Genomic DNA, 43,749 nt, shown 5'->3' with positions numbered 1-43,749 from the left:
TTGGGGTGGAGAGCGGACGTTGAGCTACCCCACTTCGGTCATCCCGGGCCTTGACCCGGGACCCGCCTTTCTTCTGGCTGACGGTGAAAGGAAAGGCAGGCCCCGGGTCAAGCCCGGGGTGACGATGATGGAGAGGCAGCTAAGTTGTCGCCAGCCGCCACCAACCCGCCATCCCCCTTGCCTTTCGCGCCCCGCATTGCTTCCCTTCCCGCGATGACAATGAAACCGACTCACCTCGACGAAACCGGCGCCGCGCATATGGTCGACGTCGGCGCCAAGCCCGCGACGCAGCGCCGCGCGGTCGCCGGCGGGCGCATCACCATGTCGGCGGAAGCGCTCGATGCGATCCGCAGCGGCAATGCGCCGAAGGGCGATGTCCTGTCGACCGCGCGCATCGCGGGCATCATGGGCGCCAAACGCACCGCCGACCTCATCCCGCTTTGCCACCCGCTCGCGCTGACCAAGGTAAGCGTCGACTTTACATGGGAATGCAATGGCATATCGGTCATCGCTGTCGCCCAGACGACGGGACAGACCGGGGTCGAGATGGAAGCGCTCACCGCCGCCTCGGTCGCGCTCCTCACCCTCTACGACATGGCCAAGGCGCTCGACTGTAAAATGATTCTCGGCGATATCCGCCTGCTCGAAAAGAGCGGCGGCCGCTCGGGCGACTGGCGCGCCGCATGAGCGGCTTGCTGCCGGTCGAGGAAGCACAGGCGCGGCTGCTCGCGCTCCGCGCCCCGCTCGCTGCCGAAAAAATCGACCTATCCGAAGCGCCTGGCCGCTATCTTTCGCAAGACGTCGTCGCACTGCGCGACCAGCCCGCCGCATCGCTGTCGGCGATGGACGGCTATGCGATCCGCTTCGACGACCTGCCGGGGCCATGGGCCGTCGTCGGCGAAGTCGCAGCGGGTGCGGTTCCCGAACGCGCCGTCGGTGCGGGCGAAGCGATCCGCATCTTCACCGGCGCGACGCTGCCGCCCGGCGCCGATACTGTCATCGTCCAGGAAGATGTTGTGCGCGAGGGCGACCGGCTGGCGATGACCGGCGACGGCCCGGGCGCGCGCGGCCGTCATATCCGCCCGCGCGCGACCGATTTCACGGTCGGCGACTGCCTGCTTCCCGCCGGAACGCGGCTGACCCCCGGCGCCATCGCCGCCGCGGCGATGAGCGGTGCGGGCCAGCTTACCGTCGGCCGCCGCCCGCGCGTCGCGATCCTCACCACCGGCGACGAACTCGTCCAGCCGGGCCGCCCCCTCGCGCCGGGCCAGATTCCCGACAGCAATGCGGTGATGCTCGCGGCGATGCTCACGGGCGAGGTTTCCGCTCCAGTGCTACCGCACCACGTCCCCGACGACCGCGCGACATTGACCAAGGTTCTGAAGGAGTTGGCGCGACGTCATGACATCGTCGTGACCGTCGGCGGCGCGTCGGTCGGCGATCATGACCATGTCCGCGGGGCGCTCGACGATGCCGGCGGGCGGCTCGATTTCTGGAAGATCGCGATGCGCCCCGGCAAGCCGCTGATCGCCGGGACGCTCGGCGATTCGATCCTTCTCGGCCTGCCCGGCAACCCGTCGTCGGCCTTTGTCACCGCGACCTTGTTCCTGCTCCCGCTCGTCCGTCATCTTGCCGGCGCACGCGATCCCTGGCCCATCCTCCAGCGTGCCCCGCTTGCGGCAGCGCTTGCGGCGGGCGGCGGGCGGCGCGACTATCTGCGCGCCCGGCTCGAACAGGGCCGGCTCGTCCCGCTCTTCGGGCAGGAAAGCGGGCTGACGCTGCCGCTGGCATCGGCCGATGCGCTGCTGATCCGCGATATCGGTGCGCCCGCGCGCGAGGCTGGCGAAATGGCGGATTATATCGTCATCGCTTGACAAGTTCCGCTTTGTTCCACTATCGTTCCCCCTATGTCCGGTAATGGCATCATGGAGAATGATCGATGTTGACCGCAAAGCAGCATGAGCTGCTCCACTTCATCCAGCAGAAACTCGACGCCAGCGGCATTTCGCCCTCGTTCGAAGAGATGAAGGAGGCGCTGGGACTCAAATCGAAATCGGGCATACATCGCCTGATAAGCGCGTTGGAAGAAAGGGGTTTTCTCCGCCGCCTGCCCAACCGCGCCCGCGCGCTCGAAGTGCTGAAGCTGCCCGACGCGGCGAAGCCCGCGGTGCGTGAGCGTAGCGACAATGTGGTGCCGCTCCGCAAGCCCGAGCCGGCGCTGAAGCCGATCGCCGCGAACGACGTCATCGAAATCCCGCTGCACGGCAAGATCGCCGCGGGCGTGCCGATCGAGGCGTTCGAGGATCATAACAATCTCGCCGTCCCCGCCGCACTGCTCGGTTCGGGCGAACATTATGCGCTCGAAGTGTCGGGTGACTCGATGGTCGAAGCCGGCATTTTCGACGGCGACTATGCGCTGATCCAGAAAGCCAGCACCGCGCGCGAAGGCGATATCGTCGTCGCGCTCGTCGACGGGCAGGACGCGACGCTCAAATATTTCCGCCGCGAAGGGCAGATGATCCGCCTCGATCCGGCGAACAGCGCCTACGAGCCGCAGCGCTACCCCGCCGACCGCGTCATCGTGCAAGGTCGGCTGTCGGGACTGCTTCGTCGTTACCACTAAGCTGCTCCGGCAGGCGCCACGGATGCTCGTCGCCCGCGCGCTGCGCGGCGACGGCTTCCGCCGTTTCTCCCAGATACAGTGCCAGCCCGCCCGTTTCGGCGAGGCTGTCGCGGTCGATCGTCAGCCAGCGACCGACGCATTCGCGCGGTAGCCAGCGGTCGCTGATCACGAGATCGGCGGCGGCGCAGGCGGCGGCGATGTCGGCTCCTTCGATCCGGTCGCGACCGCGCGAGGCAAGGATGGTGCGGCGCGCGCTGCCCTCACCCTGGCTCCAGCGACAGAAATCGCGGTTGCATTCGACATGGTCGAGATCGGCGAGCGCAATCATCGGCGCATCAACGCCCGCCGCTTCGGCCATCGTGTCGCGGATATAATCGCCCGCGCGGTCGCGAAGGAGCGCGTAACCGCCACCGGGCACCGCGACCGCGATATGCTTCCCGTCGCCGGTAATCAGCATATCGGGGCGCGGCTGGACGATCAGCGCCGCCATGCCGATCAATAGCGGCACCGCGCCCGCCCGGCGCCAGCGCGTCTGCCACAACAGCAGCCAGAGCCCGCCCGCAATCGCGAGCGCAAAGCCCCAGCGCGGAAAGCTCGGCAGCATCGCGACCGCCCCCGGCGCGTCGGCGACCATATGCGCGAGCGCGATCAGCGCGCGCAGCGCATGATCGGCGACCCACCAGAACGGCGCGCCGAGCCCGACGCTGTCGAACGCCAGCGCCAGCGCCTCGGCGGGCATGATGACAAAGGTGGTCAGCGGGATCGCGACGACGTTGGCGAGCGCGCCGTAAAGCCCCGCCTTGTGAAAATGGAACAGCGCGATCGGCGCCAGCGCGACTTCGACAACCAGCCCGGTGATCAGCAAACCCGCAACGCCGCGCCCCAGCCGCAAAAGCCATGGCTCGTCGCGGCGCGCGAGAAAGGTGCGCATCGGGCGGCTTTCATGGAGCGCGATGATCGCCGTGACCGCCGCAAAACTAAGCTGGAAGCTCGGCCCGGCCAACGATTCGGGGCGCCAGATCAGGACGATCAGCGCCCCCGCCGCGACGAGCCGCAGCGTCAGCGCCTCGCGCCCCATCAGGAACGCGACCAGCACGAGCAGCGCGGCGATGAACGAACGCAGCGTCGGCACTTCGGCGCCGGCGAGCAGCGTATAACCGCCGCCCGCAAGCGCGCCCGCCGCCGCCGCCAGCGGCAGCACATAACCGGCCAGCGCCAGCCGCCGGTTGAGCGCGAGTAGCCGCAGCGTCAGCAGCATCGCAAATCCGACCACCGCGGTCACATGCAGCCCGCTGATCGACAGAAGATGTGCCAGCCCGCTGCGGCGCATCGCCTCCTCGTCCGCCTCGCTAATCGCGCCGCGATCGCCGGTCACCAGCGCCGCGGCAATGCCCCCCGCCGATCCGCCGACCTGTTCATGGATATGCGCGCTCAACCGCGCGCGCAGCGGCGGCGAGGCGTTGCCGCGCCCCGGCACGCGCGCGATGTCCCCCAGCACCGTTCCGACCGCGCCGATACGGTCGAACCAGGCACGCTGTGCGAAATCATAGCCGCCGGGCAGGCTCGCCGTCGGCGGCGGCATCAGCCGCGCGCGCACCCCGATCGTTTCGCCGTCGGCGAGATCCTTTGCCTGCTCGCTGCGCAAGGTCAGCCGGATTCGCGGCGGCAGGTCGGCACGGCGTAGCGGCCGGGCCAATATCCGTACCTGCCCTTTCGCCGGGAGCGGCTCGACGCGCTCGACCAGTGCGGAAAATTGCGTCGTCGCGGGCGCCGCGAGCACCGGCGCGGCCACCCACAGCGCGCGTCCCCATATGAGCAGCAATCCCGCCGCCATCACGCCGCATCCGATCGCAACCGCGCGCCCGAACCGGCTTTGCCAGCCGATCAAGAGCCCCGCGAGCAGGCCTGCCGCCAGCAGGAACAGCGCACCGATCCAGTGTTCTTTCGCGGGCAACAGGAACCAGATGGCGATACCGGCGCCCAGCGCGACGGGCAGCCAGAGCCCGATCCGCTCGCGTTCGGCCTCCAGCCGCGCCTCGACCCCGTCCGCCAGCGCGCGCCAATACATTGCGCAGCGCGCGGCAATGGGCGTTTGAAGCTGCCTTGTCGCCATGCTAGGGGCTCCCCCGATCCCCGTCCCGCCCGCTTTCCCCGGGGACGGCAAATTGAGTGAAAGAGGCCGTAGTGGCAACCGAAAATCAGACCGATATGACCGCAGAAACCCCCGAAGCGACCGGCGCCGCCGTCGTGACCCGCTTCGCCCCCTCGCCGACCGGCTATCTGCACATCGGCGGCGCGCGCACCGCGCTGTTCAACTGGCTGTTCGCGCGCCATCACGGCGGCAAATTCCTGCTGCGGATCGAGGATACCGACCGCGCGCGTTCGACCGACGCCGCGATCGACGCAATTCTCGACGGGATGCAGTGGCTGGATCTGGACTGGGACGGCGAGACGGTGTTCCAGTTCGCGCGCGCGCCGCGCCATGCCGAGGTCGCGCACGAACTGCTTGCGAAGGGCGAAGCCTATCGCTGCTACCTCACGCAGGACGAACTCGCCGCGATGCGCGCCGAAGCGCAGGAAAAGCGCCAGCCTTTCCGCGTCCGCAGCCCCTGGCGCGACCGTGACGACGGCGATCCGTCGGTTCCGCACGTGCTGCGCCTCCGCGCGCCGCAGGAGGGCGAAGTCACCATCGCCGACAAGGTGCAGGGCGAAGTGACAGTCCAGAACGCCGAACTCGACGATTTCGTCCTGCTGCGCAGCGACGGTACGCCGACCTATATGCTCAGCGTCGTCGTCGACGATAACGACATGGGCGTGACGCACGTCATCCGCGGCGACGACCATCTCAACAACGCCTTTCGCCAGCTCGCGCTCATCCGTTCGATGAACTGGCGCGAGCCCGCCTATGCGCATGTCCCGCTGATCCATGGCGCCGACGGCGCCAAATTGTCCAAACGCCACGGCGCGCTGGGCGTCGACGCCTATCGCGACGCGATGGGCTATCTCCCCGAGGCGGTGAACAATTATCTCCTCCGCCTCGGCTGGGGGCACGGCGACGACGAAATCATCAGCCGCGAACAGGCCACGGCGTGGTTCGACCTCGACCATGTCGGCCGCTCGCCTTCGCGCTTCGACTTCAAGAAGCTCGAGAATCTCAACGGCCATTATCTGCGCGAAGCCGACGATGCCCGCCTCGCCGACCTCGTCGCCCCGCGCGTCGAAAAGCTTGTCGGCCGCGCGCTCGACGGCGCCAACCGCGAGCTGCTGGTGCGCGCGATGGAATCGCTGAAGCCGCGCGCGAAGACGCTCGACGAAATCGCCGACGGAGCCGTTTTCCTGTTCCAGGCCGACCCGTTGCCGGTGGACGAAAAGGCTGTCGAGGTGCTAAAGGCCGCGCCCGAAGGCCTGCTCGCTGCCGTTACGGAGCGACTTCGCGGGCTGAATGACTGGACGACAGAAGAGCTGGACGCCGCCGTGCGCGCCGAAGCCGAAGCCGCCGGACTGGGGCTCGGAAAATTGGCCGGGCCGCTACGCGCTGCATTAACCGGCCGGACCGTTTCCCCGGGAATTTTCGACGTGCTGCTGTTGCTCGGACGCGATGTGAGTCTGGCGCGACTTGACGCAGCGCAACATTATCCGGCAGGGGCGTAGCCACTCTCTCTCCCCGCCGTCAGTACAGGGAACACAATATGACCGACACCGCGAAAATCACGCTGGGCGACAAGACCGTCGACAGCCCTGTCCTGTCGGGCACCGTCGGCCCCGATGTCGTCGATATCCGCAAATTCTACGCCCAGACCGGCGCCTTCACTTACGACCCCGGCTTCACCTCGACCGCGAGCTGCGAATCGCAGATCACCTATATCGACGGCGACGAGGGCGTGCTGCTCCACCGCGGTTATGCGATCGGCGACCTCGCCGAACATTCGAGCTTTATGGAAACCTGTTACCTGCTGCTCAACGGCGAACTGCCGAACGCGCAGGAACTTGCCGATTTCGATAATACGATCACGCGCCACACGATGCTGCACGAACAGCTCGCGACCTTCTACCGCGGTTTCCGGCGCGACGCGCATCCGATGGCCGTCATGTGCGGCGTCGTCGGCGCCCTCTCGGCCTTTTATCACGATTCGACCGAGATCCACGATCCGCACCAGCGGATGATCGCGAGCCACCGCCTGATCGCCAAGATGCCGACGATCGCCGCGATGGCTTACAAATATTCGGTCGGCCAGCCGTTCGTCTATCCCGACAACAAGCTCAGCTACACCGGCAATTTCCTGCGCATGACCTTCGGCGTTCCGGCCGAGGAATATGAAGTCGTTCCCGCCGTCGAACGCGCGCTCGACCGCATCTTCATCCTCCATGCCGATCACGAGCAGAATGCGTCGACCTCAACCGTCCGCCTCGCGGGTTCGTCGGGCGCCAATCCCTTCGCGTGCATCGCCGCCGGCATCGCCTGCCTCTGGGGCCCCGCACATGGCGGCGCGAACGAAGCCGCGCTCAACATGCTGCGCGAAATCGGCCGTCCCGAGCGCATCCCCGAATATATCGCGCGCGCCAAGGACAAGGACGATCCGTTCCGCCTGATGGGCTTCGGCCACCGCGTCTACAAGAATTACGACCCGCGCGCGACGGTGATGCAGAAGACGGTGCGCGAAGTGTTCGACGCGCTGAAGGTCAACGACCCCGTGTTCGAAGTCGCGCTGCAGCTCGAGGAAATGGCGCTCAACGACAGCTATTTCGTCGAAAAGAAGCTGTTCCCGAACGTCGATTTCTATTCGGGCGTGATCCTGTCGGCGATCGGTTTCCCGACGACGATGTTCACCGCGCTCTTCGCACTCGCCCGCACCGTCGGCTGGGTCGCGCAGTGGAACGAAATGATCTCGGATCCCGCGCAGAAGATCGGCCGCCCGCGCCAGCTCTACACCGGCCCGACGCACCGCCCGTTCGTCCCGGTCGACAAGCGCTGAGCCTTCGGTGCATCGAAACAGGAAAAGGGGCCGTTCCGCGGCCCCTTTTTCTTTGCGCTAAAGAGGGGGCCGACCTGTTGCGGACGTTCATATCCTCCCTGTGGCTCACCATGGGGAGGCGGCAGCGCGAAGCGCTGACGGTGGGGCCAATGACGCAACGTCGCAACCCCTCCACCACTCGCTTCGCGAGCGGTCCCCCTCCCATCGCTGAGCGACAGGGAGGAGATTCTCTTTGTCGTCACCCCGGGCTTGACCCGGGGCCTGCCTTGCCTTTCGGCATCGCGCAAAAAGGAAGGCGGATCCCGGATCAAGTCCGGGATGACGAATGGTAGAAAGCGACCGGATTGCGGACTTTGTGACATCCTATAGAAGAATACGATGCGCACTCATCCAACCAACATCGTTGACGCAATGACGGAGATGCTGACGTTCTTCGAAAATCGGTGTGACGATCGAGACACACTCTGCAAACTTCTCAAAATGCTTTCGGATCGCAGAAGTTGGAAGAGCGCCCATGCGCTCTTCCAAGACATTCGACAAAAGACGCTAAAGGCTGGAAGGCGAGACGATCAGCTAGGTTTGGCGCAATATGCTTTTGAGGAAATCTGCGCGAAGACCATTTACAATCTTAGCGATTCTCCTGCACCATTTGATGCTGACTCGGCCTTCTGGGTGGTGCCTTTAGGTGTTGCGCTAGGGCGCCAAATGGGGCTTTCCGAACCTTCGCAGATCTCGTCTCTGTTGGAGATGTAGTCCACAGCGAAGCTGCACTCGCTACCCCAAAACCCGACTCCGGACCTATTCCCCATCCCGCGCCGGCAGGCTCAACGTAAACCTTGCGCCCTGCCCCGGCGCGCTTTCGACCGTCAGATCGCCGTCCATCGCGCGCGCCAGGCGCCGCGCGATATAGAGGCCGAGCCCCGATCCGCCGCTGTCGGTGCGGCCGAGCCGTTCGAACTTCTCGAAAACGACCGCCTGCTGTTCGGCATCGATCCCCTGACCCTGGTCGGCGACAGTGATCATCGCACGGTCGCCTTCGCGATCGACGCGGATCCATATTTGCGAATTTTCGGGCGAATAGCGGATCGCATTGCCAAGCAGGTTGAGCAGCACCTGCAGCACGCGGCGGAACTCGCCGGTCGCGGGCATCTTGTCGTCCGTCTTCGGCGCGTCGATGCGAATGCCCTTCTCCTCGGCCTTCATGCCGAGCAGGCCGACCGCGCGGCGCGCCAGGTCGCCAAGGTCGATTTCGTCGGCGGCCGCCTTGAACCCCGGCCGTTCGATATTCTGCAAATCGGCCAGATCGTCGACCAGCCCCAGCAAATGGCGGCCCGCATGCGCAATATCGCCCGCATAGCGGGCATAATCGGCGCGGATCGGCCCGTCGAACTGGCCCGAAATCGTCTCGGCGGTCGCGATGATGCGGCTGAGCGGCCCGCGCAGCGCACCGTCGATGCGGCGTCCGAACTGCGGATCGGACAGCGGCAGCGACCCGAACGCCGGATCGGTCAATGCGGCGCCCTGCACCGGCGCGGCCGGCGCCGGCGGCTCGGCGAGCTCGGCCGACCCGCGAAATCCGGTGAAGCGGCCCGTTGCGTCGAATTGCGGTTCACCCGACAGCGTCATCGCGATGCGCCCCGCGGCGACATCGCCCTGCACATGCTGGCCTTCGAACCGCGACTGCCGCCCCAAGGCGCGCAAAACGGGAAAGCGCCCGTCCTCGTCGGGCTGCAATTCGAACAATTCGGACAGCGACCGCCCTTCCCAGCCGCCCGGAACCGGCGGCGCATCGGAGGCAGCGCGCAGCGCGACGACGCGCAATTGCTGGTCGCATTCCCAAGTCCAGCCCTGCGGTGCGATCGCGCTGTCGGCGATGACGGGGATCTGCGACACCGTCGGCGGGCGCGTCCGCCAGTCGTTGATCTCGAGGCTGACGCCATCGGCGTCGGGCGTGATCCGCACCAGCGCATGGATGTCGCTATGATCGTCGGCGGCATAGAGCGGCCGGCTGATGTCGCGGTCCAGCCGCTGCGCCAGCGCGACAAGCCGCGCGAGATGCGGCAAGGCAAGCGGCTTGCCCAGCCCCGCGCCCGCCCGCTGCTGCAGGCGAAGCAACGGCGCATCGGCGCTCACCAACGCCCCCGACCGGTCGATCCGGCCCCGGATGATCCGCTCGCTCATCGCTCGGCCTGCCCCGACGGTGCTGGGTCGGCATGACCGTCGACACCGCCGTCCGACACGGCGCGCGCGGGCAGCATCGCAAGCGACGCCTCCAGCGGTGCCAGCGCGATACGGTCGAGGCGCAGCGGCGCGAGAAGCGAAGGCAGCGCCGCCGCTTCAGCGGTCAGCATCGCCAGCGCCATATCGTCATAGGCCCGGCGGTGCGCCGCGGCGGCCAGCGCGATCAGCACCGGCCAGTTGTGCCGCGCGATTGCCGCCGCCGCCGCGTCGGGCACCGCATCGCCCAAGATCGCATGATAGGCCGCGCCCGCCTCGGCCATCCCGGCCTCGTCCGCCTGCCGCTCGACGACGCCGCGCACCGCTTCGCCCAGCTCGGCCGCGCGCCCCTGGTCCTTGCTGACTTCGGCCAGCCGCCAGGCGGCGATATCGAGCAACAGCGCCCGGAAAATATCTGCATCGAGGTCGCCCACCGCGAGCGCGGGGTTGCCACGTGCGTCGAAACGGCGGCGGTCGGCGATCTGCAGCGCCAGATAGGCGCGATCGACATCGGACAATATACCGTCTGCGGCCGGCGCATCGACCGTCGCGCCATCGGCTTCGGACAGAATCGGCACGGCGTTCCGCTGCGCCGACTGCTCGCGCCAGCGATGCTCCTCGGCGCGCGCGAAACAATGACCGGCAAGCCGCGCGGCGCCGGGAATACCGCCGCACATCCATTCTGCCCACAGCGCATCGCTGTTAATCCCGCCGTCGAGCCGCACGGCGACGTCGGCGACCAGCCGCCGGGCGATCCCCAGCGACAGCGCACGCTGCTCCTCGGTCAGCCTCCCGGCTGCGGGCGCACCCATATAATCCGCCAGCTCGCGCAGGCGCGCCGACAGCGTCGGCGACGGCGGGTCGATGCCGGGCGAAGGGAAGGATTCACTCATGCGCATCGGCCAATAACAGCATAGCGTTAATAGGCGTTAAACCTTCGAGACCTTTGTTTTCAACGCGCTTCGGGACGCCGCGCGAGGCGCAGCCAGAGCAGGATCTGGAGCGTCGCGAGCAACGGCAGGATCGCAAACATCAACGGCGCGAAACCGAACAGCAGCGCGGGCGCAAGCATGATCCACGCCTGGTCGGCATCGGGCAGCAACCAGTGGAACCGCCGCCGGTCGCCCGAATCCTCGTACAGCCAGCGCGCGAGCAGGATCGCGGCGGCGAGACACGGCGCCAGCGCCGCTTCGGAAAAGGGCGGCATGCGGTGCCCCGGCCCCGCGAGCGACAGCAGCCAGGGAAAGATCGCGAGCAGTACCCAGGCAAAGGTGCGAATGACGTCGCGGGCCCGGTCCTGCGCAGCGCTTTCCGCGCGAAAGGCCGACAGGAAGCGCATCGCGGCAAGGCCGAAGCCGCCGAGGATCGCGACAAGCGCCCCCGCCGCGGCAAGGCCGCTCGCCGCCAGCAACGCGACGATCACCCACAGCAAGGCGGTGACATAGGGCAGGTAGCGCGCCGTGGTCGGCGATTTGACGAGCAACGGCCCGGCGAGCCGGATCAGCGGCATCATGATCGCCGACCGGCCGAGCCCCATGCCGCCATATTCGACCTGCTGCAGGCTCGATTGTTCGATCAGCGCCGCCGTCGGCCGGTCGGTGACGATCGCGATCTCGCCCTGCTCGAACAATGCCGGTTCGCAATAGAGCCGGCGCGCGCCCGACTGGACTGCGAGGCGCAGCAGCGTCAGCATCATGTCCCACTCGCCCGGCATCGCCGCCAGTTCGGCCACCATCGTGTCGGATATGCACGCCAGCCCGCCCCAGCGGCGCGTCGCGTCGATCCGCTCGAACCCCTGCGTCAGCACCGTGTCGCCCGTGACGAGGATCGCGGGCGATCCGGGCTTCGCGATCGCCGCATAATGCGTGCCGCCCGCGCGCAGCCCGTCGGCGACGAGGATGATCCGGTCGTCGCCCTCGACCAGCCCCATCAGGTCGGCGGCGGCACGAACCGGCGTGACCTTGATCCCCCGCCGGCGGATGCGGTCGCATGTCGCGAGCAGGTCGGCGGGGACGGCGGCGACGGCGACGGCGATATGCGTCACGCCGACGTCGGCAAGCCGCGCCGCCTGCCGCTCGATCAGCGTTTCGCCGGCGACCGTGACAAGCGCACGGAGCCCGCCGTCGGGCAGGACTTCGCTGGCGCCGATCAGCGCGATCAGGGTCATCGGCGGGTGCCACGGGCGAAAGCGGTCATCCCCCCGACCTTTAGGCGCGACGAACCGATTGGCAAGCCGCTTGTATCGCGCCATGACGCCACGCAGAAAGCGGCGTTTCCGGCGCAAAAATGTCCCCGGTTTCCATTCCCTTTCGCGGGCCAAAAAATCATGCGGAAAACGACCGAATCGCTGGCTTTTGAACGGCCCATCGGCTAGCTTCGCAACTCCTCCCGAAAGAACGAAAAAGGCCGGGTTTTGACCGAAGAAAATACGCCTATGCAGCCGTCCGAGGATGGCGTTTCGCCGATCAACATCGTCGACGAAATGAAGACCAGCTACCTCGATTACGCGATGAGCGTGATCGTCAGCCGTGCGCTCCCCGACGTGCGCGACGGCCTGAAGCCGGTGCATCGCCGCATCCTTTATGCGGCGCAGGAAGGCGGCTTCGTTCCCGGCCGTCCGTACAAGAAATCGGCGAAGATCGTCGGCGACGTCATGGGTAACTACCACCCGCATGGCGACAGTGCGATCTATGACGCGCTCGCGCGCATGACGCAGGACTGGTCGCTGCGCGTGCCGCTGATCGACGGTCAGGGCAATTTCGGATCGATGGACCCCGATCCGCCGGCCTCGATGCGTTATACCGAAGCGCGGCTCGCCAAGACCGCGATGGTGCTGCTGAACGACCTCGACAAGGATACGGTCGACTTCCAGCCCAACTATGACGCCAGCCGTGACGAGCCCACCGTGCTCCCGGCGCGTTTCCCTAACCTCCTCGTCAACGGCGCGGGCGGCATCGCGGTCGGCATGGCGACCAACATCCCGCCGCACAATCTCGGCGAAGTCGTCGACGCGACGCTCGCGATGATCGACCGCCAGCTTGCCGGCGGTACCGACATCACGCTCGAAGAACTTATGGCGATCGTCCCCGGCCCCGACTTCCCGACCGGCGCGATGATGCTCGGCCAGGGCGGCGCGCGGAACGCTTACGCCACCGGCCGCGGCTCGATCATGATGCGCTCGACGCACATCATCGAAGAAGGCAGGAACGACCGCCAGTCGATTGTTCTGACGTCGATTCCCTTTCAGGTCGGCAAGTCGGGCCTCGTCGAGAAGATCGCCGAGGCCGCGCGCGACAAGCGCATCGAGGGCGTCGCCGATATCCGCGACGAATCGAACCGCGAAGGCGTGCGCGTCGTCATCGAGCTGAAGCGCGATGCCACGGCCGAAGTCGTATTGAACCAGCTGTGGCGCCACACCCCGGCGCAGTCGAGCTTCCCCGCGAACATGCTTGCGATCCGCGGCGGCCGTCCCGAAATGCTGGGCCTGAAGGACATTCTTTCGGCCTTCATCACCTTCCGTGAGGAAGTGATCACCCGCCGCTGCAAGTTCGAACTCGCGAAGGCGCGCGACCGTGCACATATCTTGCTCGGTCTCGTCGTGGCCGTCTCGAACCTCGACGAAGTCGTCCGTATCATCCGCGGATCGAACTCGCCCGCCGCCGCGCGCGAAGCCCTGCTCGCCCGCGAATGGCCGATCGGCGAAATCGCACCCTATATCCGCCTCGTCGAGGCGATCGAGGGCGAGATGGAGGAAAGCGCCACCTATCGCCTGTCCGAAGTGCAGGTGAAGGCGATCCTCGACCTCCGCCTCCACCGCCTCACCGCGCTCGGCCGCGATGAAATCGGCAAGGAACTCGGCGAGTTGGCGACCGAGATTGAGGAATTGCTTTCGATCCTCGCCGACCGCGTCAAGCTTTATGGCGTTATGCGCGCGGAACTCGTCGCGGTGCGCGACGAATTCGCGACGCCGCGCAAGACGCTTGTCGCCCCCGCCGCCGACGGCATCGACGACGAGGATCTGATCGAACGCGAGGAGATGGTCGTCACCGTCACCCTCGACGGCTATATCAAGCGCACCCCGCTCGAAACCTTCCGCGCCCAGCGCCGCGGCGGCAAGGGCCGCGCCGGCATGGCGACGAAGGACGAGGATGTCGTCACCAACCTGTTCGTCACCTCGACGCACACGCCGGTGCTCTTCTTCTCGACCGCGGGCAAGGTCTACCGGATGAAGGTATGGCGCCTGCCCGAAGGCGGCCCGGCGACGCGCGGCCGGCCGATGATCAACCTGCTGCCGCTCGCGCAGGGCGAGACGATCTCGACCGTGCTCCCGCTGCCCGAGGACGAAGGCGAATGGGGCAAGCTCCACGTCATGTTCGCAACCGCGAAGGGCAATGTGCGTCGTAACAGCATGGACGCTTTCACCAACGTGCCCTCGAACGGCAAGATCGCGATGAAGTTCGAAGGCGAGGACGAGGACGACCGCCTGATCGGCGTCGCCTTGCTCGACGAAAGCGACGATGTGTTGCTTGCCACCCGCCAGGGCAAGGCGATCCGCTTCGCCGGCGACGATGTCCGCGAGTTCCAGAGCCGCAATTCGACCGGTGTCCGGGGGATGCGCCTTGCCGACGGCGACGAGGTCATCTCGCTCTCGATCCTCCACAAGGTCGGCACCACGAGCGAGGAACGCGAAGCCTATCTCCGCGCCGCGCCGTGGAAGGATAATGAGAACGAACCGACGCTCGCCGCCGACCGCATGGACGAACTGGCGAGCCGTGAGGAGTTCATCCTCACCATCTGCGCCAACGGCTATGGCAAGCTTTCGTCGGCCTATGAATATCGCCGCACCGGTCGCGGCGGTCAGGGGATCACCAATATCGACAACATCGCGCGCAACGGGCTTGTCGTCGCGAGCTTCCCCGCGACCAAGGCGCATCAGCTGATGCTCGTCACCGATCAGGCGAAGCTCATTCGCATGGGCCTCGACACGATGCGCGTCATCGGGCGCGGCTCGGCGGGCGTGCGCCTGTTCGACGTCGCCAAGGACGAGCATGTCGTCTCGGCGGCGCTGATCGAGGAAGGCGACGAGGAAGAGGGCGAAGACGCGGACACCGCGACCGAAACCCCCGCGGCCGAGAATCCCGCGAGCGAGGCGCCGTCCGAATGACGACGCCCGCCACGGCCTTCAAGGTGCTGACCGCACAGCAATGGGCCGATTTCGAGCGCGAGCGCGTGTTCCGCGGCGCACCGGTGGATATCGCCGACGGCTATATCCACCTGTCGACCGCGGAGCAGCTCGAGACGACGATCGCCAAATATTTCGCGGGGCAGAGCGGGCTGATGATCGCCGAAGTCGACCTTGCCTGCCTCGGCGACAAGGTCCGCTGGGAACCCGCGCGCGGAGGCGACCTTTTCCCGCACATCTATGCCGAACTGCCGATCCACGCGGTGGTCAGCCTGCAAAGGCGCGACTGACCCCACGCGTTCGGCGCATTGATCGAACGCTCGCCGCCTTTGGTCGCATCTTGCTTCGCTGGAGCAATTTCCCCTACCACCGTCGCGCTTTGCACCGTCGGTGCCCAGGGGAGATATCAGATGCGCCTTGTTTTGATTGCCGCCTTCCTCGCTTCGGCTGCACCCGTCGCCGCTTTCGCGCATGAGGCCCCCGCGACCGCCCCCGCGGCGGCATCGAAACCCGTTCCCAAGGAAGAGCTGCTGAAGCCCCCCGCCGACGCGGCGCATTATGTCGTCGTGTCCGAAGCCGGCCAGCATGGCAACCAGTGGCGCTGGCAGCTTGCCGACGGCCGCACCGCCTATCGCTGGTCGCAGGAATTGCGCGGCTGGATCACCGAGATGGATCAGGTCACGACCTTCGCACCCGATGGCACGGTCGCCGCGACCACCGTGCGCGGCGTGACCATGTCGGGCGACGCCGCCGAGGAGTATCGCGTCGCGGACGGCCGCGCGACCTGGAAAACCGCGACCGACAGTGGCGAGGCGCCCGCCGGCGGCTGGTACATCCCGGCGGGCGGCGTTGGCATCGCCAATGCCGCGCTGATCGACGCGCTCGCCGCGGCGGGCGACGCGGGGCTCGATTTCCTGCCCAGCGGCAAGGGCCGCATGACCTTCGGCCCGACGCAGGTGATCCAGGGCCCGACCGGCCCCAAGACCGTCCAGCTTGCCTTCGTCAGCGGCATCCTGCCCTCGCCCTATCCCGTCTGGCTCGACGAGAATAAGCGCTATTTCGCCGACATCAGCTTCATCTCGGTCATCCCCGCGGGCTATGAAGGCGCGCTCAAACAGCTCCGCGACGCGCAGGAAAAGGCGACGGCCGCCGCGGTCGCCGGCGTCGCCAAACGCTTCCTGACCCCCGCCGCCAAGGCCCCCGTCCTGTTCGACAATGTCCGGCTGTTCGACGCCGACAAGGGCGAGTTCCTCACCGCGCGCGCGGTGCTGGCGCAGGACGGCAAGATCGCCGCCATCGGCCCTGCCGGATCGCTGAAAGCCCCCGCCGGCGCGCAGCGGATCGACGGCAGCGGCAAGACGCTCGTCCCCGGCATCTGGGACAGCCACCTCCACATCGGCGACGACTGGGACGTGCTGTCGAACATGGCGAACGGCATCACCAGCTTCCGCAGCCCCGGCACGACCTTCGACCGCGCGGTCGACGCGACCAAGCGCCGCGCCGACGGCACGCTGCTGATGGGCGAACCCTTCATCTCGGTCATCGTCGACAAGAAGGATCCGCTCGCCGCGCAGGGCTCCGAAGTCGTCAGCAGCGCCGAAGAGGCGATCGCCGCCGTGCGCCGCGTCAAGGATGCGGGCCTGTGGGGTGTCAAATTCTACACCTCGATGAACCCGGCGTGGATCGCCCCCGCCGCCGCCGAGGCGCACAGGCTCGGCCTCCACGTCCACGGCCATGTCCCCGCGGGCATGAAGCCGAGCGAGGCGGTCGCGGCGGGCTATGACGAACTAACCCACCTCAATTTCGTCGTCATGGAATCGATGCCGCGCGAGGTCATCGACAAGGCGAACACGCGGATGCGGATGGAGGGACCGGCGCGCTTCTTCAAGGACGTCGACCTCGACGCGCCGCCGATGAAGGGCTTTGTCGCCGACCTCGCAAAGAAACAGACCATCGTCGATCCCACGATCGTCATCTTCGAAGGCCTGTTCACGCAGGATGGCGGCAAGCCGCATCCGGCCTATGCGCCCTATATGGGCATCATCTCGCCCGTCATCGAACGCTCGGTCTTCACCGCCGGCGGCTATCCGCTGATCGAAGGGCTGACGCGCGACGATTATCGCAAAAGCTACGCAAAGATGGTCGACCTCGTCGGCCGGCTGCACAAGGCGGGCGTACCGATCGTCGCGGGCACCGACGGCTGGGGCATCGAACTGATCCGCGAACTCGAAATCTACCGGCAGGCAGGCTTCACCCCCGCCGAGGCGATCCGGAGCGCGACGATCGTCCCCGCGCGCATCGTCGGCGCCGACAAGCGCACCGGCTCGATCGCCGTTGGCAAGGAAGCCGACATGGTGCTCGTCGACGGCGACCCCTCGACCGACCTCGGCGCGCTGCGCCGCGTCGTGACGGTGGTCAGCGACGGCTATGTCATGGACGCCGACGAACTGCGGACGGCGGCGGGATACAGCGGCCGGCCGAAATAGGCCGTCCGGTCACACGCCGAAATCGGCAGCATCAGCGGGCCGCATCGCGACGAAGCGCGCGGGATCGATCCCGCGCGCCGCAAGCTCGGCGGTCAAGCGGCTCGCCGGCTCGTCCCGCGCCTCGTCCGTCAGTTTGAAGGTCCCCCAATGCATGCCCACGGCGGCCTTGGCGCCGACATCTTCGAATATCTGGACGGCTTCCTCGGGATCGCAATGCTGGGCCGCCATGAACCAGCGCGGATCATAAGCCCCGATCGGCAGGATCGCGAGGTCGATCGCGCCGAAACGTTCGCCGATCGCGCGGAAGATGTTCCCGGTGCCATAACCGGTATCGCCCGCGAAATAGACCAACTTTCCGGCCGCCTCGACGACGAAGCCGGCCCACAATGCCATGCGACGATCGCGCGGACCGCGCGACGACCAATGCAGCGCGGGCACGATATGCGCCTTTGCGCCGGGCGCAATTTCGATCGCGTCGCCCCAGTCACCCGTCAGGACGCACGCGTCTTTCATTCCGCCATGAATGATCGCATCATTGCCCAACGGGGTGACGATCAGCGGCTGATGTCTGGCATGCAAGGCGCGCAGCGCCGCCATGTCCAGATGGTCGTAATGATTGTGCGAAAGCAGGATGACGTCGATCGGCGGCAAGTCGTCCAGCCGAACCCCGGGTGTGGTAACCCGCCGTGGCCCGGCAAAGGACAACGGACTGGCACGCTCCGACCAGACCGGATCTGTCAGGATATTGAGCCCGCCGATCTGGATCAGCAGCGTGGCATGGCCGACCATCGTCACGCGCAGTCCCTCGACCCGCACGTCCGGTACCACGGGCACGACGTCGACCGACGATGTCCAGCGATTATCGGGTGCCGAACGGCGCCATTTCAGAAGATCGCCGAACGACCGGTCGGTTTCGGGTTCACCTGCCGGGTTGAGAAACCGCGTACCGTCGAAATGGTCCGATAACGGTCCCTGATAATATCGATTGCGCGTCATCGTCGGGGGCTGGGTCCATGGCGGATTGTGTCCCGCCGATATGGCTTCGTTCCTCGGGTCCGCAAGGGAGCACTCTTAAATTCCCGGATGGCGGGCAAATTCACCCGCCCTGCCATCACTTCCGCTTGGCGTTCCACGCGCGCACCGCCGCCATCGTCTTTTCGATATGCGCCTGCGGCTTGCTGTCGGTGTAGCTCAGCAGGATCGTGCCGTTCGGCGCGATGACATAGGATGTCCGGTTCGACAGCGGCTTTCCGTCGGGACCCTGCATCGTCGCGTCATATTTCGCCGCGACCTTCGCGCCCGGATCGGCCGCGACCGCGAACTTGTCGCGGCATTCGGAGCGCGAGAACTCTGCCACGCGGTGGATATTGCCCGCCGTCACACCGATGACGCGCGCGCCGAGCTGGTTGAACTGGCCGTTCGCCTCGGCGAACAGATGCGCCTCCATCGTACAGCCGGGGGTGAAGGCGGCGGGGAAGAAATAGAGCACGACCGGGCCGTTGCGCAGCGTCTGCTTCAGCGACAGGTTGAACTCCTTGCCCGCCTGCGCCGCGGTCAACGTGAAATCGGGTGCCTTCGCACCCTGGTTGAGCGCGGCGATGCCCTGCGCGGGCAGGACCGAAAGCGACAGGCCGAGGCCAGCCACCACCGCGAATTTCATCAGCATTTTCATGAGCGGCCTCCTCGAACGGCGGAGAGCGTCTCTGCCGGGATGCCTACTCTATCGCGATATGCCTTCGCTGCAAACGGGATGTCGCGCCGCACGGCCCGCCGGGACACGCGGCGCGAGTTGCCGAACCCCGATCAGCAGCGACGGCCGCCGCGATCGATCTCGCGCCCGATCAACGCACCCGCAGCGCCGCCGATGATCGTGCCGGGCAGGCGATCGCCATAACGGTCGACCTCGCGGCCGAGCAGCGCGCCGGCGGCACCGCCGACGATCAGGCCGGTCGTCCCGCTGCCACGGCGGCAATGATAGCGGCGGTCGCCGCGATAATGATTCCGCCGGTAATCGCGGCGATAGTCGCGACGATAGTCGCGGCGGTAATCGCGATAGTCGCCACGGTCGCCATAATAGCCGTGGCGATGGTGACGGTCGCGCGCATCGGCTTCGACCGGCATCGCGGCGAATGCGCTCGCGCCGATTAGCGCCGTCAACGCCAGTTTCTTGAGCAGGAACATTTCTCTTCTCCGTTTTGGTCCCCGCGAGCAGAATAGGAAGCGAAACATGGCGCGCGGCTGAACTGCATCGGCGCCCGCCCCCGCCGCGACCTCGGTTCGACGATCTTTCGGGGCGCCCTGCCGCGCCCGATTGACCGCGCGGCGCAAACGGCGCAGCATCGCGGCATGACCCTGACCATCACCCCCAGCGGCCAGTCCTGCGGCGCGCGTGTCACCGGCGTCGACCTGACGCAGCCGCTCGATGCCGGAACGATCGCCGAAATCCGCGCCGCATGGCTCGACCATCATGTCCTCTCCTTCCCCGACCAGCGGATGACCGAGGACGATCTCGAACGGTTCACCGGCTATTTCGGCGGCTTCGGCGACGATCCCTTCATCCGCCCGATCCCCGGCCACGACCATATCATCGCGGTGAAGCGCAAGGCCGACGAGACCGCGCCGCTCTTCGCCGAAAACTGGCACAGCGACTGGAGCTTTCAGGAACGCCCGCCCGCGGGCACCTGCCTCTTCGGCATCACCATCCCCCCCGTCGGCGGCAACACCGAATTTTCGAACCAGCACGCCGCGCTCGATGCCATGCCCGCCGACCTTCGCGAACGTGTGGAGGGGTTACAGGCGATCCACAGCGCGCGCGCCGGCTATGCGCCGCAGGGCATGTACGGCGCGGCCGACCCAAAAGGACCGGGGGGTCGCAGCATGGACATCCGTTCGGACGAGGGAGCGCTTGAAACACAGCTCCACCCCTTCGTCCGCTCGCATCCCGAAACCGGCCGCAAGGGCCTCTTCGGCTGCGCGGGCTATATCATCGGCTTCGACGGGCTCGACGATGCCGAGGGGCTGCCGCTGCTCTACGAACTCATCCAGTGGCAGGGGCGCGAGGAATTTCGCTACAGCCATGCATGGGAACCCGGCATGCTGATCATGTGGGACAATCGTTCGCTGCTCCACCGCGCGACCGGTGGCTATGACGGCTATGACCGCCTGCTCCACCGCACAACGATCGCCGCGTGGGACGGCGACCGCGCCGAGGCCGGCTTCGAAGGCGTGCGCCCATGATCAAACGCATGATGATCCTCGGGGTGTCGCTGGCGATGCTGGCTCTCGCGCCTTCCGCCTCCGCGTCTGATGCGTCGCCCGCCGCTCATCCGGCGCCCGACGGCATATCCTATCGCGGGATCGGCAACGGCTGGACCGGCGGCCGCACCGGCTGGTCGATCGATCGCAAGGGGCGCGGCCGCTACGAATCGACCGAGCGCGGGCGGCGAATATCGAAACGGTTCGATGTCGGCGTCGAAGGCTTCGAACGGCTCCGCCGGATTCTCGAGCCACTCGAATCGATCCACGAAATGCCCTGCGACGGCGGCGGCTTGACCGATCAGGCGCACGGCGGGCTCAGCTGGCAACACGGCAAGCAGGCGTGGTCGCTCGAAATCGATTTCGGCTGCGCGCGCGGCAATGGTGGCGACGCGTGGGCTCGCTTCGGCGAAGCAAATGCCCTGCTCCTCGAATGGGCCGGAGCCGCGCCGCCTGCCTGATCAGGTCCGCCCTTCCCTCGAAAGCGTGCTGACCACGCCCCATGCGATCAGCGCCTGCCCGCCGAAATAGAGCGGCCAGACGAGCCAGAGCCTGACGTCCTTGGAAATCGCTCCGCCTTCGCCCGCAAAGATGAACAGGTCGCTCGCGAGGAACAGCATCGCACCGATCCCGGTGCGATAGCGCGGAAAGCGGCTCGTCCATGCGGCTGCGGCCATCGCGGCGACGAACAGCGAATAGACGGCAGCGTGCCACCAGCCTGCTGCGGGGCTCAACATGCCCCACACGATCGCCAGCGTCGCGGGCATCGTCAGCCAGCCGAGCAGCCGCTGCGAGGGCGTCAGCTCTGGCCGCCGGTTCCTGAGATAGAGGGCGATCGCGACGATATGCCCGATGACGAACGCCACAGCGCCGGTCTCGAGCCCCTTCGCGTCGAGCAGATAATCGCCGAGCGCCCCGAAACCGAGCGCCGCCGCGATCATCCAGCCATATTTCCCGCGCGCATTCGCCGCCGCCCACAGCGCCAGAAGACCGACACCGCTCGTCTTCCATGCCCAGATCGCCGGACCGTCGAGCCGCTGATACACCGCGATGAAGAAGCTGATCCCGCCAAACAGCGCCAGCCACCAAAGCCACCGCGCCCGATCCCATTGCTGTTCGCCGCTCATCGCCCGCCCCTTTGCATCTTCCCTTCAATGGGCCTAGTGCGCGGCTCCACAAGTGCAAGTCAACGGATAGTGTAAATGAGCCACGACATTCACATCATCGGCGGCGGCCTCGCGGGCTCCGAAGCGGCCTGGCAGCTCGCCGAGGCAGGCTATCGCGTGCGCCTGTCCGAAATGCGCGGGGGCGGAGACATGACGCCGGCGCATCAGGGCGACACCCTCGCCGAGATGGTGTGCTCGAACAGCTTTCGCAGCGACGACGGCGACAGCAACGCCGTCGGCCTGCTCCACCGCGAAATGCGCTCGCTGGGCTCGATCATCATGCGCGAAGCCGATGTGCACAAGGTGCCCGCCGGATCCGCGCTCGCGGTCGACCGCGACCTCTTCTCGGGCGGCGTCACCAAGGCGCTCGCCGACCACCCCAACATCACCATCGTCCGCGAACGCATCGACACGCTCCCTGCCGAAGGCCTCACCATCGTCGCGACCGGTCCGCTCACCGCCGCCTCGCTCGCGGACAGCATCGGCGCCGCGACCGGCAAGGACGCGCTCGCCTTCTTCGACGCCATCGCACCCATCGTCTACCGCGAGAGCATCGACATGGACGTCGCATGGATGGCGAGCCGCTGGGACAAGGTCGGGCCGATCGGCGACGGCAAGGACTATATCAACTGCCCGATGGACAAGGACCAGTATCACGCCTTCGTCCAGGGACTCGTCGACGGCGACAAGACCGATTTCAAGGATTGGGAAAAGGATACGCCCTATTTCGAGGGCTGCATGCCGATCGAGGTGATGGCCGAACGCGGCCCCGAAACGCTGCGCTTCGGCCCGATGAAGGGCGTCGGCCTCGACAATCCGCGCACCGGAAGATGGCCCTATGCCGTCGTCCAGCTCCGTCAGGACAATGCGCTCGGCACGCTGTGGAACATGGTCGGCTTCCAGACCAAGCTGAAGCACGCCGCACAGGTCGAGCTGTTCCGCACCATCCCCGGTCTCGAAAAAGCCGAATTCGCGCGCCTCGGCGGCCTCCACCGCAACAGCTTCATCCGCTCGCCCGAACTGCTCGACGGCCAGCTCCGCCTGAAATCGGCGCCGCACATCCGCTTCGCGGGGCAGATCACCGGTTGCGAAGGCTATGTCGAAAGCGCCGCGATCGGCCTCGTCGCCGCGCGCTTCGCAATTGCCGAACTCGGCGGCCGCACCCTGCCCCCGCCACCGCCCGAAACCGCGCTCGGCGCGCTGCTCGGCCACATCACCGGGGGCGCCGACGCCTCATCCTACCAGCCGATGAACGTCAATTTCGGCCTCTTCCCGCCGCTTGCCGAGGATGTGCGCAAGAAGGACCGCAAATTGGGCTACACGCAGCGTGCGGGTACCAAACTCGCCGAGTGGATTAAGCAGGCCGACGGCGTCGCCGCCTGACCCGATGTGATTCCCGGCGAAAGCCGGGACCCTATAGCATGGGCCCCGGCTTTCGCCGGGGATCACTGTCCACCTAGCAACTGCACTTGGGCCTAGCCGCCGCTTTCGGCGCGGTCGTCGCGAATTCGGTGCGCGTCAGGTCGCCCGACTTGTCGCCGTCGGCTCCCGCAAAACGCGCGCCTGTCGCCGCCGCCCACTCCTCGAACGTCAGCAGGTTGTTACCGTCCTTGTCGAGCTTGCGGAACGCCGCGGTGCGCGAGGACATCAGCTCGACGCGGCTGATCCGGTCGTTACGGTCGCGGTCGAAGCGGTTGAAGCGTCGTTCCTCGCGCGACGCCTCTTTCGCTACGGGCAGTGCGGGCGGCGCGGGGCCGCGCTTCGGCGCATTCGCCGCCGCGACGGGAATAGCCGGCAAGGCGGGCGGCGGATCGGGCAGCACCTCCTCCTCGGCGATCTGCGTATAGCCCTTCCACATGAACAGGCCGCCGGTCAGCAGCAGCGCGCTGGCGACGCCACCGATCAGGAACCGCGAAACCGCCATAGCCCTCTCTCCCGCAACCCCGACTGGCTATCATGCCGGACGCCGCAACGCCAACAGACGCCACCATTTTGGCTGCGAAAATCAATCGGAAAAACCTCTCGAAATTCGCGATATGATTGCTACATTCGATCAATGCACAATTACCTGCCCTCGCTGAAACAGATGCAATATCTCGTCGCGCTGCACGAGCACGGCCACTTCGGCCGCGCCGCCGACGCGTGTAACGTTACCCAGTCGACGCTGTCGGCGGGAATCCGCGAACTCGAAACCCTGCTTGGCCAGACGCTCGTCGAGCGCACCCGCCGCGTCGTCCGCTTCACCGCGCTCGGCAACGCGATCGTCGACAAGGCGCACCGCGTGCTGCGCGAGGCCGAGGAACTGGCCGACATGGCGGCCGCGGCCGCCGCACCGCTCGTCGGCGAACTGCGGATGAGCGTGATCCCGACGATCGCGCCCTTCCTCCTCCCCGGCCTGCTGCCGCGGCTGCGCAAGGAACGCCCCTCCTTGAAGCTGTTCCTGCGCGAAGAACCGAGTGCGCAAGCATGCGAGTCGCTGCACCACGGTACCGTCGACTGCGTCCTCCTCGCGCTCCCCTATGCGTGCGGCGACGTCGAGAGCGAGCCGCTGTTCGACGACGCGCTGTTCGTCGCCTTCCCCGGCGACCAGAGCGAGGATCTCCCCGCCATGGTCAGCGCCGACCAGATCGACCCGTCGCAAATGCTGATGCTCGAGGACGGCCATTGCCTGAAGGACCATGTCCTCGCCGCATGCAACCGCCCCGAGCTGCGCGCCGGCGCACGCATGATGGGCACCTCGCTACACACGCTCGTCCAGATGGTCGACAACGGCCTCGGCATCACGATGCTGCCGCAAATGGCAATCGAGGCCGGCATACTCGATCATACCGACATCGACACGCGCCCGCTCGATTCGGAGCATGACTGGCGCACGATCGCGCTCGTCTGGCGCAAGGGCAGCCCGCGCGCCGACGAATTCCGCATGCTCGCGGATATTTTCAGGAAGCATCAGGTGAACTGAGGCACCCCGCGCCGACGGATGGCAGGGTTCGGAAGCTGCCTGTCCATCTTCGTCACCCCGGACTTGATCCGGGGTCCACAACGTCGGCGCTGCGATAGATCCCGGATCAAGTCCGGGATCACGGAGAGAGGGAGGCGTGCACCCCGGCGAAAGCCGGGCCCGGAATTTCGACACGAACGTAACCTGTTGCCGCACTGACCCCCGGCTTTCGCCCGGGTTCACGATGGGGCAACCCTCGCACCAAAACCGCGGTTTGCCGCCGCCCCATGTCCTCGGCTGCTAACGACCGGTTGCCGATATCCCCATTTTTGCTATCAGCATTCAATGTCCAAACCTGTCAGCCAACAGACAGTCAGACCAGGCGTTCGGCCCGAACCCCCACGATTAATGGCGATTTGGCTCGTGAGCATGTTCGCATACATGAACGCCGGCTTCCTTGGTTTGTTTGCCATGATCGGCCTTTTTAATGGCACGGACCGATCAATCGTCATCCAGCATTTTGTCATGAGCACTATCTTCGTCGGCGTCGTGCTGGTTTGCCGACACATCGAGCAGCGAAGGCGGACATTCTTTGAGCAGCGCCTGAACGCGTATGAAAATGGTGTCCGAGAGATGGATTTCGGATCGCTCTCGGGTTCCGATTGAACGTCGGCGCACCATCGCCAAACCCGACAGCGATCCCGCACCCGAAACCCTAATCCCACCGCTCCGCGCGCCCATGATCGCCCGCGCGCGGCTCGACCCACTGCACGCGCCCGTCGGCGAAACGCTCGCGCTTCCACAGCATCACATCGGTTTTCAGCCGGTCGATCAGAAATTCGCACGCCGCCAGCGCCTCGGCGCGGTGCGCGCTGCTGGCCAGCACCAGCACGATCGTCTCGCCCGGCGCCATCCCCCCCACGCGGTGGATCAGCGTTAGCGCGTCGAGCCGCCACCGCGCCGCCGCGCCGGTCGCAAGCGCGTCCAGCCCGCTCGCGGTCAGCACCGGATGATGTTCAAGGAATAATTCGGTGAGCTCGCCGTCGCCGCGCACCCGCCCGACGAACGCCGCGCTCGCGCCATGGACGCCCGCGTCGTGCGCCGCCATTTCGGCTGCGACGTCGATGACGCCGGCGCCGACCGCGACGCGAATCATCCGCCCGTCACCGGCGGAAACAGCGCCACCTCGCGCGCACCGGCGAGCGATGCATCCGGCCCCGTCATCGCCCCGTCGATCGCCGCTCGGATGCGGTGCGGCTCGGCAAAGGCCAACGCCCCGCGCCCGTCGCGCGCCGCGAGCCACGCCACCAAAGCGCCGACGTCGGCGACCTGCGCCGGAACCTCGACCGTCTCGTCGGCGACCCCCATCCGTTCGCGTACCCACGCAAAATAGGCGATTTGCAACGCCATCGCGTCAATCCATATGCTTCAGGCCGACGCGCAGATAATCCCATCCGGTGATCAGCGTCAGCACCGCCGCGCCCCACAGCGACGCGAGCCCGACGGTCTTGATCCATGCCATCGCGGGCAACGCCCCCGCCAGGATCAGCGCGCCGAAGGCGACGAGCTGGAACGTCGTCTTCCACTTCGCAAGCTGGGTGACCGGCATCGACACCTGCAACGTCGCGAGGAATTCGCGCAGCCCCGACACGATGATCTCGCGCAGCAGGATCATCAGCGCGGCGATCACATGATATCCGGCGATGTCGCGCGTGAAGACGAGCAGCAAAATCACCGCCGCGATCATGATCTTGTCGGCGATGGGGTCGAGAAAGGCGCCCAGCCGCGACACGATCCCGCGCGACCTTGCAACATAGCCGTCAAAATAATCGGTAATGCCCATCAGGCAGTAAAGGCCGAAGGCGAGCGCATAATCGATCGGCTTCGGCTGGTGCGATCCCTCGATCACCCCCGGCCAGAGCAGGAAGAGCAGGATGGGAACCGCGAGAATGCGCGACAATGTCAGGATGTTCGGAAGGCTCAGCATGATCCCTGTCGGTGTGTCCGTTCCAAAATGGGCCTCAAAATCGGCTTTGACCCTGCAAGCCCTAACCGATAAGCCCGCCCGGCGACAACAGCATTGCCCGAAAAGAGATTGTTTCGGACAGGCGTGGCGCGAATGTCGGACTGATAAAGTGGATTTTCAATGACCGGTTCTTTTGCGCTGATGAAGCAACGCCGGTTCCTGCCCCTGTTCGCAACGCAGTTCCTCAACGCCTTCAACGACAATTTCTACAAGATGGCGATGGTGATCCTCGTCACCTTCACCATCTACAAGGATCCGGCGACCGAAGCCTGGTTCAACGCGCTCGCCGGCGGCCTGTTCATCCTGCCCTTCTTCCTCTTTTCGGCGCTCGCGGGGCAACTCGCCGACAGCACCGACAAGACGCGGATGATCCGCCTCATCAAGACGGCCGAAATCTTCATCATGATTGTCGGCGCGATCGGCATCTGGTTCCATCTCGTGCCGGTCATGCTCCTCGCGCTGTTCGCGATGGGCATGCACTCGACCTTCTTCGGCCCGATCAAATATGCGATCCTGCCGCAGCATCTGGAGGAGGACGAGGTTCTCGCCGGCACCGGCTGGGTCGAGGCGGGAACCTATATCGCCATCCTTGGCGGCACGATCGTCGGGGGGCTCACCCCGCCGCATTTCGCCATTCCGGGAATCATCGTCGTCGCGATCATCGGCCGCATCACCGCCACCTACGTCCCGTCCGCACCGCCCGAAAAGGACGCCGAGGGGCTGGTCATCGATCATAATGTGTTCCGCTCGTCGTGGCAGCTCGTCAACGGCACCATGCACATCCCGCGGCTCTTCCTCGCGATCATTTCGATCAGCTTTTTCTGGGCGATCGGCGCGATCCTCGCCGCGCAATTCCCGCCGCTGGTCAAAAATGCGCTCGGCGCGGACAAGACCGTCGCGACCCTCTTCACCGCCATTTTCTCGGTCGGCGTCGCAATCGGCTCGATCGTCGTCAATCGCTTGCTCAAGGGGCATGTTTCGGCGCGCTACTCGCCGGGATCGGTCATCGTGATGGGGCTGTTCGTCCTTGACCTGTGGTGGAATGTGAAGGGCTGGGAACATATCGACGGCAGCCTGATGGACTGGCGCGCATTCCTGTCGCTGACCGCGGGCGACCGCATCATCCTCGACCTCCTCGGTATCGCGATCGCCGGCGGCATGTTCGTCGTGCCGCTCTACGCCTTCCTGACGACCACCGTCGCCAAGTCGCAGACGGCGCGCACCGTCGCCGCGAACAATATCGTCAACTCGGGCTTCATGGTCGCCGCCACGCTGCTGCTCAGCGTACTGATCGGCATGGGCCTGACGATCGACGACACGCTGCTGATGGTCGCCGCCATGTGCCTCGTCTCGGCAGTCCTCGCGTGGAAGCTGCACAAGGCCTGCGATTAGGACCTTCTACGTCGCGATCGGAATGGCGGCTTTGGAGTGGAGAACTGCCAAGCCCTCTCTCACTTCCGTCATCCCGGACTTGATCCGGGATCCATCTGCCTTCGATCGCTACCGCCGCTCAGAGCAGGAACATCATCGTCGCGGTAAAAAAGATCGCAAAGCTCTGCACGAACAGCCGGAAATCATTGCTCGAAAAGATCGTCACCGGTTCGCGGTGCGCCGCGAGCGCCGCGCGCAGCTCGCCCTGCCAGTCCTCGGGCGCGTTCAACCGCGCAATAGTCAGCTGCCGCGCGCCATGCTCGCGGATCAGACGGCGAATATCGATAGGCTTGTCCGAGTCCATGCCTGGCAAGCTAGGAACTTCTTAACGGCTCGGTAAGGTTAAAAGATCGTTAACGATTGCCGCGTGCCAAAGCGGGACGGCCCTATGCCCCCGGCATCGGCCGCACCCGTACCGTCTTGCGGTCGCCCGCACCCACCTGGAACGGCTTGCATCGCTGCGGCCGCATCCGCGGGCCAAGGCACAGCCGCACCTCGCTCAACCAGCCCTTGCGATCGGTCGATACCGCGATCATCGCCTCCGAAACGCCGCGATTGGTGGCGGCGAACGCGCGGCGGATGCTGCCCGCGGTCTGCGGCCGCGCCGCCAGCGCCTTCATGTCTGGAAAGCGCACCGCGCCGAACAGGATCGCCGCCGACCGGAAATAGGCGGCGGGGTTCGGGCTCATGCACGTCCCGTGCTTCGCCCATTCATGCTGCAACAGCTGCGCCGACGGGGTCATGCACATATGCTTTTTCAGCACCGGCTGCGGCACGATCTTCGCCGGGCGGCACCATTGCGGATAGCCGGGATTGTCGGTTTCGGGCCACAGCCCGTGCAGCACCCAGCCGAACCGCCCGCTCTCGCCCGAACATTGGAACCGGTCGCGCGCGCCCTGCGGATTGCGCACCCCGGCGCAATGCTGCGGCGACCAGCTCATGCTCAGCAGATAGCCCGTAATTTTCGGGCTCCGTACCGGTTCGCCGCGCTTCGGCTGTTCCAGCCGCGGCACCGATACGCGATCGGGAACCGAGCAGGCCAGCGCCTGCGCCTCGGCCGCGACGGGCAGCAGTGCGAGCGGCAGTGCCGCGGCGCTAAGCCAGCGCAAAATCGAGCCCGATGTCCGCCGCCGGCGCCGATTGCGTCAGCCGCCCAACCGACACATAGGTCACGCCCGTCGCGCCGATGTCGCGGATCGTGTCGAGCCGGACACCGCCCGACGCCTCGGTCGGCACCTTGCCACCCACCAGCGCGACACACTGGCGCAGCTCGCCAAGGTCCATATTGTCGAGCAGCAGGTGCGTCGCCCCGGCGGCGAGCGCGGGTTCGACCTGCGCGACGCGGTCGACCTCGACGATGATGTCGGCGATCCCCGCCGCGACCGCGCGCCGTACCGCTTCCTCGACCGATCCGGCGACCGCGACATGATTGTCCTTGATCATCGCCGCGTCCCACAGGCCCATGCGGTGGTTCTTCGCGCCGCCCATCCGCGTCGCATATTTTTCCAGCACGCGCAGGCCCGGGATCGTCTTGCGCGTGTCGAGCAAGGTCGCGCCCGTGCCCGCCAGCGCGTCGACATATTGGCGCGTCATCGTCGCGATACCCGACAGATGCTGCACGGTGTTGAGCGCCGAACGCTCGGCGGTCAGCATCGCGCGCGCATTGCCCGACAGGCGCATCAAATCGCTCCGCGCCGGGACCTGCGCCCCCTCTTTGACGAGTATCTCGATCTCCATCCCGGGTTCGAGCGCGCGAAAGAATCGCTCGGCGATCGGCAACCCCGCGACGATGATCGCGTCGCGGCTGTCCATCGTGCCGCCGAAACGCGCATCGGCGGGGATCGTCGCCATCGAGGTGATGTCGCCCCCCGCCCCCAGATCCTCCGCCAAAGTGGCGCGGACGAAAGCATCGAGGTCGAAAGCGGGCAGCGAAAATTGGGTCATGCATCCCGCGATAATAGGGCCGCACAGCAAATCAACTTGACGTTTACGTCAACTGGGGCTGACATGGGTGCAAATAGACAAACGGAGAGGTCCCCATGCAATCCCCCATCTGCGCGATGCTCGACATCGAATTCCCGCTGCTCGCCTTTTCGCACTGCCGCGATGTCGTCGTCGCGGTGTCGAAGGCCGGCGGCATGGGCGTCTTCGGCGCCGCCGCGCTTCCGCCCGAACGGCTCGAAGAGGAGCTGGCATGGATCGACGAGCATATCGGCGGCCGCCCCTATGGCGTCGACCTGATCGTTCCCAACAGCTTCGCCGGCAAGGGTGACGTGCCATCGCCGAGCGCAGCCAAGGTGCCCGATACGCACCTGCAATTCGCCGCCGAACTTCTGGGCAAATTTGACGTCGACGCCACGGGACTCGAAGCAGCGATGGAAACGCGCCAAAGCTTTGGCGACAATATGCATGAGGATGGTGCAGCAAGGCTGCTCGAGGTCGCTTTCCGCCACCCCATCAAGCTGATCGCCAACGCGCTCGGCGTCCCGCCGCCGCTGATGCTCGAACTCGGCAAGCGCCACGACGTCCCCGTCGCCGCGCTCGTCGGCACGCGCGACCATGCGCTCGCGCAGGTCCGTGCGGGCGTCGACATCCTCGTCGTCGCCGGCGGCGAAGCGGGCGGCCATTGCGGCGAAGTCGCGACGATGGTGCTCGTTCCCGAAGTCGCCGCGGCGGTCGAAGCCGTCGGTGCGAACACCCCGATCCTCGCCGCAGGCGGAATCGTCACCGGGCGCCAGATGGCGGCAGCGATGGCGATGGGCGCGCACGGCGCGTGGTGCGGATCGGTCTGGCTCACCACCGCCGAGGCCGAAACCAACCCGGTGGTAAAGGAAAAGATGCTCGCCGCCTCGGCGCGCGACACGGTGCGATCGAAAAGCCGCACCGGCAAACCGTCGCGCCAGCTCCGCTCGCCCTGGACCGACGCGTGGGAAGCCGAAGGCGCGCCGAAACCGCTGCCGATGCCGCTGCAATCGCTCGTCAGCGAACCCGCGCTGCGCAAGGTCGATAAGCTGTCCGAGGGCGGCCACGAAGGCGCGAAGACGCTGGCAACCTATTGGGTCGGTCAGGGCGTTGGCCTGATGAACGAAGCGATGGGCGCCGGGCAGGTCGTGCAGCAGTTCAAGGAGGACTGGGTTGCGGCCTGCGAGCGCCTCAACGCCTTCATCGGGGAATAAAAATCCCCGCCGAAGCGGGGATTTTCTTTAATCAGCTGACGGTCGCCTTGACGATCTTGCCGGGCTCGCGCGGCGGCTCGCCCTTGGGAAGCGCATCGACATTTTCCATGCCTTCGGTCACTTCGCCCCAGACCGTGTACTGATTGTCGAGGAAACGCGCGTCTTCGAAGCAGATGAAGAACTGGCTGTTCGCGCTGTTCGGGTTCTGCGCCCGCGCCATCGAGCAGACGCCGCGGACGTGCGGCTCGCTGCTGAATTCCTGCGGCAGGTCGGGAAGCTCGCTGCCGCCCATGCCGGTGCCCGTCGGATCGCCGCCCTGCGCCATGAAGCCGGGGATCACGCGGTGAAATACGACGTCATCATAAAAGCCTTCCTTGGCCAGCGTCGTGATACGCTCGACATGTTGCGGCGCGAGGTCGGGGCGAAGGCGGATAACGACATCGCCAGTCGACAGCGAAAGCGTAAGGGTGTCGGACATGTTGCAACTCCTGCGGTCTGTGTTGGCGGTCCCATAGCGGCGGTCGCCGCCAAAGCCACGCATTAAATCGCAAAACCCAGTTCGCGGCGTTGCTATCGGCGGGCCGCAGCACTAGGGGAAAGCTCGGACGCCGCAAGAGAAGAGGGAGGACCGCGCGATGGACAAACGCGAAGATTCCCTGCCGCCGGAAGATGCGGGCGCGGCCGACGATCGCGATCGGGATCTTGCCGTGCGCGAACCCGAAACCGAACTCGACGAAGATGACCGGCTGAAACCCGAATTCGTGCGCGACGTAATCGACCTCGCCGAGGCGGGCGAAAGCGAAGCGGCGCGCGAACGTGTCGGCCGCCTCCATCCCGCCGACATCGCCGACCTGTTCGAACTCGCGCGCACCGACGAACGCCCGATGCTCGCCGCGGTGCTCGGCGACATGCTGTCCGCCGACGTGCTCGCGGAAATGAACGATTATGTCCGCGAGGAACTGATCGACCTTCTGGCGCCCGAACAGGTCGCCGAGCTCGCCTCCGAACTCGATACCGACGACGCCGTCGCGATCATCGAGGATATGGAGGAGGACGAGCAGCAGGCCGTCCTGCAGGCCATGGAGCCCGAGGATCGCGCCGCGATCGAGGATGCGCTCTCCTTCCCGGAGGAGTCCGCGGGACGCCTGATGCAGCGCGACCTCGTCGCGGTGCCCGAGCATGTGACGGTCGGCGACGTGATCGACCGGCTGCGCGAAGACACCGATCTGGCCAGCGATTTCTGGGAAATCTTCGTCGTCGATCCGATGCACAAGCCGGTCGGCACCTGCCAGCTCAGCTGGATTCTTCGTACCCCGCGCGATATCGCGATCAGCGACGTCATGAAACGCGAACAGACGCTGATCCCGGTCGACATGGATCAGGAAGAGGTCGCACTGCGCTTCCAGAAATATGCGCTGATCTCGGCGGCGGTCGTCAACAGGGATGGACGCCTCGTCGGCATGATCACGGTCGACGACATCGTCCATATCATTCAGGAAGAGGCGGGCGAGGATATCCTGCGCCTGTCGGGCGCCGGCGACGGCGACATCAACGAACCAATCCGCGAAACCTATAGTGCGCGCGTTCGCTGGCTGGTCGCCAATCTGGGCACCGCGTTGCTGGCTTCATCGATCGTCGGCTTCTTCGGCGGCGCGATCGAGCATATGGTCGCGCTAGCGGCACTCATGCCGATCGTCGCGGGGGTCGGCGGCAACGCCGGAACGCAGACGCTGGCGGTGACCGTCCGCGCGCTGGCGATGAACCAGCTGACCGATTCGAACAGCTGGCGCGCGATCTGGCGCGAAATGAAGATAGCGCTGCTGAACGGCGGCACGATCGCCCTGATCGCCGGCACCGCGACGGCGCTGTGGTTCGGCAATCCGCAACTTGGCGGGGTGATCGCGGCAGCGATGATCGTCAACATCTTCGTCGCGGGCGTGGCCGGGGTCGCGATCCCGCTCCTGCTCGACCGGCTCGATCAGGATCCCGCGGTGGCGAGTTCGATCTTCGTCACCATGACGACCGATTCCATGGGTTTTCTTGCCTTCCTGGGGTTGGCGGTACTCAGCGGACTGACATCTCTCTGAGGCCAAGTCTCTGGAATCCAAGCGATTCAAAAAACTTCGAAAAAAAATTCATCATCGCGATTTTTTTTGGGAACTTATCCACCGCACCGGTCGTTTCCCATTCGAGCAGCGGTCATCGCCCCCCCGCAGCGCTGCTCAGCAACATTGGCCCGGCCCGCATTCCCTCCCCCCCCTCGAAGCGTGCCGGGCCATTTTGCATCCACTCCTGAGAGGTTAGAAAAATGACGAGCTTCCGCGCAATCCTTCTCGCCCTGATGGCAAGCTTTCTGGTCACTGGTTGCAACACGGTGAAGGGTGCGGGCCGCGACATCGAGTCGGTCGGTCAAGCGGGCAGCGATGCCATCAACTGATCTTGAGTAACTTACCCTAAGCCTCTTCGAGAGGCTCGACAGGCGCCGCTTCGGCGCCTGTTTTGCGTCGGCGCTGGGTAAACCAGATCGCAAAGATCGAAACTTCGTAGAGCAGGATCAGCGGCACCGCGAGCAGGAATTGGCTGAGGATGTCGGGTGGCGTCGCAACCGCAGCGATCGCAAAGGCCGCGACGATCATATAGCGGCGCGCCGAAATGAGCTGTTCGCGGCTGACGAGACCCGCGCGCTCGATCAGCATCAAAAGGATCGGCAACAGGAATGCGATACCGAACGCCATGATGAACTGCATCGTGAAGCTCAGATAATTGCCAACCGACGGCAGCGCTTCTTGCGTCACCCCGCCGACATTCCCCTGAAAACCCAGCAGGAAGCGCAGCGCGAGCGGAATCGTGATGAAATAGGCAAAGCTGGCACCGATCGCGAACAGCACCGGTGTCGCGAACAGGAAGGGCAGCAACGCCCGCTTTTCCTGTCGATAGAGGCCCGGCGCGACGAATTTCCAGAGCTGGTTCGCAATAACGGGGAAAGCGATCATCATCGCCGAGAAGAAGGCGACCTTCACCTCGACGAAAAAAGCCTCGAACAATTGCGTATAGATGAGCTTGCCCTGCCCTGCGGCGATCAGCGGCTGGACGAGGATCGCAAAGATCGGTTTGGCGAAATAAAGGCACGCCCCAAAGGCGAGTCCTACCGCAAGCAGCGATTTCAGCAGGCGCGACCGCAATTCGACCAGATGGTCGAGCAGCGGCATCTTGCCGCCAGCGCCATCCTCGTCCGTCGGTGCTGCGGGTGTATCCTCACTCATGGCAACGGTCCGTCGCGCGGCGGCACTTCATGCGTTTCCGGCTTTTCGGGTTCGACAGCCGCACTATCCTGCGTCGGCTCTTCTTCGTTCTTCCCGGCGTTCACGGGGGTTGTCGCGGCAACCGCGTCGGGTCCTTCGACCCGCGGAAATTCGCGCATGATCGCCTCGTTCTGCTCGCGCCACTTTTTTTCGAGCTCTTCAAGCTCGGCTTCGCGCATCATCGTGTCGAGCCCGGCACGAAAATGGCGCGCCATGCCGCGCGCCTTCCCCATCCATTTACCGACGAAACGCATCGCCTTGGGAAGGTCCTTGGGGCCGATGACAACCAAGGCCACCACCACGACGAGCAGCAACTCGGTCGGCGCGACATCAAACATGAATTAAGGCTTCCCCCGCGAACGGACGACGATCAGAGCTTGTCGCGGTCGGCGGTCGGCGTCGAGATCGGGGTGGTGTCCGGCGTGCGCTGGCCTTCGATCTGCTTCGGCGCCGGGGTCGGCGTATCGTCTTCCGCCATACCCTTTTTGAAGCTTTTCAGGCCTTTTGCGACGTCGCCCATCATGTCCGAAAAACGGCCCTTGCCGAACAGCAGCAGGACGATCAGGCCCAAAACGAGCCAGTGCACGAGACTAAAGCTACCCATCTCAAATTCTCCTTGAGGCCGCTATCTAGGCTTCCTCGCCGTCTTTTACTAGGTCCAGTTCGCCCATCGCTTCCTCGAAAGCGAGATCGACCGGGTCGAGCAGACCTGCCGCGCGAAGATCGTCGATCCCCGGCAGGTCCTTGCGGCTGGTGAGGCCGAAATGTTGCAGAAACGCGTCGGTCGTCTTGTAAATCAGCGGGCGCCCGGGCACTTCGCGGCGCCCTGCCGGGGCGATCCATTCGGCCTCCATCAGCACGTCGAGCGTCCCCTTCGAGGTCTGGACCCCGCGGATCGCTTCGATTTCGGCGCGACTCACCGGCTCGTGATAGGCGACGATCGCGAGCACTTCGGCCGCCGCGCGCGACAATTTGCGCGGATCGTCGCGCTCGCGGCGAAGCAGGTGCGCGAGGTCGGCGGGCGTCTGGAAATGCCAGTGCCCGCCACGCTCGACCAGCTCGACCCCGCTCCCCGCGTGGCGCGCTGCGATCGTCTGGATGATCGCGCGAACGTCGCCCGGCGTCATCTCGTCACCTAGCCGGTTTGCGACCTGCCGCGCATCGAGCGGTTCGTCGCTGGCAAACAGCATTGCCTCTATCGCGCGTTCGAGATCGTCGATCATGCCCCCTGCCCCACAATTGCCGCTTTCAGGTAAAGCGGTTCGAAAGCCCCTTCCTGCTTCAGGTCGACGCGCCCCTGCCGCGCCAGTTCGAGCGCCGCCACGAAGCTCGACGCGATGGCCGAACGGCGCAGCGGTCCGTCATAATCCGCCGGAAGGAAATCGGAGAGCTCGGCCCAGTCGAGCTTTACGCCCAGCATCCGCTGGAGGTGATGGAGCGCCGCGTCGAGCGTGACGACGGGGCGCCGCGAGACCATATGGACCACCGGCTCGTTGCGCAGCTTGACCTGGCCATAGGCCGACAAAAGGTCGTAGAGGCTGGCATCCCAGCGCCGCACCCGCACATCGCGCAGCCCCTCCGGTTTCGCGCGCAGGAATACGTCGCGGCCGATGCGGTCGCGCGCGAGAAGCCGCGCTGCGGCCTCACGCATGGCTGCCAGCCGTTGCAACCGGAGCTGCAGGCGCAGCGCGAGTTCGTCGGGGGATGGATCCTCGAGCGGGTCTTTCGGAAGGAGGAGCGCCGATTTGAGATAGGCAAGCCACGCCGCCATCACCAGATAGTCGGCGGCGACCTCGAGCTTCAGCTCGCGCGCTTCGGCGATGAAGGTCAGATATTGCTCGACGAGCGCGAGGATCGAAATCTGCTTGAGGTCGACCTTCTGGCTCCGTGCCAGCGCCAGCAGAAGGTCGAGCGGCCCCTCCCAACTCTCGAGCGACAATCGCAGGGCATCGTCGCGTTCGGGCGCCGCCGCCACCGTTTCAAAGTCGAGTGGCAGTTCGTCCATCGACCGTCAGGCGATCGCCAGCAGCGCGTCGCGCTGATCGACCAGCGTCGCAAAGGCCCGGTCGTCGCCCGCACCGGCGATCCGGTCCATCGCACCTTCGAGTCGCGCCAGCGAGACGGTGCTTATCGGATCGAGCGCGTTCGCGATGCCGATCATATCGTCCATCTTGCCCCAGCAATTGAGCGCGATGTCGCAGCCCGCCGCAACCGCGCCGGCGGCGCGCGAGGGCACGTCGCCGGACAGCGCCTCCATATCGAGGTCGTCGCTCAGCAACAGGCCGTGGAAGCCTATGCGCTGGCGAATGACGCTGTCGATGACGACAGGCGACAGCGTCGCGGGACGATCCGCATCCCAGGCGGTAAAGACGACGTGACAGGTCATCGCCATCGCGGCGTCGCGGAGCGCGGCAAAAGGCGCCAGATCGGTCTGGAGATCGCGATCGGGCGCCGAGACTACGGGCAATTCCTTGTGCGAATCGAGCAAGGCGCGGCCGTGCCCCGGGATATGCTTGACGATGCCGACGACGCCGCCGTCCTGCAGGCCGCTCAGGATCGCGCGGCCGAGCGCGGCGACGCGCATCGGCTCGCTGCCCAGCGCGCGGTCGCCGATGACATCGCTCGCGCCCGGCTGGCGGACGTCGAGCAGCGGCAGGCAATCGACCGTAATCCCGACTTCGGACAACATCGCCGCCAGCGCCATCGCGTTGAGCCGCGCGGCCTCGATCGCGCTCGCCGGGGCACGCTCATACAGAGCATCGAACGCCGCGCCGCTCGGGAAAGCGGGCCATTCGGGCGATTTCATGCGCGCGACGCGTCCGCCTTCCTGATCGATCAGGATCGGCAGGTTCGTGCGCCCGTCGATGCCGCGCAGTTCGTCGGTCAACCGCCGCAGCTGTTCGCGATTTTCGATATTGCGCCCGAACAGGATGTAACCCGCCGGGTCGCTGTCGCGAAAGAAAGCGCGCTCGTCGTCGGTGAGGGTCAGGCCCGACAGGCCGAAAATAGCCGGTATCATCGTGCGTCAATCTCCATCGATCGCCACCCCCTCACGTGGCAATCAGGACTGGCAACATGCCATAGCGGCAGCATTGCACCAACGGAGTCTGCGGCCAAGCGGGCCGAATCAGCGGACGACGACGCAATTTTCACCGGCGACGCGCAATTTCCCGCACAAATTCGCGGCGTTGGCGGCGGTTCCGGCCGAAACGCGCAAACGATAGACGGTGCCGTTGCCGACCTTTGCCGGCGACACCGACTTGTTGAGTTCGGCCAGATAGGCGAAACGCTTCGACAAATTGGTCCACGCCTTTGCCGCGGCCGCATCGCTGCTGAACGCACCAAGCTGGATCAACGCGCCGCCCGATGCGGGCTCCGCTTTTGCTGCGGCATCGGCCGTCTTCACCGACGTGGCCGCCGGCGCGCCCTTCGCCTTGTCGGCAGGAACCGGTTTCGCGGCTTTTGCAGCGGCTGCCTTGTCCGCCGCCGCCTTCTTCGCAGCGGCTTCACGCTCCTGCGGCGTCACCGCCGGCTCTTCGGGCATGCGCGTCGGGTCGACCTTGCCCGCGGGCTCGGCGCCTTCACTGGCCGAGAAGCTGGCGTCGCCCTCGCCTTCAAAGGTTTTCGCACCGTCAGTCTTGGGCGCCACCTTGTAATCGCCCTCCTGCGCGGCGATCAGTTCGCCCTTGCCGCGCGCACCGCCATTCTGGACCCACCAGAGCCCCCCCAGCACCGCGCCGATCAGCAGCAGTCCGCCAAGCACCATGACGAGCAGGCGCGCGGGCGAAACCTCGCCGTCATCCTCGAACCCGTCGGCGGCTTCGAGCCAGGGCAGCCGGTCCTCGTCGTCGAGCCCCAGCCCTGCGTCGCCCTGCCCCGCGTCCTTCCCCTCGGCCATCAATTCATCTCCTCGAGCGCCTCAACCCCCATCAGGGACAGCCCGTTGCGGATAACCTGCCCGATTCCGTCGGCCAAATAAAGGCGCGTCGCAGTCAATTCGGGATCATTGTCGAGCACGATCCGCAAGGCAGGATCGTCGTTGCCGAGATTGTACCAGGCATGGAACGCTGCGGCGACGTCGGCCAGATAGAAGGCGATGCGGTGCGGCTCCCGCGCCGATGCCGCCGCCTCGACGATCCGCGGGAATTGCGCGAGCAATTTCACCAGCCCGAGTTCATGCGCGTTCAGTCGTGCGGGCACCGGTACCGGCAGCTCGATCCCCGCATCGACCGCTTTCTTGCGGAGGCGCGAAATCCGCGCGTTCGCATATTGCAGATACCAGACCGGATTGTCGCGCGATGCCTCGACGACCTTCGCGAAATCGAAATCCATCTGCGCGTCGGCCTTCCGCGTCAGCATGGTGAAGCGCACCGCGTCCTTGCCGACCTCCTCGACCACATCGGCGAGCGTCACGAAATTGCCCGCACGCTTCGACATCTTGAACGGCTCGCCATTTTTGAGCAGCCGGACCATCTGCACCAGCTTGACGTCGAACCGCGTCTTGCCACCGGTCAGCGCCGCCACAGCGGCCTTGATCCGCTTGACCGTTCCCGCATGGTCGGCGCCCCAAATGTCGATCAGCTCGTCGGCATTCTGGCTCTTCTGGAAATGATAGGCGAGGTCGGCGCCGAAATAGGTCCAGCTGCCGTCCGATTTCTTGATCGGACGGTCCTGATCGTCCCCGAACTGCGTCGAGCGGAACAGCGGCAGTTCGACCGGCTCCCAATCCTCGGGCGTTTCGCCCTTCGGCGCTTCGAGCTGGCCGTCGTAGACCAGATCGTGATCGCGGAGCCATTTTTCGGCGGCGGCGGGTTTGCCTTCCACCTGCAATTCGGCTTCCGACGAGAAAAGGTCGTGGTGGATGCCCAGCTTGGCGAGGTCGGCGCGGATCATATCCATCATCGCGCTGACCGCTTCGGCGCGGAACAGGCCAAGCCAGGCGCTTTCGGGCGCTCCGGCGAAACGGTCGCCATATTCGGTCGCCAGCCTGCTCGCGACCGGGATCAGATAGTCGCCGGGATAGAGCCCTTCGGGGATCGCGCCGACATCTTCGCCCAGCGCCTCGCGGTAGCGCATGTGCACCGAACGCGCGAGCACGTCGACCTGCGCGCCGGCGTCGTTGACATAATATTCGCGAATGACCTCGTGCCCGGCATATTCGAGCAAGGCCGCCAGCGCATCGCCGACAACCGCGCCGCGGCAGTGGCCGACGTGCATGGGGCCGGTCGGGTTTGCCGACACATATTCGACATTGACGCGCCGCCCCTGGCCCATCGTCGAGCGGCCATAGTCGGCACCTTCGCTGAAGATCAGCGCCAGCTCGTCACGCCAGCTATCGTCGCGAAGCCGCAGGTTGATGAACCCCGGACCCGCGACGCTCGCCTCGGTCACTTCGTCCAGCGCGCCTAGCTCGGCGACGAGCAGGTCGGCGAGTGCGCGCGGGTTCATGCCGGCGGGCTTGGCGAGCACCATCGCGGCGTTGGTCGCGACGTCGCCATGCGCGGGGTCGCGCGGCGGCTCGACGCTGATTGCGCTACGGTCGAGACCGGCGGGCAAGGCATCACGGGCGGCGAGCGCATCGAGCGCGGTGCCGATATGGTCGGAAAAACGGCTGAACAGGGTCACGGCACGGGCCTATCTTCGAACGGAGAAAGTCTTGCGCGCGCCCTATAACAGCTTGGCGCACGCGAAAAGCCCTGCGTCACCGGACGGCGCGCAGGGCGTGAAGAAGCGAACGGCGCCGCAGCGCCGCCGCACATCCTATCGTCGGACGTTATATTCGAGCTGCTCCTGCGTCAGCTGGAAGCCGACGAGAAGTTCGAAGCTGGCACGCTGCACCGCCGCGCGGACTTCGGGAAGGCTCAGCGGATCGACGGCAGCATCCTGATCGCCGGCCTTGCGGCGACGGGTGATGCGCTCCTGAATATCGGCAGGCAGCGTCGCCGCCGCACGATCGACATAGGCCGACGCCTGCGCGCGCCCCGTACCGCGGACCTGTCCGTCGGGGAAGGTCACCGTCACATTGCCGAGCCGTTTTGCGACGACGGCGGTGCCGCCCTGCAGCACGGTTGCATAATAGGGCAGCGTGATCGTGCGCGCCGGACCGGCATCGCGGCGCGTCGCCACGACATCGAAATTCACGAGCTGATAAACCTTCTCGCCGCCCGTATCGTTGCACTGGGGCACGACATTGGTCACCGCCGCGACAACATCGATCGCACGTGCGTCGCGACTGGTCGCCGGATCGAACAGCGTCACGTCGCCCGTGTGCAGCGGCACCGCTACCGCGGGGCACGCGCTGCGCGTCGCGGTGATGCCGACCCCGCCGCTGACGTCGATTTCATTGTCTTTCGCACAGCCCGCCACCGTCGCCATGGCCGCCGTTCCGCACAGCACGGTCAGGAATTTACGCGACGGGAACGAAATGGGCATCATGATAATCGGGCTTTCCAAACAGGCGCATCGACAGGCATCGGAACAATGATCCCGCTTCATGCGCGCCGCTTCTTATCGGTGCGATGAACAAGGCGCAACAAAGACGAAGCCGCTTTACCCCAATGGTCGTGCTGCGCTAGAGCGCCCGCATTATGAACGCTCCCCATCCGATGACGCCCCGGCAAGACGGCGAAGCGGCAGAACTCAGGGTTTTGATCGCCGCACCGCGCGGTTTTTGCGCCGGCGTCGACCGGGCGATCCGCATCGTCGAGCTGGCGCTGCAGAAATATGGCGCGCCGGTCTATGTCCGCCACGAAATCGTCCACAACCGCTATGTCGTGGATTCGCTGAAAGCGAAGGGAGCGACATTCGTCGAATCGCTCGATCAGGTCCCCGACGACGTGCCGGTGGTATTCAGCGCGCACGGCGTTCCCAAAGCGGTGCCCGCCAAAGCCGAGATGCGCGGACTCGACTATATCGACGCGACCTGCCCGCTCGTGTCGAAGGTGCACCGTCAGGCCGAACGCGCGCATGAGGCCGGGCGCCATATCGTCTTTGTCGGTCATGCCGGCCATCCCGAGGTCATCGGAACGCTTGGCCAACTGCCCGAAGGCGCAATGACGCTCGTCGAATCGGTCGACGATGTCGCGGCTCTGTCGCCGCCCGATCCCGAAATGCTTTCCTTCCTGACCCAGACGACGCTCTCGGTCGACGACACGCGCGACATCATCGCGGCGCTTCAGCATCGCTTCCCCGCGATCAGCGGCCCGCGCGGCGAAGATATCTGCTACGCGACCTCGAACCGTCAGGAAGCGGTCAAGGCGATAGCGGGCGAATGCGACCGCATGATCGTGATCGGGGCGCCCAACAGCTCGAACAGCCTCCGCCTCGTCGAGGTTGCGGAGCGGCTCGGGACCCCGGCCCATCTCGTCCAGCGCGGGGTCGATATCGATCCCGCATGGCTCGCCGATATCGGCACCCTCGGCATCACGGCGGGCGCAAGCGCGCCCGAAACGCTGGTCCGCGAAGTGATCGACGCCGTCGCTCAGCATCGGCAGATCGTCGAGCAGGTCGTCGTGACCGCCGAGGAGAATATGATCTTCAAGCTGCCGCGCGGGCTCGAACCGGCGGACGCCTGATGGCGGTTTATACGCACGTCGAACCGGGCGACCTTGCCGCGCTGGTATCGCGCTACGACATCGGCACGGTCGTGTCGTGCAAGGGCATCGCCGAAGGCGTCGAGAACAGCAACTTCCTGCTCGAAACCACCGGCGGCCGTTTCATCCTGACGCTCTACGAGAAGCGCGTCAGCGAGGGCGACCTGCCCTTTTTCGTCGATCTGCTCAATCATCTTGCGGCGAGCGGCTCCCCCGTTCCGGCGATGCTGCGCGACCGCGAAGGCGTCGCGATCCAGCGGATTTCGGGTCGCGCGGCCTGCGTCATCCAGTTCCTTCCCGGCATTTCGCTGACCCAGCCGACGCCCGCGCAGTGCGAAGCGGCGGGCGCTGCGCTCGGCGCGATGCACCGCGCCCTCGAAGGCTACACCGGCGCGCGCGAAAACAGCATGGGCCATCGCCACTGGCGCGGCGTCGCCGAGGCAACGGGCGATCTCGACCAGGTGCTGCCCGGTCTCCAGGCGATCGTCGATACCGAACTCGCCTGGCTCGACGCAAATTGGCCGACCGACCTGCCCGCGCATGTCATTCACGCCGACCTGTTTCCCGACAATGTGCTGATGCTCGGCGATCGGGTCACCGGGCTGATCGACTTCTATTTCGCGGCGAGCGATTTTCGCGCCTACGACCTTGTCATCACCCACGCTTCCTGGGCTTTTTCGGCCGACGGCGGGCACTGCGATCCGGCGCGCGCGCAGGCCCTGATGCGCGGATACGCAAGCCAGGTCACGCTGACCGCCGCGGAAGTCGCCGCCCTTCCCCTCCTCGCCCGCGGCGCCTCACTCCGCTTCCTGCTGACGCGGGCGCATGACTGGGTGCATACGCCCGCCGATGCGCTGGTGACGCGGAAGGATCCCTCGCCTTTTCTGGCTCGCCTGCAACGCTACAGCGCGGACGACGCTGCCAGCCTGTTCGCCGTCGCATGACCGAAAATAGCGGCAAGACCGTGATCGTCGCGACCGATGGCGCGTGCAAGGGCAACCCCGGCCCCGGCGGCTGGGGCGCGGTGCTGCGCTGGGGCGACGTCGTCAAGACGCTGTCGGGTGGCGAACCCGACACGACGAACAATCGCATGGAATTGATGGCGGCGATCGAGGCGCTCGCTGCGCTCAAGCGCAGCTGCAACGTCGAACTGTCGACCGACAGCGTCTATGTGCGCGACGGCATCACCAAATGGGTTTTCGGCTGGCAGAAGAATGGCTGGAAAACCGCGGCCAAAAAGCCGGTCGCCAATGCCGACCTGTGGCAGCGCCTCGTCAAGGAAAACGCCCGGCACAAAGTCGAGTGGATCTGGGTCAAGGGCCATGCGGGGCATGGCGATAACGAGATCGCGGACCAGCTCGCCAGCGATGCCGCGTTGA

Annotated in this window: 46 protein-coding genes (1 of these 46 only partly in view); 21 read left to right on the top strand and 25 right to left on the bottom strand. The window is 65.9% G+C overall.

Features of this window, described 5'->3' with window-relative positions:
- The first annotated feature begins 213 nt into the window (after positions 1-213).
- From moaC to lexA, 3 genes are all read left to right on the top strand, one after another.
- Positions 214-687, top strand: coding sequence for a cyclic pyranopterin monophosphate synthase MoaC (moaC, locus tag VGU00_RS08510; RefSeq protein WP_327467436.1), 474 nt, complete (start codon positions 214-216; stop codon positions 685-687).
- On the top strand, positions 684-1,874 hold the full coding sequence (gene glp / locus VGU00_RS08505; RefSeq protein ID WP_327467434.1) for a gephyrin-like molybdotransferase Glp: 1,191 nt from the start codon (positions 684-686) through the stop codon (positions 1,872-1,874). The genes moaC and glp overlap by 4 nt, the downstream gene beginning before the upstream one ends.
- Before the next feature lie 65 nt (positions 1,875-1,939).
- The gene (gene lexA, locus VGU00_RS08500) at positions 1,940-2,623 is read left to right on the top strand and encodes a transcriptional repressor LexA (RefSeq protein WP_327467433.1); all 684 of its coding nucleotides are present in this window, start codon (positions 1,940-1,942) and stop codon (positions 2,621-2,623) included.
- On the opposite strand, the gene VGU00_RS08495 is transcribed toward lexA, so the two are convergent.
- Positions 2,577-4,691, bottom strand: a complete 2,115-nt coding sequence (locus tag VGU00_RS08495; protein WP_327467431.1) for a ComEC/Rec2 family competence protein — start codon at positions 4,689-4,691, stop codon at positions 2,577-2,579. The genes lexA and VGU00_RS08495 overlap by 47 nt on opposite strands.
- A gap of 140 nt (positions 4,692-4,831) precedes the next feature.
- Here VGU00_RS08495 and gltX point away from each other — a divergent pair, with 140 nt between their 5' ends.
- From gltX to VGU00_RS08480, 3 genes are all read left to right on the top strand, one after another.
- Positions 4,832-6,274 carry a glutamate--tRNA ligase gene (gene gltX / locus VGU00_RS08490; protein WP_327467429.1) on the top strand — a complete coding sequence of 481 codons (1,443 nt, stop codon included), beginning with the start codon at positions 4,832-4,834 and terminating at the stop codon, positions 6,272-6,274.
- Between the two features lie 38 nt (positions 6,275-6,312).
- Entirely contained in the window at positions 6,313-7,596 is a 1,284-nt protein-coding gene (locus tag VGU00_RS08485; protein WP_327467426.1) for a citrate synthase, read from the top strand.
- Positions 7,597-7,974: 378 nt separating this feature from the next.
- Positions 7,975-8,349, top strand: coding sequence for a hypothetical protein (locus VGU00_RS08480; protein WP_327467424.1), 375 nt, complete (start codon positions 7,975-7,977; stop codon positions 8,347-8,349).
- Between the two features lie 45 nt (positions 8,350-8,394).
- Here the strand turns inward: VGU00_RS08480 and VGU00_RS08475 are convergent, their stop codons facing one another.
- Genes VGU00_RS08475 through VGU00_RS08465 form a run of 3 tightly spaced genes read right to left on the bottom strand, consistent with a single transcriptional unit; the run spans position 8,395 to position 11,980 of the window.
- Positions 8,395-9,777, bottom strand: coding sequence for a HAMP domain-containing sensor histidine kinase (locus tag VGU00_RS08475; protein WP_327467422.1), 1,383 nt, complete (start codon positions 9,775-9,777; stop codon positions 8,395-8,397).
- Positions 9,774-10,706 carry a hypothetical protein gene (locus tag VGU00_RS08470; RefSeq protein WP_327467420.1) on the bottom strand — a complete coding sequence of 311 codons (933 nt, stop codon included), beginning with the start codon at positions 10,704-10,706 and terminating at the stop codon, positions 9,774-9,776. The genes VGU00_RS08475 and VGU00_RS08470 overlap by 4 nt, the downstream gene beginning before the upstream one ends.
- 59 nt (positions 10,707-10,765) lie before the next feature.
- On the bottom strand, positions 10,766-11,980 hold the full coding sequence (locus VGU00_RS08465) for a hypothetical protein (protein ID WP_327467418.1): 1,215 nt from the start codon (positions 11,978-11,980) through the stop codon (positions 10,766-10,768).
- A gap of 267 nt (positions 11,981-12,247) precedes the next feature.
- On the opposite strand from VGU00_RS08465, the gene gyrA reads away from it, so the two are divergent.
- The 3 genes from gyrA (at position 12,248) to VGU00_RS08450 (ending at position 17,481) form a co-directional block, all read left to right on the top strand.
- Positions 12,248-14,977: a DNA gyrase subunit A gene (gene gyrA / locus VGU00_RS08460; protein WP_327467416.1), complete on the top strand. Its 2,730-nt coding sequence runs from the start codon at positions 12,248-12,250 to the stop codon at positions 14,975-14,977.
- On the top strand, positions 14,974-15,285 hold the full coding sequence (locus VGU00_RS08455; protein ID WP_327467414.1) for a DUF952 domain-containing protein: 312 nt from the start codon (positions 14,974-14,976) through the stop codon (positions 15,283-15,285). The genes gyrA and VGU00_RS08455 overlap by 4 nt, the downstream gene beginning before the upstream one ends.
- 120 nt (positions 15,286-15,405) lie before the next feature.
- A complete protein-coding gene (locus VGU00_RS08450) occupies positions 15,406-17,481 on the top strand; it encodes an amidohydrolase family protein (protein ID WP_327467412.1) in 2,076 nt (691 codons plus the stop codon).
- 9 nt (positions 17,482-17,490) lie between these two features.
- On the opposite strand, the gene VGU00_RS08445 is transcribed toward VGU00_RS08450, so the two are convergent.
- The 3 genes from VGU00_RS08445 to VGU00_RS08435 all read right to left on the bottom strand — a co-directional run bounded on the left by VGU00_RS08445 (position 17,491) and on the right by VGU00_RS08435 (position 19,662).
- Positions 17,491-18,477 (bottom strand): MBL fold metallo-hydrolase, encoded by a 987-nt coding sequence (locus VGU00_RS08445; RefSeq protein ID WP_327467410.1) that lies wholly within the window; start codon positions 18,475-18,477, stop codon positions 17,491-17,493.
- A gap of 115 nt (positions 18,478-18,592) precedes the next feature.
- A complete protein-coding gene (locus tag VGU00_RS08440; RefSeq protein ID WP_327467408.1) occupies positions 18,593-19,153 on the bottom strand; it encodes a peroxiredoxin in 561 nt (186 codons plus the stop codon).
- Between the two features lie 131 nt (positions 19,154-19,284).
- Complete coding sequence (locus VGU00_RS08435; RefSeq protein ID WP_327467406.1) at positions 19,285-19,662, bottom strand: glycine zipper 2TM domain-containing protein; 378 nt, start codon at positions 19,660-19,662, stop codon at positions 19,285-19,287.
- Between the two features lie 165 nt (positions 19,663-19,827).
- On the opposite strand from VGU00_RS08435, the gene VGU00_RS08430 reads away from it, so the two are divergent.
- Both VGU00_RS08430 and VGU00_RS08425 read left to right on the top strand, forming a co-directional pair.
- The gene (locus VGU00_RS08430) at positions 19,828-20,718 is read left to right on the top strand and encodes a TauD/TfdA family dioxygenase (RefSeq protein WP_327467404.1); all 891 of its coding nucleotides are present in this window, start codon (positions 19,828-19,830) and stop codon (positions 20,716-20,718) included.
- On the top strand, positions 20,715-21,197 hold the full coding sequence (locus VGU00_RS08425) for a hypothetical protein (protein ID WP_327467402.1): 483 nt from the start codon (positions 20,715-20,717) through the stop codon (positions 21,195-21,197). Before VGU00_RS08430 ends, VGU00_RS08425 begins: the two co-directional genes overlap by 4 nt.
- Here VGU00_RS08425 and VGU00_RS08420 read toward each other — a convergent pair whose 3' ends face one another.
- The gene (locus VGU00_RS08420; protein ID WP_327467400.1) at positions 21,198-21,863 is read right to left on the bottom strand and encodes a lysoplasmalogenase family protein; all 666 of its coding nucleotides are present in this window, start codon (positions 21,861-21,863) and stop codon (positions 21,198-21,200) included.
- A gap of 75 nt (positions 21,864-21,938) precedes the next feature.
- Here VGU00_RS08420 and trmFO point away from each other — a divergent pair, with 75 nt between their 5' ends.
- Positions 21,939-23,285, top strand: a complete 1,347-nt coding sequence (gene trmFO / locus VGU00_RS08415) for a methylenetetrahydrofolate--tRNA-(uracil(54)-C(5))-methyltransferase (FADH(2)-oxidizing) TrmFO (RefSeq protein WP_327467398.1) — start codon at positions 21,939-21,941, stop codon at positions 23,283-23,285.
- Between the two features lie 73 nt (positions 23,286-23,358).
- On the opposite strand, the gene VGU00_RS08410 is transcribed toward trmFO, so the two are convergent.
- Entirely contained in the window at positions 23,359-23,826 is a 468-nt protein-coding gene (locus tag VGU00_RS08410) for an EF-hand domain-containing protein (RefSeq protein ID WP_327467396.1), read from the bottom strand.
- A 132-nt stretch (positions 23,827-23,958) separates the two neighbouring features.
- Here VGU00_RS08410 and VGU00_RS08405 point away from each other — a divergent pair, with 132 nt between their 5' ends.
- A complete protein-coding gene (locus VGU00_RS08405; protein WP_327467394.1) occupies positions 23,959-24,864 on the top strand; it encodes a hydrogen peroxide-inducible genes activator in 906 nt (301 codons plus the stop codon).
- 408 nt (positions 24,865-25,272) lie between these two features.
- A complete protein-coding gene (locus tag VGU00_RS08400; RefSeq protein WP_327467392.1) occupies positions 25,273-25,509 on the top strand; it encodes a hypothetical protein in 237 nt (78 codons plus the stop codon).
- A gap of 49 nt (positions 25,510-25,558) precedes the next feature.
- On the opposite strand, the gene VGU00_RS08395 is transcribed toward VGU00_RS08400, so the two are convergent.
- Genes VGU00_RS08395 through pgsA form a run of 3 tightly spaced genes read right to left on the bottom strand, consistent with a single transcriptional unit; the run spans position 25,559 to position 26,830 of the window.
- On the bottom strand, positions 25,559-25,999 hold the full coding sequence (locus tag VGU00_RS08395; RefSeq protein WP_327467390.1) for a molybdenum cofactor biosynthesis protein MoaE: 441 nt from the start codon (positions 25,997-25,999) through the stop codon (positions 25,559-25,561).
- Positions 25,996-26,253 carry a molybdopterin converting factor subunit 1 gene (gene moaD / locus VGU00_RS08390; RefSeq protein ID WP_327467388.1) on the bottom strand — a complete coding sequence of 86 codons (258 nt, stop codon included), beginning with the start codon at positions 26,251-26,253 and terminating at the stop codon, positions 25,996-25,998. Before moaD ends, VGU00_RS08395 begins: the two co-directional genes overlap by 4 nt.
- 4 nt (positions 26,254-26,257) lie before the next feature.
- The gene (gene pgsA, locus VGU00_RS08385) at positions 26,258-26,830 is read right to left on the bottom strand and encodes a CDP-diacylglycerol--glycerol-3-phosphate 3-phosphatidyltransferase (RefSeq protein WP_327467386.1); all 573 of its coding nucleotides are present in this window, start codon (positions 26,828-26,830) and stop codon (positions 26,258-26,260) included.
- A gap of 159 nt (positions 26,831-26,989) precedes the next feature.
- On the opposite strand from pgsA, the gene VGU00_RS08380 reads away from it, so the two are divergent.
- Complete coding sequence (locus tag VGU00_RS08380; protein WP_327467384.1) at positions 26,990-28,261, top strand: MFS transporter; 1,272 nt, start codon at positions 26,990-26,992, stop codon at positions 28,259-28,261.
- 118 nt (positions 28,262-28,379) lie between these two features.
- Here the strand turns inward: VGU00_RS08380 and VGU00_RS08375 are convergent, their stop codons facing one another.
- From VGU00_RS08375 to nadC, 3 genes are all read right to left on the bottom strand, one after another.
- Entirely contained in the window at positions 28,380-28,604 is a 225-nt protein-coding gene (locus VGU00_RS08375; RefSeq protein WP_327467382.1) for a hypothetical protein, read from the bottom strand.
- An 82-nt stretch (positions 28,605-28,686) separates the two neighbouring features.
- Entirely contained in the window at positions 28,687-29,409 is a 723-nt protein-coding gene (locus tag VGU00_RS08370; RefSeq protein ID WP_327467380.1) for a ribonuclease T2 family protein, read from the bottom strand.
- Positions 29,396-30,244 (bottom strand): carboxylating nicotinate-nucleotide diphosphorylase, encoded by an 849-nt coding sequence (nadC, locus tag VGU00_RS08365; RefSeq protein ID WP_327467378.1) that lies wholly within the window; start codon positions 30,242-30,244, stop codon positions 29,396-29,398. The genes VGU00_RS08370 and nadC overlap by 14 nt, the downstream gene beginning before the upstream one ends.
- Before the next feature lie 95 nt (positions 30,245-30,339).
- On the opposite strand from nadC, the gene VGU00_RS08360 reads away from it, so the two are divergent.
- Positions 30,340-31,476, top strand: a complete 1,137-nt coding sequence (locus VGU00_RS08360; protein ID WP_327467376.1) for a nitronate monooxygenase — start codon at positions 30,340-30,342, stop codon at positions 31,474-31,476.
- Positions 31,477-31,507: 31 nt separating this feature from the next.
- Here the strand turns inward: VGU00_RS08360 and VGU00_RS08355 are convergent, their stop codons facing one another.
- Positions 31,508-31,954, bottom strand: a complete 447-nt coding sequence (locus tag VGU00_RS08355) for a peptidylprolyl isomerase (protein ID WP_327467374.1) — start codon at positions 31,952-31,954, stop codon at positions 31,508-31,510.
- 157 nt (positions 31,955-32,111) lie between these two features.
- Here VGU00_RS08355 and mgtE point away from each other — a divergent pair, with 157 nt between their 5' ends.
- Positions 32,112-33,563 (top strand): magnesium transporter, encoded by a 1,452-nt coding sequence (gene mgtE / locus VGU00_RS08350; protein WP_327467372.1) that lies wholly within the window; start codon positions 32,112-32,114, stop codon positions 33,561-33,563.
- 221 nt (positions 33,564-33,784) lie between these two features.
- Positions 33,785-33,913 carry an entericidin A/B family lipoprotein gene (locus tag VGU00_RS08345; protein ID WP_062180862.1) on the top strand — a complete coding sequence of 43 codons (129 nt, stop codon included), beginning with the start codon at positions 33,785-33,787 and terminating at the stop codon, positions 33,911-33,913.
- Between the two features lie 16 nt (positions 33,914-33,929).
- Here the strand turns inward: VGU00_RS08345 and tatC are convergent, their stop codons facing one another.
- The 9 genes from tatC to VGU00_RS08300 all read right to left on the bottom strand — a co-directional run bounded on the left by tatC (position 33,930) and on the right by VGU00_RS08300 (position 41,213).
- Positions 33,930-34,739, bottom strand: coding sequence for a twin-arginine translocase subunit TatC (gene tatC, locus VGU00_RS08340; protein WP_327467366.1), 810 nt, complete (start codon positions 34,737-34,739; stop codon positions 33,930-33,932).
- Positions 34,736-35,116, bottom strand: a complete 381-nt coding sequence (gene tatB / locus VGU00_RS08335) for a Sec-independent protein translocase protein TatB (protein WP_327467364.1) — start codon at positions 35,114-35,116, stop codon at positions 34,736-34,738. The genes tatC and tatB overlap by 4 nt, the downstream gene beginning before the upstream one ends.
- Positions 35,117-35,148: 32 nt before the next feature.
- On the bottom strand, positions 35,149-35,382 hold the full coding sequence (locus tag VGU00_RS08330) for a twin-arginine translocase TatA/TatE family subunit (protein WP_327467362.1): 234 nt from the start codon (positions 35,380-35,382) through the stop codon (positions 35,149-35,151).
- Between the two features lie 25 nt (positions 35,383-35,407).
- On the bottom strand, positions 35,408-36,001 hold the full coding sequence (gene scpB / locus VGU00_RS08325) for an SMC-Scp complex subunit ScpB (RefSeq protein ID WP_327467360.1): 594 nt from the start codon (positions 35,999-36,001) through the stop codon (positions 35,408-35,410).
- Positions 35,998-36,783, bottom strand: coding sequence for a ScpA family protein (locus tag VGU00_RS08320; protein WP_327467358.1), 786 nt, complete (start codon positions 36,781-36,783; stop codon positions 35,998-36,000). The genes scpB and VGU00_RS08320 overlap by 4 nt, the downstream gene beginning before the upstream one ends.
- Positions 36,784-36,789: 6 nt before the next feature.
- Entirely contained in the window at positions 36,790-37,797 is a 1,008-nt protein-coding gene (gene nagZ / locus VGU00_RS08315) for a beta-N-acetylhexosaminidase (protein WP_327467356.1), read from the bottom strand.
- A 108-nt stretch (positions 37,798-37,905) separates the two neighbouring features.
- Positions 37,906-38,676, bottom strand: a complete 771-nt coding sequence (locus VGU00_RS08310; protein ID WP_327467354.1) for an SPOR domain-containing protein — start codon at positions 38,674-38,676, stop codon at positions 37,906-37,908.
- Positions 38,676-40,403, bottom strand: a complete 1,728-nt coding sequence (gene argS, locus VGU00_RS08305) for an arginine--tRNA ligase (protein WP_327467352.1) — start codon at positions 40,401-40,403, stop codon at positions 38,676-38,678. Before argS ends, VGU00_RS08310 begins: the two co-directional genes overlap by 1 nt.
- Before the next feature lie 135 nt (positions 40,404-40,538).
- Positions 40,539-41,213, bottom strand: coding sequence for a hypothetical protein (locus VGU00_RS08300; RefSeq protein WP_327467351.1), 675 nt, complete (start codon positions 41,211-41,213; stop codon positions 40,539-40,541).
- 170 nt (positions 41,214-41,383) lie between these two features.
- On the opposite strand from VGU00_RS08300, the gene ispH reads away from it, so the two are divergent.
- The 3 genes in view from ispH to rnhA are tightly spaced (each overlapping or abutting the next) and all read left to right on the top strand, a layout consistent with a single transcriptional unit that may run on beyond the window.
- Positions 41,384-42,352, top strand: a complete 969-nt coding sequence (gene ispH, locus VGU00_RS08295) for a 4-hydroxy-3-methylbut-2-enyl diphosphate reductase (RefSeq protein WP_327467349.1) — start codon at positions 41,384-41,386, stop codon at positions 42,350-42,352.
- The gene (gene thrB, locus VGU00_RS08290; protein WP_327467347.1) at positions 42,352-43,314 is read left to right on the top strand and encodes a homoserine kinase; all 963 of its coding nucleotides are present in this window, start codon (positions 42,352-42,354) and stop codon (positions 43,312-43,314) included. Before ispH ends, thrB begins: the two co-directional genes overlap by 1 nt.
- Positions 43,311-43,749 carry the 5' portion of a ribonuclease HI gene (gene rnhA / locus VGU00_RS08285; RefSeq protein WP_327467345.1) on the top strand. It continues 20 nt past the right edge of the window, so only the first 439 of its 459 coding nucleotides appear in the window; its start codon is at positions 43,311-43,313; its stop codon lies off the right edge, out of view. The genes thrB and rnhA overlap by 4 nt, the downstream gene beginning before the upstream one ends.

The organism is Sphingopyxis sp., from assembly GCF_035944815.1.
Classification (GTDB): domain Bacteria; phylum Pseudomonadota; class Alphaproteobacteria; order Sphingomonadales; family Sphingomonadaceae; genus Sphingopyxis.
The sequence above is the reverse complement of the archived record's forward strand: the minus strand, read 5'-3'. Positions and strand labels throughout refer to the sequence as shown.

Coding starts and splice junctions, on each gene's coding strand:
- VGU00_RS08425 (WP_327467402.1), top strand. CDS start 20,715: ATGATCAAACGCATGATGATCCTCGGGGTGTCGCTGGCGATGCTGGCT.
- VGU00_RS08320 (WP_327467358.1), bottom strand. CDS start 36,783: ATGGACGAACTGCCACTCGACTTTGAAACGGTGGCGGCGGCGCCCGAA.
- VGU00_RS08445 (WP_327467410.1), bottom strand. CDS start 18,477: ATGACGCGCAATCGATATTATCAGGGACCGTTATCGGACCATTTCGAC.
- VGU00_RS08400 (WP_327467392.1), top strand. CDS start 25,273: ATGTTCGCATACATGAACGCCGGCTTCCTTGGTTTGTTTGCCATGATC.
- VGU00_RS08480 (WP_327467424.1), top strand. CDS start 7,975: ATGCGCACTCATCCAACCAACATCGTTGACGCAATGACGGAGATGCTG.
- pgsA (WP_327467386.1), bottom strand. CDS start 26,830: ATGCTGAGCCTTCCGAACATCCTGACATTGTCGCGCATTCTCGCGGTT.
- VGU00_RS08380 (WP_327467384.1), top strand. CDS start 26,990: ATGACCGGTTCTTTTGCGCTGATGAAGCAACGCCGGTTCCTGCCCCTG.
- mgtE (WP_327467372.1), top strand. CDS start 32,112: ATGGACAAACGCGAAGATTCCCTGCCGCCGGAAGATGCGGGCGCGGCC.
- VGU00_RS08450 (WP_327467412.1), top strand. CDS start 15,406: ATGCGCCTTGTTTTGATTGCCGCCTTCCTCGCTTCGGCTGCACCCGTC.
- VGU00_RS08440 (WP_327467408.1), bottom strand. CDS start 19,153: ATGAAAATGCTGATGAAATTCGCGGTGGTGGCTGGCCTCGGCCTGTCG.
- gltX (WP_327467429.1), top strand. CDS start 4,832: ATGACCGCAGAAACCCCCGAAGCGACCGGCGCCGCCGTCGTGACCCGC.
- ispH (WP_327467349.1), top strand. CDS start 41,384: ATGACGCCCCGGCAAGACGGCGAAGCGGCAGAACTCAGGGTTTTGATC.
- VGU00_RS08360 (WP_327467376.1), top strand. CDS start 30,340: ATGCAATCCCCCATCTGCGCGATGCTCGACATCGAATTCCCGCTGCTC.
- VGU00_RS08435 (WP_327467406.1), bottom strand. CDS start 19,662: ATGTTCCTGCTCAAGAAACTGGCGTTGACGGCGCTAATCGGCGCGAGC.
- VGU00_RS08465 (WP_327467418.1), bottom strand. CDS start 11,980: ATGACCCTGATCGCGCTGATCGGCGCCAGCGAAGTCCTGCCCGACGGC.
- moaD (WP_327467388.1), bottom strand. CDS start 26,253: ATGGCGTTGCAAATCGCCTATTTTGCGTGGGTACGCGAACGGATGGGG.
- gyrA (WP_327467416.1), top strand. CDS start 12,248: ATGCAGCCGTCCGAGGATGGCGTTTCGCCGATCAACATCGTCGACGAA.
- nagZ (WP_327467356.1), bottom strand. CDS start 37,797: ATGATACCGGCTATTTTCGGCCTGTCGGGCCTGACCCTCACCGACGAC.
- VGU00_RS08355 (WP_327467374.1), bottom strand. CDS start 31,954: ATGTCCGACACCCTTACGCTTTCGCTGTCGACTGGCGATGTCGTTATC.
- scpB (WP_327467360.1), bottom strand. CDS start 36,001: ATGATCGACGATCTCGAACGCGCGATAGAGGCAATGCTGTTTGCCAGC.
- VGU00_RS08475 (WP_327467422.1), bottom strand. CDS start 9,777: ATGAGCGAGCGGATCATCCGGGGCCGGATCGACCGGTCGGGGGCGTTG.
- VGU00_RS08405 (WP_327467394.1), top strand. CDS start 23,959: ATGCACAATTACCTGCCCTCGCTGAAACAGATGCAATATCTCGTCGCG.
- VGU00_RS08485 (WP_327467426.1), top strand. CDS start 6,313: ATGACCGACACCGCGAAAATCACGCTGGGCGACAAGACCGTCGACAGC.
- trmFO (WP_327467398.1), top strand. CDS start 21,939: ATGAGCCACGACATTCACATCATCGGCGGCGGCCTCGCGGGCTCCGAA.
- VGU00_RS08345 (WP_062180862.1), top strand. CDS start 33,785: ATGACGAGCTTCCGCGCAATCCTTCTCGCCCTGATGGCAAGCTTTCTG.
- VGU00_RS08420 (WP_327467400.1), bottom strand. CDS start 21,863: ATGAGCGGCGAACAGCAATGGGATCGGGCGCGGTGGCTTTGGTGGCTG.
- VGU00_RS08455 (WP_327467414.1), top strand. CDS start 14,974: ATGACGACGCCCGCCACGGCCTTCAAGGTGCTGACCGCACAGCAATGG.
- VGU00_RS08330 (WP_327467362.1), bottom strand. CDS start 35,382: ATGGGTAGCTTTAGTCTCGTGCACTGGCTCGTTTTGGGCCTGATCGTC.
- lexA (WP_327467433.1), top strand. CDS start 1,940: ATGTTGACCGCAAAGCAGCATGAGCTGCTCCACTTCATCCAGCAGAAA.
- VGU00_RS08310 (WP_327467354.1), bottom strand. CDS start 38,676: ATGGCCGAGGGGAAGGACGCGGGGCAGGGCGACGCAGGGCTGGGGCTC.
- VGU00_RS08395 (WP_327467390.1), bottom strand. CDS start 25,999: ATGATTCGCGTCGCGGTCGGCGCCGGCGTCATCGACGTCGCAGCCGAA.
- VGU00_RS08300 (WP_327467351.1), bottom strand. CDS start 41,213: ATGATGCCCATTTCGTTCCCGTCGCGTAAATTCCTGACCGTGCTGTGC.
- VGU00_RS08375 (WP_327467382.1), bottom strand. CDS start 28,604: ATGGACTCGGACAAGCCTATCGATATTCGCCGTCTGATCCGCGAGCAT.
- VGU00_RS08430 (WP_327467404.1), top strand. CDS start 19,828: ATGACCCTGACCATCACCCCCAGCGGCCAGTCCTGCGGCGCGCGTGTC.
- VGU00_RS08410 (WP_327467396.1), bottom strand. CDS start 23,826: ATGGCGGTTTCGCGGTTCCTGATCGGTGGCGTCGCCAGCGCGCTGCTG.
- tatB (WP_327467364.1), bottom strand. CDS start 35,116: ATGTTTGATGTCGCGCCGACCGAGTTGCTGCTCGTCGTGGTGGTGGCC.
- nadC (WP_327467378.1), bottom strand. CDS start 30,244: ATGACCCAATTTTCGCTGCCCGCTTTCGACCTCGATGCTTTCGTCCGC.
- thrB (WP_327467347.1), top strand. CDS start 42,352: ATGGCGGTTTATACGCACGTCGAACCGGGCGACCTTGCCGCGCTGGTA.
- VGU00_RS08495 (WP_327467431.1), bottom strand. CDS start 4,691: ATGTATTGGCGCGCGCTGGCGGACGGGGTCGAGGCGCGGCTGGAGGCC.
- glp (WP_327467434.1), top strand. CDS start 684: ATGAGCGGCTTGCTGCCGGTCGAGGAAGCACAGGCGCGGCTGCTCGCG.
- tatC (WP_327467366.1), bottom strand. CDS start 34,739: ATGAGTGAGGATACACCCGCAGCACCGACGGACGAGGATGGCGCTGGC.
- moaC (WP_327467436.1), top strand. CDS start 214: ATGACAATGAAACCGACTCACCTCGACGAAACCGGCGCCGCGCATATG.
- VGU00_RS08470 (WP_327467420.1), bottom strand. CDS start 10,706: ATGAGTGAATCCTTCCCTTCGCCCGGCATCGACCCGCCGTCGCCGACG.